The sequence below is a fragment of the Aliivibrio sp. 1S128 genome (genome assembly GCF_001691065.1).
GTDB lineage: Bacteria > Pseudomonadota > Gammaproteobacteria > Enterobacterales > Vibrionaceae > Aliivibrio.
In genome coordinates this window covers 230,686-288,356 of record NZ_MAJV01000058.1, presented here as the reverse complement: position 1 = coordinate 288,356, position 57,671 = coordinate 230,686, and the positions used below count along the sequence as shown (strand labels likewise).

The window sequence follows — 57,671 nt, the reverse complement described above, 5'->3', positions numbered from 1 at the left end:
GAGGGCTAATGAACTAAATGCCGCATCTTGAGGGTTCACTTCAGCCGCTTGTGCTGTACCTAACGCATGAGAAACATTACCCATTGCTAAACCTCGCGCTAATGAGCTCTTTATCCCTAACAGGTTATAAATAGGGTAAGCGAAAATAGCCCCCATTAACCCTGCTAATAATACCAAGATAGCCGCTATAGCCGCTTCACCTTCAAGTTGTGATGAAATCGCCATCGCAATAGGTGTGGTTACTGATTTTGGTAAAATACTAGCAACGAGCTGCATATCAGCGCCCATCCACACCGCTAAGAATGCGCCAGATAACATAGAGAACAAAGATCCAACACTACAAGCTAATAAAATAATCTTCCAGTTAGCACGTATATGGGGCAATTGTTCATACAATGGATAAGCTAAAGCAACAACAGCAGGCTGCAGTAAATAACTTAAAAATGCATTATCTGCATAGTAAGTTTCATAGGGAACCTTTAATACCATCAAAATAGGAATGACAATAAAAACACTCAATAATAATGGATTATTAAGCGGATGAGGAAAGCGTTTTGCAAACCAACGGGCTGAATAAAAAACAACGACCGTTAAAATAACCCACATTATTTATTACCTCTATCAAGACGATCGATAAATAATGACAGGCACACTAATACTAATAGCGACCCCCCCGCGGTACTCACAATAATAGGTATGGCGTTATCAAGCAGTAAATCAAAATGCGTCATTAACCCAACTGAAATAGGGATAAATAAGATCAGCATATTGCGCATAAAAAACTGACAGCCAGTTGCTGTCCAATCAGGCTTGCATACGCCAATTACCATTGCAGTAAATAGAATAAGCATTCCAATAATACTGCCGGGAACCGAAATGTTCAGCCACAATTGAAGTCCGTTACCCGCAAATAAGGAAGCAAAAATCCAAGCGAAAGAATAAATATATTTAATCATGATACTAACTGTTGTACGTAATTATAAACGGCGCGAAGAATCGCAGTCTTTTTCTCATTGCCTTCAGATTCAAGGTATAGATTTTCAAAGTTTGATTCATATTCAGGTAAATGAGTTTGGAAATAATCTTGTAAGTGTGATTGCCACTTTAGCTGTTCTGATTCATTAAGCGTATGCGGGAAATTACGCGCACGATAACGGAACAGTAATGGTTTAATTCGTGGGTCACTGACATTTGGTTCAAAGTCGATTAGCTGCTCAGGTGTCGATTGACGGATCATATCAATCGCTGTTTTATCAGCATGAGAGAAGAAACCATCGTATAGAAGGGTATCTACATTAGTCGACTTTTCATAATTTGGTTCAATGCTGTACAAAGCAATCAGCTTCTGTCTGATCTCAGGATTATCACGGATCACTTTAAGATTTTTTAAACAGGCCGCTCTGTCTACATTTAGGTTTTCAGCATTCTCAGCCGTCAGCGTTTTTGCCGGCGCAAGAATAGGGCACTTGTTTAAATGCACGAGTTTAACAGGAACAGGCAATTCATCAGGCGCAAGATCAGCACGCTTGGTATACATGCGTTGATGTAGTTGCTCTGCATCTAATTCTAGGAACACACTTGGGTCTAACGCTAAATCAATCGTAATGACCGCGTTGTTGTTCGTTGGGTGCCAAGCAACAGGCACAATCCAACTGATATTGCCTCTATCTACGCCAAACATACCAGATACGTGCATTAACGGTGTCATTTCAACGATATCGATTAACGTTGCCGCTTTCTTTTTATGACGCATAGAAAGCAGGTAGTTAAACATTTTAGGTTGTGCTTTTTTAACCACTTTAGCTAACTCGATGGTGGCAATAACATCGGCCATCGCATCGTGGGCATTTTCATGTTCAATGCCATTTTCTTGAGAGAGTTTTTCTAATCTAAAGCTTGGTTTACCTTCTTCGTCTTTTGGCCATTGAATGCCTTCAGGACGTAGCGCATAAACGGCACGCATCACATCAAGTAGATCCCAACGTGAATTACCATTTTGCCAGCTCCAACCATACGGTTCAAAGAAGTTACGGTATAAGGTGTAGCGAGAAACTTCATCATCAAAACGAATGTTGTTGTAGCCTAATGAACACGTATTTGGCTGTGATAATTCCTTATGGATTTGAGTAATGAACTCAGGCTCAGACAAGCCTTTATTTACCGCAGTTTGTGGTGTGATACCCGTAATTAAACACGCTTCAGGAGAAGGTAAGTAATCAATTGGAGGGCGGCAGTAAATAACTAATGGCTCACCAATGATATTGAAATCTTCATCGGTACGAACCCCTGCGAATTGGCATGGGCGATCGAGAGATGGGCTAGTTCCCCATGTCTCATAATCGAAAAAGAAGAAACTTGGTGCGTTATCCTGCGGCATAAGTGTGTCCAATTAATAGCAATACATTAATTATCAGAGATCTATCACATAATCGCAAGGCATTAGAAACAGAAGAGGAAGAAAAATTAGAAGGGTCTTTATTGAGTGATGATCTTTGCTTAACGAGCATATTGACCACGAACAAATACATTCGTCATTTACGTGCGATGTTAAAGCGTGAGTATTGGCGAACGCATGACTTTAGACGCTCGTTATCTACAGGAATTTCAGCGCTTGGTGTTATGTCTTATGAGTGCTATGCAGAAAAGTTGATACTAGGTATGAGATAGAAGAATCCAGCTCAAATTATTAGCGGTTATTTTATTGAGTTGGAATTTTGGATGAATTTAGTCAAATATCTGTAATTTCAAGATAAATCAGTGTTACAGCTTTTGGAATGGTGTCTTAAAAATGAAAATCAGAAACAAATTGAAATCTAAAAGTGTCTATTTTGTTAATCATCACCTATATTCTTTTTGAACAAGAACTTGGTTCGGAATAAAAAATTAAAGCGAAATCAAGTGATAATAATTATATAGGAATCATTATGAATAAATACATGGCAGAGTTTATAGGTACATTTTGGCTAGTGCTAGGAGGGTGTGGTAGTGCCGTATTAGCCGCTGGTTTTCCTGAGCTAGGTATAGGGTTTGCCGGCGTAGCTCTGGCTTTTGGTTTAACCGTATTAACAATGGCATTTGCGATTGGACATATTTCAGGTTGTCACCTAAACCCAGCAGTATCTATCGGCCTTTGGGTTGGTGGACGCTTTGATGTAAAAGATCTCGTACCTTACATTATTTCACAAGTTTTAGGCGGGATTGCAGCAGGTGGTATCTTATATCTAATCGCAAGTGGTCAAGCTGGCTTTGATTTAGCGGGTGGTTTTGCCTCAAATGGTTTTGGTGAACATTCACCTGGTGGTTACACAATGACAGCGGCATTAATTACAGAAATTGTAATGACTGCAATGTTCTTAATTGTCATCATGGGTGCAACAGATAGCCGTGCTCCAGCAGGATTTGCACCGATTGCAATTGGTCTGTGTTTAACACTTATCCATTTAATCAGTATTCCTGTGACTAACACTTCTGTTAACCCTGCACGTAGTACAGCAGTTGCTTTGTATGCGGGTGATTGGGCTATATCTCAGCTTTGGTTATTCTGGGTAGCTCCAATTGTGGGTGCTATTATTGGTGCTTTGATCTATAAAGTAATGGCGAAAGAGTCATAATACTTAAATAACCGTTTTAGAGAATAAATAAAAATGCCGATGATTTAATTCATCGGCATTTTTTATAACCATTCTTTAACCGCTATTTTTGATTTATTTGTTCCATCTCAGCTAAATCGTATTCTCTGATATCGATTTTAGCGTAATCATTACAGCTTGAGCAGGCGTAGTACTTTGCGCCATCACAGTATTGATGCTGTAATACCATCGCTGGTTTTTTACACCAGTCGCAGTGACCTTCTAAATTAAACATATGACTTTCTCTATTTATAGTACGATGAGCTTTATATGCTAAGTTATTGTTATTACATTTTGATAACATATTTGAGTGCGAAAATTATATAGAGATGTCTTAAATTGTAAAGCGTTGCCTCTAATATTGGGAGTCATCACGGCTTTAGTTGGCGATAAGCCTTATTTATTTCAGTCAGCATCACACCGTCGGTTCCATGATCAGGGTGGTGAAGTTGAGCAAGTTTACGATATTGTCTTTTAATATCTGAAGTACTGCTTTGTACTGTAATTCCTAATAATTGATAAGGCGTAAAGTTCAGCATTGCCGGTTTTCTTGCTGAATCTAACTCAATATTTAAGCGCTTGATTGTGACCTCTTGAGCGTCCGCTCTGATCTTCAACTTCTCGTTTGTATCTTGCAGACGCTTGAATTTTTCATTTTGCAGTGATTTAGCAAAATTAGTGTGCAGTGGTGAGTTTTCTTTCGTTTGATTAATGGCTTTTTTTAATCGCAATAACAGAAAAACCAGAATAACTATCATGATAACGATAAGTAAATAACTACCAAAAGTGATCAATGCCGTTGGTTTTTCTACTTGCGTGATAATAATTGTTTTTGGTTCAGGTGTTGCTTCTGGTTCAGTAAGTTTTGCTTGAGTTGTTTCAATCTGAAATGTTTCTTCTTGGGTGATTGGAGTTTGTTCCGATTTCTGTTGTTCTTCTGCTAATGACTCCAATACTCGTTTATAGCCAAGCATCGCCTCGCCATGCCCATTATGAGACGCAATTTGATACCACAAAGAGGCATTATATAAATCGACTTTGCCAGATAAGCCGTATTCATAAATCTCACCTAAATAGAATTGAGACGGTGGGTTATTTTGCGTTGCTGCGCGAGTAAACCAATAGATGGCTTGTTTACTGTCTTGAGCTACGCCATAACCATTTTTATAGATTTGGCCAAGGTTAAATTGGGCAGTGGTGTTATCTTGGATAGCGGCTTGTTTATACCACTGAATAGCATGATCAATATTGATGGGACGATTTGTGCCTGATTCATACTCCATTGCCAGTTTTACTTGCGCACGGGCATCACCCAATTCCGCTTTTTCTTCTAAAGAATTGGCATAAGTGGTGAAACTAAAAAGTAGAGCAATAATAAGTAAAATCGAACGAACCATAAATATAAAATTATTAACAATAAAAAGACGGCAACAGTGTAGCGATAGGGGGATAGAAAAGTAAAGGTAAAAGGATAACTAAGAAGGTAGGTAAGTTAATCTCCTTAAGGTTGCCTTTATTTCTTTGGCAGTATTATCATCAAGATACGTAGCTTCTTATTTAAATCCGAGAAAAAGGGCGCATGAGTTTCCTCAATACGCCCTAAATTTACTTGTTAACGCTGATTAGTCTTAGAGTTAATGAAGTATTATTTTACCTCTTCAAACTCTGCATCTACCACATCATCTTCTTGCTTAGGTTGCGCTCCTGCGTCAGCACCTTGTTGTGCTTGCGCTTTCTGTTGAGCGATTTCCATTAGCTTTTGTGCTGCTTGCATTAGCTCTTGAGTTTTCGCATCGATTGCTTCTTTATCATCACCTGACTTAACGTCTTCTAGTGCTTTGATTGCGGCTTCGATTTTTTCTTTCTCGTCAGTGGGAAGTGCATCACCTGCTTCTTCGATTTGTTTCTTCGTACCGTGGATCATTTGATCCGCTTGGTTACGTGTTGTTACTAACTCTTCGAACTTTTTGTCCGCGTCTTTGTTCGCTTCAGCTTCTTGTACCATTGCTTCGATTTCTTCAGGAGTTAAGCCACCCGATGCTTTAATCGTGATCTTCTGTTCTTTACCTGTTGTCTTATCTTTTGCAGATACGTTTAGGATACCATCAGCATCTAGATCGAACGTTACTTCGATTTGTGCCGTACCACGCGGTGCTGCTTGAATACCTTCTAGGTTAAATTGACCTAGAGATTTATTGTATGTCGCTTGCTTACGCTCACCTTGAAGTACGTGGATTGTTACCGCACTTTGGTTATCTTCAGCCGTTGAGAACGTTTGGTCCGCTTTAGTAGGGATAGTTGTGTTCTTCTCAATTAGTTTTGTCATTACGCCACCCATCGTTTCGATACCGAAAGAGAGAGGAGTAACATCTAATAGTAGAACGTCTTTAACATCACCCGCTAGAACGCCACCTTGAACTGCAGCACCCATTGCTACTGCTTCGTCAGGATTTACATCACGACGCGCTTCTTTACCAAAGAAATCAGCCACTTTAGCTTGAACCATAGGCATACGTGTTTGACCACCAACTAGGATAACATCAGTGATGGCATCAATAGTTAAATCAGCATCGGCTAGAGCCACTTTTAGCGGTTCAAGCGTACGAATGACTAAGTCTTCAACTAGAGATTCTAGTTTTGCACGCGTCACTTTAACGTTCATGTGCTTAGGGCCAGTCGCATCAGCAGTAACGTAAGGAAGGTTTACGTCAGTTTGTTGAGCAGAAGACAGTTCAATCTTCGCTTTTTCTGCTGCTTCTTTAACACGTTGCATAGCCAGTGGATCAGTTTTAAGGTTGATACCTTGTTCTTTTTTGAACTCGTCAACTAAGAAATTGATCATACGGTTATCGAAATCTTCGCCACCTAGGTGAGTATCGCCGTTTGTTGCAAGCACTTCGAACGTTTGCTCGCCATCAACGTTGTCGATTTCAATAATAGAGATATCGAAGGTACCACCACCAAGATCGTATACTGCGATAGTGCGCTCGCCGCCTTTTTTATCTAGGCCGTAAGCCAGTGCTGCCGCTGTTGGTTCGTTGATGATACGTTTAACATCAAGACCTGCGATACGGCCTGCATCTTTCGTTGCTTGACGTTGAGCATCATTAAAGTAAGCAGGAACCGTAATTACTGCGCCAGTCACTTCTTCGCCTAGGAAATCTTCCGCTGTTTTCTTCATTTTTTTAAGAATTTCAGCAGACACTTGAGGCGCCGCCATTTTTTGGCCTCGCGCTTCAACCCAAGCATCACCGTTATCAGCTTTAACGATTTTGTACGGCATGATTTCGATATCACGTTGAACTTCTTCGTCTTCAAAACGACGGCCAATAAGACGCTTAATCGCAAACAAGGTATTTTGTGGATTAGTAATCGCTTGACGTTTAGCTGGCTGACCAACAAGTGTTTCGCCATCTGTGTAAGCAATTACCGATGCCGTTGTACGTTCGCCTTCCGCATTTTCTAAGATACGTGGTGTGTCGCCATCTAAAACAGCAACACAAGAATTCGTTGTACCTAGGTCGATACCAATGATTTTACCCATAATAATTTTTCCTTTGAATTCGCATTAGTTATTATAATGCAAATAATTTAAATTTGATGTTATTTAATAAGCGTAAACTTAGTGTGTATTTACGGGTTTACGCTATTCTCAATGAAATATGATGATGCTTATTCGCGTTAATCAATAGGTGAGGGCTGTATTTTTATAGTAAATACAATGCGTTGTTATCACCGATGAGTAACGATAATATGTGTTATTGATTGATTAAAATCTTACGCGCTTGCACGGCTTCTGGTACTTCTCGAACTAGGTCGATATGAAGTAATCCATTTTCCATGCTTGCTGCAGATACGGTTACATAATCAGCAAGTTGAAATTTTCGTTCAAAGTTGCGCTCTGCAATGCCTTGATAGACGTAAGTTGGCTTTATTTCAGATGAAGTAATTTCACCCGACACAATCAGCATATGTTCGTCTTGAGAAATTGTTAACGAATCTTCAGAGAAACCAGCAACAGCCATGGTAATACGGTAGTTGTTCTCGTCTTTCTGTTCGATGTTATAGGGTGGGTAACCAGTTTGAGATGGTTTGTTAGCGCTGTTCTCTACAAGATTAAACAGGCGATCAAAACCAATGGCATGACGGTATAGGGGAGTGAAATCGATATTACGCATAATACTATCCTTTAAAATAAGCAATAGTTCTCGACGCATTAAGCGAGGAGAAAGAACACATATTCAGAGTCAATGTAAACTCATTAATGACATATGGTTCAGGATTAAATGTTAGAAACAACGCTACTATTCTTTAATAAGTAATCAGTAGGGCGCTTCATTGTGATAACGTTTTGTTCCCTATAATAAGGCGAACCCGTTATCCATGAACTCCAAATGGCAATTCATGTAATCAATATATGCTTCCGAAACTTTGGTGTCAATACTTTGATTAGAAAATTTAATGATTATTTTTTATGGTGGGTAGTTTTTGAATGTTGATAACGTTATTGTACTTTGAAAATACTTTTAAAACGTAAGGATAATTTATGATAAGAAAAATCTTATTAGTGATTTTAACTCTTATTTTGTTAGTTGTAGCGGCTGGGATCTATCGTTTTAATTTCACTAATGATGATATTTATGTCGTGCAAACTGATGATCAAGTCGTTCCTTTTGATACAACAAATAACGTAGATCCGAAGAATAACGTCATGCTAATGTTATTTAGCTTTGATATCGATCGCTACTGGCAGATCCAATTGCCTGATTCTGAAGCGAAAGCGCCTCTAACCGATCTCAGAAAGTATGATGATCTTCATCTTGCTACAGGGAAATATCAAGATGGTGATGAGCATGGTTTAGTCAGTTTAGATTACTATAACATCACCCCTTTACATCTTGGCAATATTGACGATGAAATGGTTTTCTCTGCGCCATTTTCTGTGTCAAACCAAGGAACTGGCACTTTCTGGTATTTGGGATTATTTAACTTAAATACCAATACAGGCGAGATTGGACAAATAGACACCTTCTTTCTTGGAGACAGAATAAAAGTGAATGAATTGAAAACAGATGAACCGTTTGATGTGACTTCGAGCCTTTATGTCTCTTATTTTAAGCATGCTCAAAAACAAAGCATGGCTGAAATACCAAGTGAAAGAGTAGATCAGTACATAAAAGTATCTATTGAAGGCTTTCAGGACAAACCGTGAATGTAATGTAGATAACTGCGGTTATTAAGATGAGAGTTAGGCGTGGCGTAACTGAGGTTTAATTCATTGATTGAGTTTCGGTAACGTCTTAAATTGAATCTGGTTTAAGTTCAGCGCAAAAGGCTGTGTCTGCTTATCAGCAATTAAAAATCCGACTTGTTTGACGTCGTCAGCAACAAGTTCAGGATCATCACTAAGTAATCGCCCTCTAAAGACAGCCTGAAAGTCTGTTAAGTTAAATCCCTTTTTCTGCAGTTTTCCCTTTGTGGTGGAAAATTCATGTTTGTAGTGAATAGGGGATCCGTCTTTCCACGTTGTTAGCCTTAATTGGTATGTGCGTCCATCACCAATGCACATCAGTTCGACCGTGTTCATTTCTTTGGGTAGAGGCTCAATCGAGCGTTTTATCGAACTGAAGCCTCCATTATTGACGAGCGACAATTCACCTTGAAATTGAGACGATTTACCGTCATAGGTGAGTCGTCCCATTGACATTCCGCCCATCACGTTGTCATTTATCGTTAACCACTTTTGATGCTCAGTAGGTTTTGTAAAATCAATCCTGTGTATTGCCCGTTCATTCATGCCGAATCCTTTTTATCACAATGATTTGCTGTAATTATGGCTAAGCATTGCTTGGTGAAATACGAATAATTTGATGATTTGTCGAATTCTATTTTAAGTGAGCCATGAAACATTAGCGTGACGATAACATCCTTATAACCAAGCCAGCAGGTATAACCATCATAATCGTGCCATGCAGATATATCGTCTAAGTGATACTTAGTATTCTGTAGATCGCCAGATGAACGAACGCAATCGAATACTCTGAGAAACTCTTTGGTTGTAAGTCTGCTGTCCATAGGCAACTCCTGTTTCGTATGTGATGGGAACAATAGGTTGTCCTAAACTAACTACGATTGAGCTCCACATTTAGATCACCAAGAGTATGTAGGTTGCTAATAAAAAAATGGATGCAGTCTAATCAACGGCATCCATTACTATTTAAAATTACAGGTACGTATTTAGGCTATTTCTGAGGCGTAATTAAGTACTTTTCACCTGTCGCTTGTTTAGAATAAGCGGCTAATGATTGTAATTTTAATACCTCTGCTAGAGACACTTCATGCGTGTAATGGCTAGCAAATGTGGTGGTGATTTCATCAGCAACACGTTTACGCATTGCAATGACAGTTTCAGTTCCTAGTTTACCTAACGCATTGAATAATAAGAAACCATTAACACCCCAAGCAAAACCGAAGTTACGATTCAACGTAATAGGACCACGATTTAATGCACCATAAATATACACTTGCTTGAAAGTGTCAGAGCCATAAACGCTGTGCTCTTTCATATCACGAGCCGCAGCAACTTCCATGCAGTTAAGAATGTCACTGGTTAATTGACCGCCACCAATTGGGTCAAACGCAATTGTTGCTCCGGTTTCAATAATCGCCGCCGTTAAATCGGCAAGGAAAGTCTCACTGCTTGAGTTAACAACATACTTTGCGCCCATGTCACGTAATAGCGTTTCTTGTTCTTCTTTACGTACAATGTTAATTAAATCGACGCCATCGGCAATACAAATACGGTTTAACATTTGACCAAGATTAGACGCAGCAGCGGCATGGATGATGGCTTTATGACCTTCTGCACGCATTGTTGCAACCATTGCTAATGCAGTAAGCGGGTTAACAAAAGACGAGGCACCTTCTTTCGCTGTCGTACCTTCTTTTAGTTCTAAGCAGCTTTTCACATTCGCGCAGAGAAACTGACGGTAAGTTCCGCCGCCAATTACCGCAACGGTTTTACCCATTAACGCTTGTGCTGCAGGTGATGATCCCGCAGCTATAACGGTTCCTGCGCCTTCATTTCCAACAGGAATTGCTTTTCCTACGCGAACTTTAACTGCTGGCATAAATTGAGCAGGGATATCAGCCGTAATCGCTGGTTTATTTTCAGAGCCTGATTGTGCTGCAGTTGTCATATCAGCAGCACTGAACATTACTGCTAAGTCAGATGGATTTAATGGTGCTGCTTCAATACGAATAACAACTTCATCGGCATTAGGTTGTGGCATGTCGATGTCTTGCAAGGAAAGCGTTAGTTTATTGTCTTCGCTGATTGTTGAAATAAGTTGAATATTTGTATTTGTCATAGGGTTTCTCCAGAAAATAGTTACATTTTTTGAGCCAATAACAGTAGTGTGTTGGCATATTTTATTCGTTGTTTTATGACCAAGTGTTATTTAATTTTCGCTGCTTTAGCCTGAGCTTTTATCTTTTGGGTAAACTCGGGCATGTTTGTTTGACGATCTGTTTCTATGCTTTTAGCAATGGCTGATTGACTCATTGTATTGTTCCATTCTTTCATTCCTGGCACCTCTGCAAGTATGTCCCAATCAAGTTGGCTAGAGCCAAACGTGTTAACAATTGTGTTTACGTAATAAACGTAAATATCAGCCATCGTTAACTGTTCTCCTGCGACCCAAGGTGAAAACTTGCACAACCTATTTAAAGCTGAGATCCCACGATGTAATACTTGGCGTACCTCTGCTTTTGTTGATTCTGGAACTTCAGTACCTAACAATACATAAGGTATAAATCGTCTACTTGGCAGTTCAAAATACAATTCTGCTATCTTCATAATTTGGCGTACAACCGCACGTTCACCTGTGTTTTCAGGATACAGAGGTATTGAAGGGTACGTCTCTTCGATAAAGTCACAAATGACACTCGACTCTGAAATATGAAGGCCATCATTCATCGTGATAACAGGTACTTTTCCAGCCGGACTTATTGCGAGTAACTCGTCGCTACCACCGTAAATCAGGTTTTCTTGAAAGGGCAGTTGTTTGTATAGCAGTACATGTTTAATCAAGTTGTAATAGTTACTAGCCGCGAAACCGTGCAAAGTAATCATAAATCAGTTTCCCATCATTTAATGTGAAGGTTGTAATCGTTAAGTTAAACATATTATTACCTGTTTTAATCCGGTTATATATAAGGAAAAATGCGAATCACTATTGTCTTTTAAACAATAGTTGAAGGGGGTAGAAAGAGGGGGCGAGTGGAATTTGAGCTGTGATTCGGTTGTTTTGTGAACCATTGCGCTCCCTTTTACGTAATTATCTTAGTACATTTAATATTGAAAAACAGACCCAGCAATATGATCCAGATGGTCACTACACTAACAAGTGGCAAGCCGAAGAATAAGGATTACTCATAAGGTCGAGCCTTAATCTCAAGGACTAATGGGTTAGGGCGTTATCACGACAGATTAGATCAGGCATAAAACGATGAAAAAATCACAGTTACCAGAGAAGATATGCGTCGTTTGTCAAAGACCATTCAGTTGGAGAAAGAAATGGGAGCGAGATTGGCCTATGGTTAAATATTGTTCTAAGCGTTGTCGGTCTTTACGACATCAAAGTGAATAATAAATTTACAAACAATGGCTTAAGATAAAGGATGATTATGGACGACACAGCTGACCGATTACGACTCATTTTAGGTGACCAATTAAATGCCAGTCATTCATGGTTTCAACACACTGATCCACAAACGATTTACGTGATTGCAGAAATGCATCAAGAAGCGGCCTATGTAAAACACCATGTTCAAAAAGTATGTGCTTTTTTTGCTGCGATGACCCAGTTTGCAACCGCATTAGAAAGTGCAGGGCATCGAGTGATGCACTTAACCTTGGACGATACGAAGCCATTTGAAAAAATAGACGATCTATTAAATCACCTTATTGCTAAACACCATATTACTCATTTTGAATACCAACTCCCTGACGAATATCGTTTACGTAATATGTTAGATAAATATTGTTTTTCGTTAGCAATATCTTCCCAAGCTTATGAAAGCGAACATTTCTTTCTCTCTGAAGCGCAAATTGAAAAAGACTTTAAGCCAGAACACCATCACCGTATGGAAGCCTTCTACCGTAAGATGAGAAAGCGCTTTAATATTCTGATGGAAGAGGGGGAACCCGTTGCAGGGAAGTGGAACTTTGACAGCGCAAATCAAAACAAATTAAAGCGTACTGAATTTGATAGTGTGCCTACGCCTTTACTATTTGCTAACGATGTCTCTGATATTCTTGAGCGTTTAGGACGTCATAATGTGACGATGATTGGACAAGCGAATAATCAACTATTGTGGCCAGTAAATCGGCAGCAGGCGAATGAGTTATTGGTGTTTTTCTGTCGCTATTGCTTACCGTTGTTTGGGAAGTTTCAAGATGCAATGACATGTAAGCTTGATGATATGCTAACGCAAAAGCAATGGAGTTTGTTTCATAGCCGTTTATCCTTTGCTCTCAATGCAAAAATACTCAGTCCTATGCAAGTGATTGATGCTGCTATTACGGAGTTTAATCAACGCCCAGATGCCATAGATATTGCTCAGATAGAAGGTTTTGTACGTCAAATTCTAGGGTGGAGAGAGTTTGTACGTGGGATCTACTGGCGCAATATGCCTGATTACCAAAACCTAAATGCACTTGAAGCGTCATTATCATTACCAAGTTGGTTTTGGACAGGAAAAAAAAAAATGAACTGTATGCATCATGCAATACAACAGTCTCTTGATTTCGCCTACGCACACCATATTCAACGTTTGATGATAACCGGTAATTTTTGCTTATTAACAGGCATTAAACCTGACGAAGTAGATGAGTGGTATTTAGGGATTTATATTGATGCAATTGAGTGGGTTGAAATGCCAAATACGCGGGGCATGAGCCAGTTTGTAGACGGTGGTATTGTGGCCTCTAAGGTTTACGCTGCCAGTGGTAACTACGTGAATAAAATGAGTGACTATTGTCCTGACTGTCACTACAACGTAAAGCAGGTGAGTGAAGAGACAGCGTGTCCATTAAATGCGCTATATTGGCACTTTATGCATACACATATTGAGGCGTTTAATAATAATCCACGCACCAGAATGGTCTATGCAAATTGGCAGAAAAAATCAGAAGAGCAGCAGCAAGTTATTTTAGATAGAGCGGAGCAGTTGTTGTTGAATATTGAGGAGTTGTAGGTTTATTCATTAAAATTTTGTGTAATGTGACTTGTTATTGGCCCATTGTTAGTTAGAGTTTAACTCATTCATCATTTATTTATGTAGACTTTATCAATACTACTACTTATGTGAGAAGTTGTCTGTTCTCTTCAAATCCACTAGTGATTTTTACGTGTATTTACTCATATAACCACATAATAAACAGGATATTAGCGTAGTTATGGGTTAGCATACTTGAACATTCATCGGTTTATTGGTTCGGTCAACAAATTATGTATTTATCAGAATTGAAAGCACAACATTTCAGACAGTTTGAAGATTTTTCTATGGCATTCAACAAGGGGCTAAATTTACTTGTTGGTGAAAATAATGCGGGTAAAAGCTCTGTTATCGATGCAATCCGACTCGTCCTTGATACAACTTCTGCTGAGTGGGTTAACCTGAAGAGTACAGACTTCCTAAATGGCAAAAATGAGTTACAAATTCAGTTGAAGTTTGAGGACTTATCCCTACGCGAGTCAGGCTTGTTTTTAGAACATTTAACAAATGAAGAAGTAACCCCTGGAGTTGATAAATCCACTCTATTCATAACTCTTTCAGCAAAACTCGCACCAAACCCTTTCAAAAAATCTCAATTTATAAAGACCGAAATCCGTTCTGGTATCAATAATGATGGCCCTATAATTGAAAGGGACGTTCGTGAGTACCTAGCTGCTACTTATTTAAAACCTCTACGTGATGCCGAAGCTGAACTCTCAGCTGGACGCTCGTCTAGGCTATCTCAAATTTTAGGAAGTAACACCAGTTTAGCTGGGGATACGAGCGCAACTCAGCGTATTATTGAACTACTTACTGAAGCAAGTAAGGAAATTCAGTCAGACGCAGCAATCCAAACTGCGCAAGACAATATAGCTACCCTGTTGAACTCTTTAACATTCAAAGCGAATGTATTTGCGCCAGTCTTAAGCTTGTTAGGAAGCAAGGACTACGCAGACATGAGCGAATCAGAAAAATCATTCGCTCTTAAATCCATTTTAGAAAAACTAACTCTCGAACTCGATGCTTCAGGTATTAAGCACGGATTGGGTTATAGCAGCCTGTTATTTATGGCTACCGAGCTAATGCTAATAAAGCAAGAGGAAGATCAATACCCTCTGTTGCTAGTAGAAGAGCCTGAAGCTCACCTTCACCCTCAGTTACAGTTGAAGTTTATTAATTATCTTCGGATTGAAAATAGCCAACTACAATGCATTTTATCCACCCACAGTCCCGTACTTGCATCAAAAGCTCCCTTAGAGAGCTTAATTCTAATGCAAGAAGGCCAAGCTTTCCCTCTAAGAAAGGGATGCACAGCACTCGAAGACGAAGATTATGTTTTCCTTGAGAAATTTTTGGATTCCACAAAGGCAAATATGTTTTTTGCAAAAGGTGTATTGTTAGTTGAAGGGGTTGCAGAGGTGGTGTTAATCCCCAAAATAGCGGAATTACTTGGACGGCCTTTAGAAGACTATGGAGTGTCGCTAGTAAGCGTAAATGGTTTATCAAGGAAGCGCTACGCTAAGGCTTATCGATCCAGCTCTACCTCAGTAAATCCACAACCATTACCTATCAAGGTAGCTTGTATCACTGATTTAGATTTGTGGCCAAATGAAGCCGAAGATACTGGTGATAATGAATATGGTTTTAAAACCAAAAAGCAGCCAAAACCAAGTGGTAAAGGCGGAAACTTGAAGTATTGGCTTAATGAACTCAGCCCTGCCGAAATAGATGTAAAAAGAGCTAAGAAGTCCGAGTTTGATGGAGAGCTAGTTAAAACGTTTATATCTAATGACTGGACATTTGAGTTCTGCCTTGCAAAGTACGGACTGAGCGAAGAGCTATACCAAGCGATAAATAACAGCATGGATGGCTACGACGCACTAAATACTGACGCACAAATAAGAGCTGTCCAGTTGTATGGCGTTATCGAAGGTAAAGGAGATGGGAAAAGTGAAGTTAGCTATTCACTGGCTAATATTCTATCTAGGTATAAAGATCGTCCTCTAGATTTAAAAGCAAAGTTACCATCCTATATTGTTGATGCGATTGAGTATGTAACAGAACCATTTCCTGTAGAAATGGAGTAGCAACAAGATGATTGAGATTAATGATACAGATATCACCATGATTGAAAGAGATCTAGGTGTAAGGTTTGATGCTACAAGAAAACAGATAATCAAAACATTTAATGACGTGCAGGCCTGCCCTGGTAGTGGCAAGACAACAATGGTTGCAGCCAAGCTTCTCATCATTGCCAAAAAGTGGAAACAAACGCATCAAGGGGTATGTGTACTAACTCATACTAATGTGGCTAAGGGTGAAATAACCGACCTCCTTAAGCGGAGTATTGATGGTCAAAAGCTACTGTCATACCCTCACTTTATTGGAACAATTCAAGAGTTTGTTAATAAATTTCTTGCGATACCATACCTGCGTTCAATGGACTATACCGTAAATCAAGTTGACGATGAAATATGCTGTACTAAAGGGTGGCACATTCTCTCTAGAGGGACTAGAAGCTACCTAGAACGAAATCACATATCATCATTGCAAGATCTGCAATATCAGTTCATCGATGGTGAACTGATATTATCCGTGCCTGGCTTTAAAAGAACCTCAACATCACCAAGCTACCAGAATTTAGAGTCTGTTAAACATAGTTTAATCAGTAATGGGTACTTCTATTACCATGAAATGTATGCGTTTGCTAAGAAGTACATTTTAAAAAATTCATCGATTAAAGGTGCACTTAGATCTCGCTTCCCTGCTGTATTTATTGATGAAATGCAAGATACCCAAAGATTCCAAGATGAATTGCTAAACGATATATTCCAGCATGAGACTGTAAGCTTCCAAAGATTTGGTGACCCTGACCAAGCTATTTATAGTGGCGGGGAAGAGGGAAATCAAACTTACAATCAAATTACCTTAGAGAAAGTCGAAGACAGTCACCGCTTTAACCATTCAGTTGCGCTGCTGGCAAAAAATTTAAGTTACAACCGTATCAATCTGAACTCAGATACAGCGGCACCAGAACAAACCTTACACACAATTTTTTTGGTTGATGAGAACTCACGAAGTAACGTTTTCGATAGGTTTGCAGAATTGTGTTCACAAGCAATCCCCGAAGGCTGTAAAAGACCAATTAAAACGGTTGGTGCCGTTGGTGTTAGAAAGGATGATGGATTAACCATTTGTAACTATCTCGACTCATTTGATAAGAGCAACTCAACAAATGCGTTTAAACCAAGCAAACTTATTCATTACTTTTATGAAGCGAGTCGCCTAAAAGGTGGGCATCAAGCATATCGTCTAATCCTTGATGGGATGGTTAGATGCGGTCGAATATCTAATTCTAAACTATCACACCAGGATGGTACTCAGTCTGGGTACTCAACCACATATATACGTAAATACTTGAGAGAATCGGGTTTAATTATTGATTTCAATGTCCAGATTAAGTCATTGATTGAAAATGACATAACAGAGGGTACATGGAACCAATCAGTCACTACTTTGTTCAGTTATTTGAACTTGCATAACTTGACCCAAATTCAAGAATTTATCTGTTTTGAAGGTAATAGGCCCCTCGTAGATACTGTTAACAATGTCAGCGCTAACAAGGTTTATACAGACGTTGCAGGCCGAATAATCGAAAATGAAGTGGCAACAATTCATGCAGTTAAAGGTGAGACACATGCAGCCACACTGGTCTTGGAAACAAAATTCCGTTCAAATGATTTAAAGTTATTAATTGACTATATTCTTGCTGAAAACAATATGAAACCAAGAGCTGCTACAAAAATCAAGTTCATGAAGCAATTATATGTCGCCTTCTCAAGGCCTGAGCACTTGCTTTGCTTAGCTATGGATAAATCAGGGTTTCCTCCAGAGCATATTGGGAAGCAGGATTACGCAGGCTGGAAAATTTGTGACCTTACAATGGTGTAAATTTTTCTTAATTCTAGGCGGACGAGTTAGAGATTTGTAACTAACTCGTTTGTGTCCAAAAACAAGTTACCTAACTAGAAAAATGGATGCAGCTAATACCTGCACCCATTTTTGATCACTCAAAGCTATAAATAAACTTTTAGCTCTTACCTCAAACAATACTTTTTTAAATGTATTCTAAAGAAGCTTACATTAATCATAGTTGACCGAGATATTCTCTGATTATTGAATGAAGATAGATCTTAAATCACCGTCCTACAAAACCTTATTCAAGCGGATTTTACTTATCATTCTCAATGCATTACTGAATATGCTGTCAGAGATACTTTTTGGAAAATCGTTTGGTAATTCTGCTTCTAATTCCTTAATGGCCTTAGGCATATCAACTGCAAATTCCTTTATTATCTCTTCCATTCTCGCAGTATCAAATCCAACAGATTTAGCCGTATCAATAAAATGACGAGTGTATATTTTATCAATAGGATATTTCTTTCCTTTCGATGCTATTAGTCCCATTGCCAGTTTTAGTGAGCGGATATTCATCCCTTTACCACCTAAGATTGGGTAGGCGGATAAAATGTCATAAAAGGGCGTAAGGTGATAACTGCCTTGTGCATTAATAAAAATGGAGAAGTTTTTTGCGTGTCCATCTGTTGCACCAATTAACCATTGAAATACCTGAAATCGCATAAAAGTATCACGATCTTTTAGTGATTGGCTTGAGCCCATAAGAAGATCCATAATGGTTTTTATACTTGGGCCTCCATCAGCTTCATATTTGATTGATGAGGGCAATCCAAATGCTTGGCACATATCTTCTTGCGGCAATCTTAATAGCTTGGTGTTATTTTTAATCCATCTTCTATCAAATCGTTCTACAGCAATGGCTTTTATTCCATCACAATGAAGTATTTCAACATTAGGTACATTGAATCCTAACTTCTTCGCTAATTGGATGCACAGGTATTCATTTTCTACACTATCACTCATATCGAGAGTGGTATTAGGTTGTTGAATTTTTCCAATGGGTAATTTGATTATATGCGTTGTTGGGGTAGATGCTTTCGGTATGCACCATTCATCATTTATTTTGAGTAACGCTGTTTTTTCTTGTGCTCCGGCAACCGAAATTCGAAAGTCTGATTCATCTTCTAGCATTCCTAATGGAATATTGGATTGATAGGCTGAGAGTACTTGTTTGAGCCGTGCTGGAGTTAAAACATCATAATCCAGTTGTTTGGTATTTGGTTCTTCATCGTTAGTTAATAAAGAAATAGCACCGACGCTGTCTTTACCAACTTCATGAAGTAAATCGAATGTTTGACGAGATTTAGCTTGGTATCTGGCAACGATGCGATCTCTGACTTCTGATAAATCAGGTAATAGGTTGTCGAAGTAATTAATAACGCAATCACTGGTTATCTTTGGATATTGTAGGGGGAGGGATAATGACAGAGGTCTTCCTACCGTGCTTTCAATCCATGATTTATCGTATTGAAACTGGTGCGCACCGTTACTGAGTTTAGTAAATTCTCCAACACGCTCACCATTCATGTATGCAATTAATACAGCCATTACCATGCCTCATCGTCTAGATTATTATCGAGACTCGTTGGCACTTGCTCTTGAATAATGCAATGAACTTCTAACGCATGAAGGATCTTAAAGAGCGTCTGTAACTGAGTAGTTTCAGGATGATTCTCAAAGCTAGATAGGGTGGATTGTTTTACACCAACTTTTTTAGCAAGATCTGTTTGAGTCAAATTGTGTTTGGTTCTAATAAGCTTTAAGTGGTTAGCTAATTGTTTTGGATTATAAATCATCATACACCCCATCATATTATGTGATATCCCCGATAGAGAATAATCAATAATATATACCCGACCGGGGATAAGTCAATGTATATCCCCGATCGAGGATAAAGTTGGTTTTATCCCTTGTCGGGGGTAAAGTGATATTTAAAAACCAAATACAAAAAATGGATGCAGCTAAAACTACATCCATTTTCTTAATTACTTAGAGTAAAGTGGCGAATTAACGTCTAGCTCTTATCCCAAGTAACGCTTCTCTAAATGGGCTTTAAAGAAACTCGCATTCAACACATCACCCGTCGCTTGCTTCACTAATTCATCGGTTGAAAATAGGGATGCTTTACTCCAGATATTGTCTGAAAGCCAAGTGAAAATAGGGCTTAAATCACCGTTTGATGTGGCTTTCTCTACATCTACAGTCTGCTTCATTGCTGCCATAAACTGAGCTGCGTACATTGCACCTAATGTGTAACTTGGGAAGTAACCAAAGCTGCCGTCTGTCCAGTGAATGTCTTGCATGCAACCGTTTTTGTAATTGTCCTTAGTTGATAAACCTAAGTACTGCTGCATTTTTGCATCCCATAATTCAGGGATATCTGTGTATTCGATTTTGCCGTTCATTAAGTCACGTTCAATCTCATAACGAAGGATAACGTGAGCAGGGTAAGTGGCTTCATCAGCATCGACACGGATAAAATCTGGGTTTACTCGCGTATAGATTTTTTGCAGGTTACTTGATTCAATGATTTTTGGATCAGCTTGAGTAAAGTGTTTAGCAACTAAAGGAGACAGTTGAGCAATAAACTCTTGGCTGCGGCCTAATTGCATCTCAAAAAACAGGCTTTGAGATTCATGAATACCCATCGAACGAGCTTGTCCTACTGGTAGCCCTGCAAACGCTTTTGGTAACCCTTGCTCATAACGTGCATGACCCGTTTCATGTACCGTACCCATTAATGATTGCACAAAATCGCTGTCATCGTAACGCGTGGTAATACGAACATCGGTAGGAACACCGCCACAGAAAGGGTGCATGCTGACATCAAGACGACCATGGTCAAAATCAAAATTCAGAAACTTCATTACATCCAAACTTAATTGACGCTGTTGCTCTGTCGGATAGTGGCCTTCAGGTAAATGAATAGACTCTGTCGCTTGTTTTTCTTGGATCTGTTGGATAAGTGTTGGCAGCCATGTTTTTACGTTATCAAAAACCACATCAAGTTTGGCGGTGGTGGTTCCTGGTTCGTATAAATCAAGCATGGCATCGTAAGGTGTTAATCCTGTGATGTCTGCGCGGATCTGAGCTTCTTCTTTTGAAAGAGCGACTACTTCTGCAAAGTTCTTACTGAATCCAGCCCAATCATTCTCACCACGTTGAGTACGCCACGCATGTTCACATTTAGAGCCGGCAAGAGATTGTGCTTCGACTAAAGCTTCTGGCAAGGCTGTGGTTTGTTGCCATTGAGATTTCATTTCACGCAGGCTGGCTTGCTCATTAGTCGATAAAGACTCTGATTCTGCTTTATCAAACCATTCAGCTAACTGTGGGGCATTACCAAGTTGATGTAGATGAACAGACAGCTCAGCCATGGCTTCTGATCTTGCTTCATTACCACCAGATGGCATTACTGCTGCTTGGTCCCATCCACAAATCGAACCTAAATGCTCGAATCGAGAAATTTTTAAACTATGTTCAACCAATTTTTGATAATGACTCATGGATATTCCTTCATTATGATTTTTTATTCGTGTTTTCATTGTTGATCGGTTTTGCTTAGAAAGGAATGCTTGATGTATTTATAACGCAGTTTTTAAGACATAACGGCTCACTAATATCCATGGTGAACTATTTTACGAATATTATTTTTCTCAAATTGCAGATAAAAAATACCCCGCCGTGAGCGAGGTAATAAATTTTTTTTAAAGTAGGATCTTAGCTGATTTTTACTGGCCAGCCATAAGAACGATATTCTTCTGCTAATGTGTTCGCAACGTCACTAGATACGATTGCTGAAATCCAGTTGCCAAAGCCCATTACTTGATATTCAAATGTTACGTGATTCATTATTTTTCTCCCCCGATTGATGCGCGTACTTTATCGGGCTTTGTTCTTAATAACTTTCGTATTAGGGTCAAATGGTTTGATATTTTGGCTATTTTATATAAATACGGTAAATAGATTAAATATCGGAAATGAATAGAGTAAATGTTCGATTTTATAAGTTGATTGAAATTAAGTAGTAATTATAAGAAAAGGAGATATATTAATGAAATTCACAATTAAATGGATATTCACGTGATTCTAGATTTTTGGGCATTTTTTATTGCCATTGTACTGTTAACTATGACGCCAGGGTTGGATACAGCTTTGGTGATCCGCAATACCACGCGTGGTGGTTGGAAAGATGGCATCACCTGCAGTTTGGGTATTTGCTGTGGTTTATTTGTTCATGCCACTATGTCGGCGATTGGTTTATCGGTATTGCTAGTAAGCTCTGCGGAGTTATTTACCGTAATAAAGACGATAGGGGCTGCGTACCTGATTTGGTTAGGCATCCAATCAATTAGAAGTACGTTTAACCAACGAAAACCAACAACTGAAGTAAAAGCGATAAAAGGAAAGAAAGAATCGTTAACCTTGTCTTTTAAAGAAGGCTTTTTATCTAATATATTAAATCCTAAAACAGCGGTGTTTTATTTGGCGTTGTTACCGCAATTTATTAATCCTGAATACAATGCATTTATTCAATCATTGTTGATGGCAAGTGTGCATTTTATCGTTGCTATGTTTTGGCAAGGTGGAATTGCATTGCTGGTTGAAAAAGCACAGGAATTAATGTCGAGCGAGAAAATGACTCATCGAATAGAAAGGGTTACAGGCAGCGTGCTTATTTTGTTGGGTGTGAATTTATTAGTATCTAAGTAGGTTGTAAAAATAAGAATGCTATATCTGATAGTTTAAATCAGAGGTATAGCATTCTTTTTGGTTAACTTATTAAAACCGATAACTTGATGGGGTTAATTGTCTTTATTGCGGACAGATTCAATCACGTTACCAATCTTCTCGGTTATTGGGTTTGGCTTCTTTGGTTTTTTGTCTTTTTTAGCAAAATGAACATGCACATCTTGTTGTGCAAAAGGAATTGAGATCCCTTCTTTATCAAAACGCAATTTTACTTCACGAGTCACATCCCAATAGACATCCCAATAATCATCGGTTTTAACCCAAGGACGAACGATGAAATCAACAGAAGAAGCACCTAAAACGTGAACACGAATGTTGGGTTCTGGTTTTTTTAATGCAGCAGGGTGAGCATCAACAATCTCCGCGAGGATCTTTTCTGCTTTTTCAATGCTGTCTTCGTACCCAATGCCAAATACCATGTCTACGCGACGTAATCGTTCATGAGTTACGTTCTTTATCACATCTCCCCAAATCTTACTATTAGGTAAAATGATGATTTGGTTATCAAAGGTTTTGATCGTGGTATTTACCAAGCTCATTGAGCTTACCTTGCCAGTTACGCCGCCAGCCTCAACCAGATCACCAACATCAAATGGACGGTAGATAAGCAACATCATGCCTGATGCAAAGTTGGATAGGGTATCTTGTAATGCGAAACCAATAATAATACCGGCAACACCAAAGCCGGTTAGAACTGGTGCGAGATCTAAACCCACTTTGGAGAAGGCGATTAAAATACCAATGAAGTAAATAAGTTTACTCGACATAGAGACAAAGAAGTCCTGCATCAATTTACTCATTCGTAAGTGAGGCTGTACCACCGCTTTTAATACGACTTTACGAGTTAATTTTGCCAGTAATCGTGTTGCAAATAGGATTAAGAAGAAAACAAAGAACTTAAGGAGTTGGTCTGGTGCGTGTTTAAGTAACCAGTTACTGCCAGATGAAATCCAATTACTTAAAATGGCAGCAATAACGGGGAAATTGAGAATATCTTCGGTTAAGTTACCGGTAGTGGTAAATAATTGACGTTTATAATTTGTGGTGTTGATATTTAATTGATCAGCAATTGCAATTAATTTGCCTAAACCGTAAGTGGAATTTGTGACTTTACGTTCAAAAAAGAGGTGCTCTAAGGTTAATGATGATTTTTCTGAATCGGAAGAGCGTTGAAGCTGATTTGAAAGTAACTGCTCTCGGCTAGTATCAAAGCTTAATGAGGCTGAAAGGAATTTAATTTTTTGATCAATGAATAGCTTAAACGCAATAAGTTTAGAGTCTGTAGGTTGACCTAATTTAGCCAACCATTGGTAGTTTTCTAATTGGTCATTAAGTGAAAGGTAGTAGTAATCTCTAGATTCTTTGAGTGTATTTTGCAGTGCAAGTTTATTTTCAATATCGGCTTTATCTAATTGTTCTTGTTTATTTTTAATGTCTTTATCTAAATATGCCATAGATCGTTCAGCATAAGTGACTTGCCCCTCAACTTCTTTGATTAAAAGAGGGGTAGTGGTTTCATCATGGCGTTTAATTAAATCAGAAAGCACTGCTCTAAGTTGATTGTTTTTATCGACTTGTTGAACTCGAATAACTGCAAGATCGCTCCCTGAGAATGAAGACGCTTCTTTTTTTAATCGCGCGACTTCATTATTAATTTTATTTAAGTCAGCCAGATCTTGAGCTTCATTAGCAAAAGTGAAGGGACTAAATATAAGAAGGAACCAAATAAAATTACGCATAGAGCCTCGATTGCATTGATATAAATTAGCGAATAACTAACTTATTGTAGTGAAATATAAGGAAAAGTGGCAGGAGAACTTTTTAAGGGGGTGTCACAAAAATGAAAAAGCAGCCATTAAGACTGCTTTTATCGTATTGTATTGTACTTTTATTTAAGATTTTTATATTCAATGATTAAGGCTTTAAAAAAAGAAAAGAAAAACCCAAGTATCATGACTAATAGTACTGAGCCGAGTATCAGAGTTAATATGTCCATATATCACCTCGTAAAATAGTACTAGTGAGTATATCAAATTATTAACATCTTGTTGGTCCGCTCGGTTAAATAAATGTTTCAAAATGTCTCTATCGTTTATTATAGAGACATTTTTAATGATCGTTACATTTGATTTAAAGCGACCTTTTCTTCTTTACTATCTTGTTTATTAAAGAAAAGATGAGTTTCTTCAATAATAATGTGACGCAATGCGATTAAACCAATTAAGTTTGGAATTGCCATTAATCCATTAACAATATCAGCAATTACCCAAATGGTATCCAAGTGCATATAAGCGCCCGATGCCACTAAAGCAATAAAGATGATTTTGTATGGCAGCACGCCTTTAGTACCAAATAGATAGGTTACACAACGTTCACCATAATAGTTCCAGCCTAAAATGGTAGTGAAAGCAAAAAACATCAAACCAATAGAAACTAAATAAGGGCCAAATTGGTCAGAGCCTAAACCAATAGCAAACGCTTGGGTTGTCATTAACGCACCTGCGGCATCACCTTGCCAAACTCCGGTAACCACTAAGGTTAAACCTGTCATAGTACAGATAATCACGGTATCAAAAAACGTACCAGTCATAGAGACTAAGCCTTGTTTTACACAAGAATCCGTTTTTGCGGCTGCGGCTGCGATAGGAGCACTACCAAGACCTGATTCATTTGAGAACACACCACGTGCAACACCAGATTGAATGGCTAACATGATAGATGCACCAACAAAACCACCCGTTGCTGCGCTTCCTGTAAAGGCTGACGTAATAACCAATTGAATCGCTGCTGGTAATGCTTCTGCTTGCATGATGAGGACCGTTAGACAAGAAACCACATAGACTACGGCCATGGTTGGTACGACTTTTTCAGCGACTTTAGCAATGGATTTAATACCACCTAAAGTAACAATAGCAACTAAAACAGTAAGGACCCCACCGGTTAGCCAAGCAGGCGCATTCATTGTTAAATGAGCGGAGTCAACGATTGCATTGATTTGTGGAAAAGTACCGATACCAAAACAGGCAACGCCTAACGCGAATAATGCAAATAGCTTAGCTAACCATTTATTACCCATGCCATATTCAATGTAATACATTGGGCCACCAATCATTTGGCCTTTGCTGTCTGTTTTTCTGAATTTTACGGCTAATAAGCATTCTGCGTATTTTGTTGCCATGCCAAAGACAGCAGCAAGCCACATCCAAAATAGTGCACCAGGGCCCCCCATTTTAATGGCGGTTGCGACACCAACAATATTACCCGTACCAATAGTGGCTGATAGGGCAGTACATAGTGCGGCAAAGCTAGAAACATCGCCTTTACCTGTACTTTGGTTTTCTTCTTTTGAGAAGACCATTTTAAGCGCAGTTGGTAGGTGACGTAATTGAAAAATACGAAGTCGGAACGTAAAGTAGATACCTGTACCCACTAATAAGATCAAAAGAGGCGGTCCCCAGATGAAGTTATCGACAGTAACAAGCGTGTTGTGAAAGGTGTTCATAGTTTCCCCTTAATAATACATATAGTAAGGAGAAGAGAGAGTGGTGTACCAAGACTACAAAAAATAGGCAATAGTATAGAGCCGAGATTAATCGGATCACTTTCTCCTCTGTCCTTTTGCCTGAGAGTTTCACCTTTATCATTTTTCAGATAAGGGCTTGCTCCTTCGGCGGCCGATTTAACGGCTCTCTCCAGAGATTCCTCCAACTACAGTCCTCACCAGAAATATCTGGCGCCTGAAAGATTTACTTCTTCGGCGGGCGTAACCAATTTCTGGTTATTGCCTCTCTCCTGCAGTCTTCATCGGATCAACAAATTGTAAGCTACGTAGTAGCCAAGTCAGGTATGTTAGACAAGTCACATTTTTTTGTCATGCATTTTCTTTACAAATTAGATATAAATTGACCGAAATCGTTTTCCTTGTTCAAAATTACAACGATAACTCAAGTATTTAGATGCTTAAAGTATGCTAAAATAAAGAAAAAGTGAGGTGTACTATGTTACGAATTGCTGTGATAATTTTATTGTTGGCTATTTCCGCATTACTATTTAAATACAGATCAAACGAAAAAGTTCAAAAATCGGTGATTTATACTTCTGTAGCGGGTGTAGTTATTTATGTGGCTTATGTCATGATTTCAGAATTGATCCGATAAATTGTCTTATAATTAACAAATGTGTAGAGAACAAATCTATACTATTCACTATCTATAATGTTTGGGGTTAACGCGTGAGTGTAGAAAATCAGACCAGAACGACTGACGAACATGATGAAGATGTCATCATCATTGAAGAAAAATCAAAATCGAGTCACTGGGTTGCCGGAGTCACACTAATTATTGGTGTTATTGCGGGGGGACTAATAGGTACGAGTGTCTCAGATAATAAATGGTCTGATACTTATGCTCAGTTAGAAGCTAAAACGAAGCAATACCAAACAGAATTAAAGCAAGCCAATGTAAAAAGTACTGAAGTTGATGAATTGGTTGAGCAAGAAAAACAACAAGCACTTGAAGAACAAAAGAAAACGCTTGATGAAGAAAAAGCACAAGCAATTGTGACAGAATCAAAAAAACACGCATCGATGAAAAAAGAAGTCGGTTCATTACAATCGAAAAATGCGTCATTAGATATGCAAGTTGAAGAACAAAATAAACAAATTGATAAATTGACCAACCAAGTTGATTTACAGATCACGATGCTTTCTCGTGCTAAACAGTTATTTCAGCGTCAGCTTCAATTAAAAGAAGAAGCGAGTGATTTAGAAGTTAAAATCGAAGTGACTAAATCAAATGAAAAGAAATTAGCGAAAGAATGTGCCGTTTATCTTGAAGGCAAAAGCTGGGACGTGAAATCTGATGTTTGTAAGCGTCAAGAAGAAGCGAAAAAAGTTATCGCTAAATATAATGATGAGCTGCAACTTTTAATGATGGACATTAAAGAAATCGACAACATTAGCGATGATCTAGGTATGTAAGTCGGTTTATCTTAAAGAAAAGCTACAGAATATTGTGGCTTTTTTTATACCTTGAATTTGAGGTGATAATAATTGTCATTATCTTTTTTAGGGAATGTTTAGAACAATGGCACGGTATAGTTTGATATTGAAGGAGAACATGAATGAGTAGTCAAACGGCTAAGTTTGTCCAAGGTTCGACAATGCGTCACATTTTAGTGATGTCAGGAACGGCTTCAATCGGATTAATGGCATTGTTTGTGGTTGATCTTCTAGACATGTTTTTTATTAGCTTATTAGGGCAGGTTGAATTGGCTGCCGCGATTGGCTTTGCCGGAACCATTATTTTCTTTTCAACGTCCGTTTCTATCGGTTCTTCGATTGCGATGGGGGCTTTAGTATCAAAAGCTCTAGGTGCAAAAGAAAACGAGAAAGCGAAACAACTGGCCTCAAGTACGCTTGTTATTGCCTTTATCGTAAATAGTATTATTACGATCGCGATGTTTTGTTTTATCCCTGAGTTATTATCAATGATTGGGGCTAAAGGGGTTGTAGCTGAACGAGCACAAGCTTATCTGTCCATTTTATTACCAAGTACACCTTTGATTGCAATTGCAATGGCTGCTGGTGCGGGTTTAAGAGCGGTGGGCGACGCGAAACGTTCAATGTTAGCAACGTTATATGGTGGCATTGTTAATGCGATTTTAGATCCTATTTTTATCTTTGGATTTAACATGAACGTTGAAGGGGCTGCGATTGCCTCTGTGATCTCAAGAGCAACGGTATTGGCCTTTTCACTTTATCCATTGATTGTGACTCATAAACTGATTTCTCTGCCTAAGTGGGCAGATATTAAGCATCATTCTCCTGCTATTTTTACTATTGCTATTCCCGCTATTGTTACCAATACAGCGACGCCTATTGGTAATGCAATTGTTACATCAACCCTCGCTCCATTTGGTGAGGATTTTGTAGCTGGTTTTGCTGTGATTGGACGTTTAATTCCGGTTACTTTTGCGGTGATCTTTGCTATGTCTGGGGCTGTTGGGCCTATTATTGGGCAAAATTACGGTGCCAAGCGAATTGATCGAGTAAAAGAGACATTGAGGAATTCGTTATTTTTCTCTTCTATTTATTGTGTTGTGGTGTCTTTGATTTTATATGTGATCCAAGACCAAATCATAAGTGCTTTTAATTTGGTTGGTGATGCGGCATTAATAATGGGCACGTTCTGTACTGTCGTTGCAATCACGTTTATTTTTAATGGTGCGATGTTTGTGGCTAACACGTCATTTAATAACCTGGGTAAACCTTTGTATTCCACAGCCCTTAATTTGAGCAAAGCGACCATCGGTACGTTGCCATTTGTGTATTTTGGTGCTCAATGGTTTGGTGGGTTAGGGGTATTGTATGGCCAGGCTTTGGGTAATGTCATTTTTGGTATTATCAGTATCATTGCGTTGAGAACACACGTTATTTATATGGTGAAAGAGCAATGTCAAAAAGTATGCACAGAGGATACTTTGGCTGATATTAGCGTAACCATGACCCCATTTTGTAATAATGATGCGGTGATAATGCAAAGCGGTATTGAGAATGAGAAAAAGTTAGAAAGCCCGTCTCTTTCTGGTTAAATGCATAAAGAAATGGTGGAACTGTATTCTTAGGATTTAAGATACAGAGCCACCATTTTTTGGTTTTCTTATTGGGTATTAGCTTTTTTTAGCCGTTCTTCTACGTAAGAAACCAAAACCGAATAGAGAAACTAAAGCGAATAAATTGAATGAAGCTGCTTTTTTATATTCAAGTGAAATCACGATAGGATCATGATCGGATGCAGAATACATGTCGTTGTATTTTACCATGTCACCCGTGTATTTAGAGCTGTATTCAAATAAGTTACTTTCTGCGGCATTGATGTGCCAATCTTCAATTTCAGTGACTCGATCAGCCAGTGATTCATTGGCTAATGCGTGATCAAGATTACCCAGTTCACCTGAGTAGGTATAAGAGAAGGTATCTGTGCCATGTAGATGTGTGTTTAAATTTATATAGCCATAGCCTTGAGTAATTTGGCTGCCAGTTTCTTCATAAGGAAGTGGATTGCCTTCTTTATCAGTACCTAGCGTTGTATAAGCTGCGGTGAAAATATCACGGTCGTATTTTTCTTTGCTGTAGTCAGTTAGTGTTAGTAGGGGATCTTCCATTCCATAGGCATTCATGTCACCTAAGATTAGAATATCGCCTTTAACCGTTTCTAGATCATCACCGAGAGCTTTAGCTGCTGATACTCTAAAGCGGTTACAGTTGCCTTGTAGATCGGCTGGATCACTGTCTTCTTCAAAGTTTTGCCATTGCTCAATACACTCAGAGCCTTTTGATTTTAAGTGATTAACCACCACGGTTAATGGCTCTTTGGCTTCTTTAACCATAAATTCTTGAACTAGACTGTGACGTTGATATTTGTTATACGCTGGGTTGAATTCAATGGTGCCATTATTATCACGAGTGACGGTATTTTCAGCCACGTGTTGTTCTGGTGTTTTGATAACACGCGCTTTGCCTTTGAGTTTCACTTCACTTGGGCGGTACAGTAGGGCAACCATGATGGCATCTGAACCTAAATATTCACCTTGGTATTTGTCTTTTTTTTTAATCTCTACGTATTTGTAGTGATCGTCTTCATCTTCAAATTTAGAATTTAAAGCCGTTGTTAAATCACTAATGGCGCTGTTTTCACCAAAGCCATTATTTTCAACTTCCATTAAACCAATAATATCGGCATCAATAGCAACGAGTGCAGATAGGATTTTTGCTTGTTGAATAGCAAAGTCATCGGCATTTTCAGCACCGCGATTTTGCCCCGTTGGATTAGCATCACCGCCAGTAGCGACGGATGTAAAGTAGTTTAATACGTTAAAACTTGTGATGGTTAAATCGTCATCATCAATGCTTGGCTCGTCTGTTCGTTCTACGTTGAATAGTGTGTCACCATTCGCGTTAAACGCCTTAGTAATGATGTTTTCTTGCGTGATTGTATTGGTTGCTACTAAACGGTATTGACCGTAAGAATAAGCGATAACACCTTCTAGACCTTCAATACGAGCACCTAAACGTAGGTAGGAATCAGCACTGCCATCTTGATCTGCATCGTTTGCAAAATCAGGGAAGTAAGGAACTTTTCCGTTAGCGGCTTTGTTGTCTGATTCAATCGTAATTTGGCGTTTTGCATTATCTTCAGCTAAGGCTATTGCTTCTGGACTTTCTGCTGCAAACAGCTGAGTTGGTTTAAATAGAGGGTCACCATGAGAAAGCACCATGTTGTTGCGCTTACTGCCATAATCAAAGCTAAAATTTCGTGTGATACGTAGATCAGAATGAGAGGTTAATTTAACTTGCATGCCTTCGTGACGCTCTAATGCATCAGCCAGTGTTTCACCGTTATTAATGATTAATTCATTTACCTGTGCAGGGGATTCAGTCCTTTGAACTAGATAGTTATTAGTATCAGGCTTTAATTGTGTTTGGCTGTAGTACTCTTGAACTTTGGCTTTTACACACACAATTGCACCGGGTTGGATCTCTTGAGATGGCGCACTGCCAGTACTTACAAAAATACCTTCAGAGCTATTTGAATCATGATCATCATTTAAGCCTTGTAGGTAAAAGCCTTTTAGTAAGCTTTCGCCACGAGCTGTGACAATGCCTTGCACAAAATAATCATCATCAGAAATGAAGCCACTCGTGATTAGAGGTGATTTATCACCGGTGCCTTGAATTTGGTTAATTTCGGTAAAGGTTGGGGTATTACCTGAATCGGTTTCACAAGCAAACGGTGGTGGTGGCGTTACACCTTCTTGGTATAAGCCTAAACCATCAATATTGTCTTTTGGCTTTTCAAGCCACATGTTGGCATCAAATGTTGTACTTGGCGTTTGAATTGCACGTACAAAACTTTTGTCTTTGCCCCAGTCAACGTCACCATCAATACCAATTCGGTCATGCTCTGCACTGTCTTTAAATAGCATGTATGTTTCATCGCCATTATGGTTGACGATGCTTTCAATACGGTCGGTTACGGCTTTAATTTCATCAGAAGCACGGCTATTTGAAATAACATAAACACTTTTCGCGTTTAGTGTTATTGCGGATAGGTCGAGATCGTTCTTCCATTCATCCAATCCGTTGTATTTAGATTTAAGGACATAACCAGAAAGAGATACGGGGTTATCACCTGTGTTACTGATTTCTAATGATTTATTGTAGCTAGCGCCTTCAACATATTGAGAAATAATAATTTCTGCATAAGCATTGCCAGAGAGCGCTAAGCCAATGGCCATAGCAAGGGAGGTTTTTAACTGAGTTGTTTTCATTTCACTGCTTTCCATAGTCGTTGTTATATGAATTAAAGGTATATTTATAAAAACTATCGATTAAAGCTCTCACATTGATATGTCATATTCATTACTTTTACATTAGGAGTGAGATCTAAATTGGATTGAAGAGGTGTAAATTTGGCAGGGGTCAATTAAATAACAAGATCAGTAATAGTGGATATTTACACAGGTTTCTCTGGTATAAGACAAAACTGAGAGTTATTAATATTGACACTTACATTGATTGTGGATATGGATCGAAACTGTATGACATTATAATAAAAAGAACTAATGAAACTCCGGTTGACGTGTAATTATAAAAAATATCTATTTATAGGCGTATTTTAATGAAAAAAAGCACTCTTTCTGTTTTAGTTTCAATAGGGTTTATGGCAACTCCTGCATATTCACATGATGAGCCAAATACGGCCTCTATCGCGGTATCGCTTGCTGGAACCTATAAAGAAGGCGTGGATATTGATGCGTATTGGGCAAGTGAGAAACTTGATGGGATCAGAGCGTATTGGACTGGGTCCGAATTGCTTACTCGAAAAGGACATACGATTGTCGCCCCGGATTGGTTTATTGAACCTTTGCCTGAATACCCGATAGATGGTGAACTTTGGGCTGGAAGAGGGGGATTTCAACAGGTCGCAAGGACAGTACTGGATAGCCAACCCGATGATGAGCAATGGGCTAAGATTCGTTTTATGATGTTTGATTTACCGCAGTCGGCAGGTATGTTTCCTAAGCGTTATTACGAACTAGAAACGCTTGTTAATAAATTAGACCATCCTCATTTGAAACTAGTTGAACATTATCCGATAAGCACAGAAGAGGCACTCTTGAGAGCGTTAGAAGATATCTCTAGCCAGAATGGAGAAGGGGTAATGCTAAGAAAATTGGCTGAAGTGTACCGCCCTGGACGCAGTGATGATCTGATTAAAGTAAAAAAGCATCAAGATGATGAAGCGGTTATTGTGGGTTATACCGACGGGAAAGGAAAATTTAGAGGGATGGTTGGTGCCTTGATATTGCGTATGCCGAATGGGCAAGAATTTAAAATTGGTAGTGGATTAAGCCTTGCTGTGAGAGAAGATCCACCGGCGTTAGGGGCTCAAGTGACCTATCGTTATAACGGATTCACTGATAGTGGAATTCCTAGGTTCGCTCGATACATCGCAGTACGAGAAGGGTATTAATAGAGCACCTCGGGGGAAAGGGTGCTCTATTTTTACGGTAGGTATAATGTATTTATAAAAGAGCTTATAAAGCTTTAACGCTGTCTCGAACCATTAAGGTTGGTTCTAGTTGAAATACTCGGTTGGTTTCTGATTTTGTTGCAATTTTTTCTAACAGTGAATCAACGGCTTGTTGACCTAAACGATGTTTTGGTTGATGAATAGTGGTCAATGATGGCGTGATGTATTTTGCCATTTTAATGTCATCGTAACCAACAATCGAAATATCATTGGGAACAGAAATTCCTTTCTTACTCGCACAATTGATCACGCCCATTGCCATCATGTCATTTGATACAAACAGAGCGGTAGGTAATTTACCTCTGCCATGCAGTTCATTAAATGCAGTTTCTCCACCTTCACATTCAAAGTCACCAGAGGCGATCCACTGTTTATTAATCTCTAATCCAGACTCTTCCATCGCTTGCACAAAACCACTTAAACGTTGCTGCGCTTGTAGTTTGTTCAGAGGGCCAGTTAAACAACCGATTTCAGTGTGACCTTGTTCAATAAGATGTTTAGTTGCTAAATAACCACCGTGATGAGAGTTGTCTTGAATTTTGTCACTAGGAAAATCAATTAAGCCCCAATCCATAACGACGGTTGGAACTGGTTGGTAACGAGAGAAAAGCTCAAGCACTTGGTCTTCAATCTCGGTACACATAAGTAACAAACCATCAACGCGCTTTTGTAATAGGGTGTCTAAGCTAGAATGAACACGTTGTGCATCGCCTTCGGTATTACACAAAATAAGGTTATAACCCATTTCATAGCAACGACGTTCTACACCATTAACAACCTCCCCAAAAAAGGGGTTGGTAGAGGTAGTAACGAGCATACCAAAGGTTTTCGTGTTATTTACTTTTAAACTGCGCGCCAATGCCGATGGGGTATAGTTGAGTAATTTTACGGCCGCCAACACTCGAACTGAAATATCTTCACTAACAAACCGTGTTTTATTTAATACATGGCTAACTGTTGAGGTGGAAACACCAACGTGTTTAGCGATGTCTTTAATGGTGGCCATATATATCCTTAATGTCTATCAATCCTACGCATTAGCGGTTTATTATGACCAGCTAAATGAATGCTTAGTATAATGAATCGCTTAAGTAATGATATCTATATTATTCTTGTTTAAGTAAAAAAGCATTTACCTCATCAAGAGAAGGAATTGAGGTTTGAGCGCCCATTCGAGTCACTGAAATTGCAGCCGCTGCGTGAGCAAATTTAATCGCATCATCCAATTTACGACCAGATTGAAGACCAGTTAAAAAGGCACCATTAAAGGTATCGCCAGCCCCCGTTGTATCTGTCGCTTGAACTCTAAAACCTTCTACTTGACGACCTTCACCATTTTGGCTAATCCAAACACCTTTACTACCAAGGGTGATCATCACCGTTTCAATGCCTTTTGCATGTAGCGCATTTGCCGCTTGTTGAGCACTCAACGTATCTGTTACTTCAATGCCTGTTAATAGTTCCGCTTCGGTTTCATTAGGAGTGATTACATCCACTAATTTCAATAAATCATCACTTAATTGGTGGGCAGGGGCAGGGTTTAGTACCACTTTAGTCCCAGCCGCTTTTGCAATTTTCGCTGCTTTTTCGATAGTTTCGATCGGTGTTTCAAGCTGCATTAACAAGGTATCAGCCGCTTCAATTAATCCGTGGTGTGGTGCAATGCGATCTGCGGTTAAACGAGCATTTGCTTCAGCAGAAATACAGATGCTGTTTTCACCGGTTGCTGCAACTTGGATCATCGCAATGCCGGTGGGTGTGTTTTCTTCAATCATCACTCCTTCAGTATTAATACCATCGAACTTAAATTCTTCTATCATTTTGTGACCAAAACTGTCGTCACCTACGCTTGCAATGAAAGCGATATCCGCACCTAAACGCGCAGCAGCAACCGCTTGATTTGCGCCTTTACCGCCAGGAATAACAGAATAGCTGTGACCGTGTAACGTTTCGCCTGGACGAGGGAAAGAAGCAACTTGAAGAACGTGGTCTGCGTTTACACTACCTAAAACAACTAATTTATTCATAATATGCCTTTATTTCTTATTATATATATGACGATTATCTGGATTGTAAAGCGGATGAGAAAAAGGGTTCTCTTTTAAATTACGCTTTAAATATGATCTTAAAATGATGAAGTTTACGCGTTAAAAAACAACGCCAGACTGAAAAATCACATTAGCGTAAGGCGTACATTCTCCAGTTCGAACAATCGCTTTACTTTGATGGGTTTTAACTTTGAATGCTTCATGAGAAATATATGAAATAGCAATAGATTTACCACGCAAGGCTTCTTCTTTTTCTATTAATGCTAATAACTCAGAGTGGCATTCTGGGTTGATTGTTTTAAATTCTTCTGCAAGTACGACACCTTCAATTTGCATTTCAGAAAGTGTTGCTTTTACGGTATCAATAAAAGTAGGAATGCCTTGAATTAAAGCGAGGTCGATACGTTTGGATGGAGTAGGGATTGGTAAACCAGCATCACAAATCGTAATTTCGTCTGTATGGCCAAGTGTTGCTATTACATATGACAAATCAGCATTTAAGAGAGTGTTCTTTTTCATAAATATCCTTAGATTAATGAAATGATAACTACTATATGAAGTCTATAGCAGCCATCGAAACGTTTCGATGGGTGTATTTTAGGGTAAAATAAATAGCATTTCATCTAATACTTTTACTAAGTGTGATCAAAACGTAGTTGTTAATTTATATTGATGGCAAGTGTAAAGCGTGTTGGTTCTGCTTACTTTGGAGGTTCGTGAGTAAACCTCCAAATATGAAGATAAACCTATATATACTGCTCACAAATACCGGTACGAACCGTAAAACTACGTTCTTCATTAGGTTTGAGATAAATGAGTGTTTCTTTTTCTTTTGCGGTAAGGAACCCTTCTGGGCGACAAGTCGCGGGTAATGCATAAGCTGCGACTTGCTGGTCTCCGTTATATAAGAGCCATCTTGTGGCACTATTAAACTCTAGAGTACTAAACTCAGTAAGTAGATACTTATCGCCGATGTGCATTTTGAACGACGCATTTTTGATATACTGAGAAATATTATCCATACAATATACAATTTCAGGGTCATACATATTAGGCGTATCAAGCGTATTGATTGGCGCTGATATTTTTAAATTTTCATTATAAGCAGACCATTGCTCTGTCGGGCGGACATGAGCAGGAATACTTTCTCGTAAAGTAATGGCTTCATCTGGTAGGTTTTGCGTCATTACCGCATTATCAAAATACGCGGCATTAATATGACACATATATTGTAAAGGCATATCGACACTAGCAAGGTTTTTTATTCTCATATTAATATCAAACAAACTTGCGTCTTTTTCTAAGCATACAGATGGAATCGCAAGGTAGTGATCACCAAACCCCATCACGTATTCATAAGACCCTTTAATTGTAATTTGTTCCGCCGAAACTTCTAACCAAGCTTGATCCATTGGCGCGCATGGCATTTCACCGTGTAATGTATGGCTATCTTGTGGAGTAGGGCACCCCATGCTGATCATTCCAGCGTGGAATGCAAAGCAACCATAAGTTTCGATAATAGATTTTGCCTGTTTTGGCTCACTAAACATATTTTTCATACAAAGGTCAGTATTTAAAAATTCAGCATACCAGATCATTTGTCCCATGAATGGCAATACGATTAAATGACCCTTCGAATTTTTAATTTCTAACGCTTCAATGCCGGAATTATAACGAAAAGTATTTACTTCAAAATCATCCGATTTAATAACCGTGTTCTTTTCTTTTTTAAATAGGTCTTTAGATAGAGGAATAGTAAACATAATGACTCTCTAAATGAAATAGTCACCCAATGCAGGGTGACTATTAAATAATAATTAAGCGTTAGTTGCTGCGTTGTAAGTAAATGCTTGTTTGTATTTTTTCTCGCTCATGAAGTAGAAGAAGACAACAGAGAAACAAACCGCATTAACAATAAACGATGGTTGCATACCAATTGAATCTGCTAGTAAACCTTGCAGTACAGGGATTGCTGCGCCACCAATGATTGACATTACAACGAAGCCACCAGCGGTTTCTGTGTATCGAGTGTCTACTGATTGTAGCGTTGATGCGAAGATAGTTGCCCAGCAAGGTGCAAATAACGCAGAAGTACCAACTGCAAACCATACAGCACTAAAGTCATGAACAAACGTTACGTAGATTAAACAGGCGAAACCAACAGCAGAGTAACCCATTAATACATTTTCTTGTGAGGTTTTAGTAAATAAGTAGTTGGCAACAAGCTTACCTAGGAAATACATAATGAAGGCATACAATAAGTAGTTAGCGGCATCTCGTTCTACCATATTATGGTCTAATTCAAGGGCTAAACGAATAGTGAATGACCAAACTGCCACTTGCATACCAACATAAGCAAATTGTGTTGCGATACCTTTAAAGAAGCGTTTGTTACCCATAAGGTAAGTCAACGTTTCACCAAATGAAGGTTGTACCGCTTTTTTGTTCATTTCTGATTTGCAGTTAGGGTATTCAGTAATAGCTATAAGTGTCGCCACCGTTGCGATAACGCCTACAAGCCATTTGTATGGTTCTAATGTTTGTTGCAGCACTTGTATTTTGAACGCTTCAAGGTCTGCACCTGTTAGTGTGTTCATCATATGCTCAACGTCTACGCCTTCTTGGAAAATTAGATATTTACCAAGAAGAAGGCCAACAATATAGCCCATAGCATTAATAGTATGAGAAATATTTAGACGTAATGTTGCACGTTCCGGTTCCCCAATCATCGCTGAATAGGTATTACATGATGTTTCTAGAAATGAAAGACCAATCGCAATACAGAAAATAGCGGCTAAGAACATGGTATAAGTGCCTGCCAGAGACGCAGGGAAGAACATTAAGCAACCTAAAATATACAATGCTAAACCAAGCAAAATCGCGTACTTATAAGAAGCTTTTTTTACAACCATAGAGGCAGGAATAGCAACCAAAAAATACGCGCCGTAAAAAGCGGATTGAACTAATGCTGATGCAAAATTAGATAAATCAAAAATAGCTCTAAACTGTGTAATTAATACGTCGTTAAGTGCGGCAGCAGCAGACCAAAGGGCAAAAACGGAAGACAATAATAAAAATTGAAATATAGGAGTTTTGTTTAAGAATCCGTCAGGGTGTTGAATTGTATGGTTTTTAATAAACATAATGTGCCTTCCATTTACGGTATTGGCCAGAAAACTCTGGATAATGGGTTCGGTTATTTAAATAATTTTCGAGGGGTTAACGCCTCGAAAATTATTTATATTTGATTTATTTTATTTTTATACTGCTTCATCGAAACGTTTCGCTGCGATAATAGAACTAATTTTAAAATTGACTAGAGGGAAAGCAACAAGCTGTGAATACGATCAATTCTTTAAGAAAAAAGGTGGAGTAAAAAGAGAATAAGATCACATTTCTATTGGGGTAGTCTAATGGTGTTGTTTTTATAATTAGGGGATTCTGCTGGAAAACTGAGACTAAATTGTTCTATTTTTAATCTCATGTATAGTCATAACTAAAGGGGTACTATTTACCTCATTGAACTATCAAGGAGGATAGAGTTATTAGTCATGCAATCGAGTTTATTGAAACCCCCGTTGTTTGAATCTCAGCGAAAATCACTAATCACGGATGAAGAAATTAGTTTCTATATTGAAAAATGAGGTACAACCATGAGTCGTATTGCAGATGACATCATTAAATCACTAGAGCAAGCGGTTGAAATAAAAAAAGGAAATTTAGAAGGCAACATTACTCGTTATGAAATTGCTGACGTAAAGGCCATCCGAGAACAGTTACATGTAACGCAAAAAGAGTTGGCAATGGCAATGGATGTCAGCGTTGATACAGTGAAAAGTTGGGAGCAAAGAAGGCGTAACCCGACAGGTTTAGCCAGTAAGGTACTTAACTTGTTAAGCAAAGAACCAGAGTTGTATTCTAAATTTAAAGAGAATGCATAGTGAACAATTACTTTGAAAGCCCATTTGTTGGTAAATCATTAAAAGAACAAGTAACTAACCCGAATATTATCGTTGGTGAGCACAGCTACTATTCTGGTTATTATCATAATCACAGCTTTGATGATTGTGCTCGCTATTTACTGCCAGATAGAACAGACATTGATAAGCTTATTATTGGTAGCTATTGTTCCATTGGTTCGGGAGCTGTCTTTATGATGGCAGGAAACCAAGGGCATCAAAATAAGTGGGTGAGTAGCTTTCCTTTTTTCTATCAAGATAATGATAACTTTACTGATGCTAAAGATGGCTTTGAGCGTGCTGGTAATACCGTTATTGGTAATGATGTTTGGATTGGCACAGAAGCAATGATCATGAGTGGTGTCTCTGTGGGTGATGGGGCAATCATTGCAAGTCGTGCTGTAGTTACAAAAGATGTCGCTCCTTACTCTATTGTTGGTTCAAACCCTGCAAAACATATTCGTTATCGTTTTACTGAGAGTGAAATATCACAACTGCTAGAAATGAAGTGGTGGCAGTGGAGCGATGAGCAAATCAAAGGAGCGATGAATTTAATGTGTTCATCAGATATCTCTGGTTTGTACTTATATTGGAAAAACAGTAAAAATTTATAGCGACTAATGAGCCTATTATAATAGTTAGAAATTATCTAAATTCATTATGGTGTAAATAATAAATAAACTTGAATGCCAAGTTGTAACTATGACTTGGCATTTTTTGTACCGAAATCATTCCAACTGTAATTATTAGTGTTCAAACTAATATTTTCGTTTAACGGCTATCTTTGATACAATCTCGCGCCTGTTTTTGATGGAAGATTAAATGAAATTATTATATTGGTTAGATGAGTGGTTAACCAACTCACGTTCAGAGCAACAAGCACAACTGCCAATGTCTGGTGGAGACTTACTAGACAATGTGTATGTTAAATATAACTTTGTTGATGTGAACAAGCCGCTATTATTCACTTTTTCTCCTGCTGGTACTAACGTACAAGAGCAAGATATCCATGAGGATTTTTCTCCTTGGGGTTACCATTTAGCGCAAAAACAACAAGTAAATGTTATCTCTTTCCAACACTTAGGGAAAAGCAATTGGTTCCGTAGCCGTAATTTAATTTTCTTTTTAGAACAATTAGCTACGTTGCTAGAACCTTTCACTTATCGTTTAGGCTATGGCCTGAGTCGTGGTGGTTTCGCTGTGGGTGCTTTTGCAAATTTATTGCAGCTTGACCAAGTATTGCTATTTCATCCGGTGAGTACTAAAAACCAACAAATAGCGCCTTGGGATGACAGGTCTAGTACCGAACTAGCACAGCAATTTGATTGGGAAGGGGATTATCACGATCTCGATTTAGGTAAAGCTAAGGGGTACATTATTTATGACCCAACCAATCGTATCGATCGTTTGCATGCGAAACGTTATCCAGAACTGACCCATTTACGAGTCTTTGGGATGGGGCATGGAACTCATGCAACGTACTTGAATAAATTTGGCTTTTATAAGCAAGTTGCGGTGGATTTCATTCGTAATCAACAGATTGACATTGCACAGTTCCGTCAACAAACGAGAACATTACGTTTTAAAGAAGATTATTATAAACGTCTCAGTAAAGTTAATTCGAGTTCAGAACATCGTTTAGGATTATTAAGTAAAGCTCACAATATTCTGATTGATGAAAAAGAAGAACATGTGCAAGAACACCAAGCGCAAATTGATGTGCAGCCGCTTATTGATATCGCACTTAGACACCAAGATGAACACCCAAAAGATGCGATCAAATTGTTAGAAATGGCTCAACAATTAGTTCCTAATGATCCTTTAGTTGAGCATAAACTTAAACAGCTACTTTAAGCTTATTTTATTGTCTAAATATCGAAGCGCCCCGTTTTAAATGGGGCGTTGTTGTATCTGAGGTATTATTTTTTATTAAGCGAGAACCTAGAATGATTGATTTAATTCACTCTAGAAAGAAAAAATAAGTTAAAATAGCCGGCTATTATCTTAGCTTTGAGCCCTTTATATTAATGAGCACTATCACAACTCCAGCCAATTTTACGGAACTTGGCCTTATTTCACCTTTGTTAGCACGATTAACTGAGCTGGAATACCAACAGCCAACGCCTATTCAAGCGCAAGCTATCCCAAGTGTCTTAGCTGGACGTGACTTAATTGCAGGGGCAAATACAGGCTCTGGTAAAACAGCTACCTTTGCTTTACCTATGTTGCAACAAGTATCTGAACAACAGCAATCTACTAAATCACAAAATACGAAAGGTAACTATGTTACTGGTTTAGTGTTAGTTCCTACTCGTGAACTAGCGAAACAAGTAGCCGATAGCATTAAATCTTATGCAGTGCATTTTAACGGTGCGATTAAAACCGTTGCAGTATTTGGTGGCGTATCTGCTAATACTCAAATGCTTGCCCTACGTGGTGGTGCCGATATTTTGGTGGCAACGCCAGGTCGACTACTTGATTTGATTTCAAGCAACGCGATTAAGCTTGATAAAGTAAAAACCTTAGTGCTTGATGAAGCCGATAGAATGCTAAGCCTTGGTTTTACCGACGAATTATCTCAGCTGCTAGCATTAGTGCCAAAGCAAAAACAAACATTATTATTCTCAGCAACGTTCCCTGAAGAAGTAGAAGCGTTAACTCAAGCGCTACTGAATAATCCAGTCGAACTTCAATTACAAAGTGCAGATGCAAGTACATTAGTACAGCGTGTATTTACCGTTAATAAAGGCGAAAAAACAGCCGTATTAGCGCATTTGATCCATCAGCAGCAGTGGCGCCAAGCGCTTATTTTCGTTAATGCGAAAAACAGCTGTAATCACTTAGCGGATAAGTTATCTAAACGTGGAATTACCGCTGAAGTATTTCATGGTGATAAAGGCCAGGGCGCTCGTAGTCGTGTGCTTGAAGGATTTAAAGCGGGTGAGATTGATGTACTAATCGCGACAGATATTGCGGCTCGTGGTTTAGATATTGAAAAACTGCCTGTAGTAATTAACTTTGACTTACCAAGAAGTCCTGCTGATTACATGCACCGTATTGGTCGAAGTGGCCGTGCTGGTGAAGTGGGTCTAGCGCTATCATTAATTGATTTTGAAGATTACCATCACTTTAAAATCATTGAAAAGAAAAACAAAATTCGACTTGATCGTGAACAGGTTGAAGGTTTTGAAGTAGATGAAGACATCACAGCCGCTTTATTAGAAGCGATTAAACCTGTAGCAAAACCAGAAGGTACAGGTAAGAAGAATAAAAGAAAATACCCAGATAACTGGTAAATTATACCGTTATTAAATTAGCATAATTACAAACACTCGGTAGGTATACTTACCGGGTGTTTTTCGTTTAAACGTTGGATATCATAATCTAACTTAAGGAAATAAAATGAGAAAACATTACACAACTGAAGGCGATGTAAACTCTAAAAAGCAGAAAGAAGCTTATCCTGTTCTGGCTTTATGTGATAAATGTGTAAGTAATTACATTGTCATTAGTGAAGGTAATAGAACGTATGACAGATGTGCAAAATGTGGTGCTGACGATTAAGCGTTTTGTATTCTTCATTATTAGAGTTTACTCTATACCCAATAACTGCATTTTAAGTAAGGAAAGAAAATGAGCGCAATTGGTAATTTAATTTGGTTTCTATTTGGCGGCGTCTTCATGGGGCTGGCGTGGTGTTTTTTTGGAATATTAGCTTTTGTTAGTATTATTGGTATTCCTTGGGGGAGAGCGTGTTTTGTTATTGCAGGATTTTCCTTCTTCCCATTTGGTAAAGAAGCCATTGCTCGTGATGAATTGACGCTGAATGAAGACATTGGTACGGGTAGTCTTGGTTTTATCGGTAATGTGTTGTGGTTTATTTTTGCCGGTTTTTGGCTGGCGATTGGGCACGTCATGTCTGCTATCGCGTGTTTTGTAACGATTATTGGTATCCCGTTTGCCATTCAGCACTTAAAACTGGCAGTGATTTCAATTGCGCCTATTGGACAAACAATCGTTGATAAAGAAGTAGCAGCGGCAGTTCGTCGTGCTAATGGTGAAGCCGAAGCGAATAAGTGGCGATAACTCACACATTAAATAGTGTCGATAATATAACGCCAGTTATCGATGCTATTTATTTTGATATGAATCATTAAATATGACTTTAGTCTTCTTTATTTAAATTGAATAAAAAGATTAATATTTTTGAATTTGCGAAAGATAATACAAAAATAAAATTAATTTATATAATGTAGCCATTAATAATAAAAATATGTGATGATATTGATTCAATAACACATTTTTTATTATTCGTGTAATGAGGTGCATTATGACAGAGATGGCGATATCAGGTTATCTTGGGTGGTTCTTTTTATTATTAATTAGCTATCCATTTATTTTGGTTGTTATTAATATTGCATGTTATGAGCCAGATCGAAAAAAAGCGACTTTTTGGTTTAATATCATCTGTTTTTTATTGGCTGTCTTTCTTTTAATTATGCATATGAATATAGAAATAATTTATGGAAAAGAATTATTAGATGCTTGGTATAGTGCGAATCCGGATGAATAATGCAATATTAAAATCATTAGCAACAAGGTCACAGCAGTAACCTATTATCGTTCAGTTCTTATTAAATTGAGCTATTCTTCATTTTCTACTTGCCAGCGGCGAAATTTTCACTAAAATCGCGCAACATTTATTTGGTTAGTGATTAATTAATGAAAACGCTAATAGCTAGTGTAGTACTAGCATCAACAATGTTATTAACAGGCTGTGTAACTTTTCCAACTCAAGAATCAAAAAAAGTAGACGTGATTTGGGATGAAGTTGATGCAGTAAAAGAGTGTAAACGCATGGGTATCGTATTTGGTTCAGAAGGCCATTTTTATGATTACTGGCTTCATGCAGATAAAGATATGGTTTGGGGAACGTTAAATCAAATGCGTATTAAAACTGCGTCATTAGGTGCTGATACACTATATTTGTTTCAACCACTTAATTTTTCAAGCTCAGTAACTATGTTTGGTAATGCTTACTTGTGTGGTAAAAAAGAAGAAGAAAAACCGTCAGTAGAATAATAAATATAATTAATCATATTTAAACGTTTTATTTAGAACAAAAGTTAAAATAAGCGTAACCGGAGATTTAGATACTTAATTCCCTCCGGTTACGTTAAATGCTGGAAAGATAGCAGCAAAAAGAATAATGTTTTTTCATTATCATCTTACCGATTTAATTTATTATTCTTGGGATCTAAGTAGTGATAAGTGAAGGTGAAAACCCTGTTATGAATGTGCAAAATATGGCGCTAATGATTAATATCTGTATTGATTAGTAATAGTGGTATTATGACGTCACTTTAATATAAGTAATCGTATTTTAGGAATGAATTCAAGTTACAATAAGTGAAACTCGCGATAAGGCTGATATTGTGCTGCTAGATTTAATGCTTCCTGTAACCGATGGACTTACAATTTGTAGACAGACGCGTACACACTATAAAGGTAAAATCTTAATGCTCACCGCTAGCGATGACGATTTTGATCATGTCGCAGGCTTAGAGACAGGGGCTGATGATTATGTCACCAAGCCAATTAAACCAAGAGTTTTGCTGGCAAGGGTTCGCTCGCTATTACGTCGTCAAGAAGTTACAACTCTTTCAATCGATGATTCAGACACCCTTCAGTTTGGTCAGCTCGTTTTGAAAAATACGTATAAGAAGTGTGAACTTTCAGGTGTGGTTTTATCGCTTACAGACAGTGAGTTTGACTTATTTTGGTTATTGGCAAGCAACCCAGATACTTCTTTGTCACGTGATTATTTGACGCAAACACTCCGAGGTATTGAATACGACGGGGTAGACCGAACGATTGATAATAAGATTGTACGTCTAAGAAAAATACTTGGCGATGACAAAGCGCCAGCAGAGAAAATTCAAACCATTCGTGGTAAAGGGTATTTATTTGTTACAACCGCTTGGCATTAACCTCGCTCAATACGAGCGTAATGAAAGAGAATAATTATGCGACGTATCTATTTAGAGTCCTTATTTGGGCTGTTAGCTTGTTTTATAACGGGCCTTTTTGCCTACGAAATTTGTGTCTATCAGCTCAATACCGACTACGAATATGTATTGCAAGATTACGAAGCAACCGCCCATCAGCAACTTATAGAAAATATCGCAAAAAAATCAGGGGCTTGAAGCGGCCCACCAAGCGATCAATCAGTTTGTTGAAACCACTCGAAATACACTTGTTACTTTTAGCTCAAATGATGATATACCTATTCTTGTTTCTAGATTCTTCAACACTCATCCAAATAACGTTATCTTTCACGATGAAGAACGAGAACTATGGTTTCGCTTAGCGGACAGCGACAACGTCTACTACTCACAGCACACGCTGAAAGCTTCAATATTGTCGGTTTCCAAGTTCCTGGTAACACAAGATCGTGCAATGGAGTTAGTGCCTGAAGGCGCAACGCTTGAAACTATTCGTGCCACAAATTCTGATACGAGTTCTGTTCTAGGTATTGTTAACCGTATTATCGGTATTGATTATGTTCAAGTAGGCGGTAAAAAACAGTAATTCGCTTAAGTCATAAATTGCTAAGTGATAGATTATGTTTAAGTAATTATATTGCTAAAGTAGGTGAAATATACACCATTATTAAATAAGCAGTGAAGATAGTGACTCGTCACTGCTCATTTTTAATTGTACTAATTGGAAGCGATACGCTTTAACTTATTTATCTGTAGGCTCTGAGATTTGATAAAGCTTATGATCGTCACACGTTGTTTCACAATTACATACTTTATTGACACCGACGGTATTTAACCCGCCACAACTTCCTTGTATTTCTTTTCGACCAAATATTACGCCTAGTGCCATTAATAAAATAACAAGAACAAAAACACTGAAAGTAATTAATAGGGTGCTCATTACTTTACTCCAAAAATAGTGAACTTTCGTATTAACTGTGGCGTATTTAGCTTTGTCACTGGCATTGAGCTTGTTTTCTTTTTACTGCAACCGCTTTGTTTTTTATTTTTACATGGACGACCTTGAGAAGGGTCAGTGAGTTCAGTAAGACTTGATAATTTTATCGTTTCAAAAGACTCTTTTCCTGAAGTGCGAAATACTCGAATATTAGCGTTAAGAAGTTTCGTTAACATCTTTTCGCCAATATTACGTATTAACACAATATCAGTGTGTTGGCTTTTTAATAGGGCTAATAACGATTTTTTACCACGACAACCTTCACCTTTTAAAGCTGGGTTTGCTCTTCGTTCTGATGTGTTCTGATCCGTAAAAATAAATTCTTCAGCCTTCGTGAAATGGCCGGCAATACGTTCATTTTGATAAGGAATTGCAAATATCATTCTTCTGTCTCCGTTTGTAGCATTAAGGCTTTACCTTCAACCAAACAGCTTGTTACTTTAAATCTTGCTTGTTTAACAATGTTGCCGAAGGTTTGGCGGGATACCATCATTTGATCGGCTCCTTCTTGTTGACTTAGTCCTTCAAAATCAGCTAAACGCAATGCTTCTAATTCTTCAGCAAGTAACTCAACTTGTGGTAACTCGACGGTAGGTACCCCGTTTGGTTTAAAGCAACTGTAAGGTGCTCTGCCGCAAATACGACGGCATTTTTTAGGTCTTGCCATGAATGCTCTCCATTAAATATGAAAGAAGTATAAGTAAGTTTATAGCATATGCCAATAACTATTTTTGGCATATGCTATAAACCCTATGAGTAATTCAGATTAAAAAATAGTCATTAGGTTCTTTTTCTTTACTTAGATCAAATGGATTTAAGAAGGAGTAACGACAAGCTTATTTTTATTCGTTATTATCCGATTCAATTAGAATAATTAACTTGGCTAAATATTATGAAAATTTCTGTTGATGGTGGTTCTTTTAAAGTTTCTGTAGATACTGAGTACGAAGGTTTGGTGAGTGAAGCGACTCACATCTTCCATACTACGCGTGAAGAAGCTGGCTCAAACGACAGAGCAATCTTACGTTTTCTGCAAATTATTATTGAGCACCGTGAAGATAATGACGCCATTGGTTATGCATCAATGGGTCTATTAGGTTGGTATAACGAAGTAATTTATCCAGTAGAAGATAAAGATATCGTATTGAACTTACCTAAAATTTTACCGCATTTGTTAAATCCAGCGGGTGATCTTACGGCAACAAGTGAAACAGAAGGAAACACCTTTAAACACTGACCGATCACTATTTCTAGACAAAAAATAAACGCCCTTAATGTGATGAAATTGGGGCGTTTTTTGTTGGTGGCACTTTTAATTATCTTAAATTAAGATAAATACGGACTACATCAATACCTCAAATAGCATTCACTTTACACTGACGCAAAACCATTAATAATGTAACCCATGAGCCAAGAAGACATTCAAAAAACGATAGCGAGTTTTACTTGCATAGAACAAGCGTTAGATCACTTTGACATTGGATTTGATAGTCGATTTATTGATGATAATCGTCTACAACTCATGAAACGGTTTAATGGGTATCTGCTGCTGACAAAACCAGACGATTGGTTTTCTGCTCGTCGTGCACTTAAAAATGCTTACTGCAAGGTACAACGGAGTTATTTAAGCAAACACTCTCGGTCTGCTTGTCGAGGTTGCACAACTTGTCAGCGTCGGTAGATGAAACATGCTTGTAATTAACAAAGCCCACTAAACTCTCAATGGATTTAAAGTCTATATTAAGTTTCAACAAGGCGTTTTTTCTTTTATCACAATACATTACATTGTAGATATAAGTGAAAATGTGATGCCACTGCATATAAACTTTGTGCGAGAGCATTCTTTGTTTAGAGATAGGCAGCCATTGAGTGAAGTGCTGTTCAAAATCTGCGTGCCAATCAAGACGTATAGAATTTAAATTAGGATGCGGACCATTCGTGAGGTTACATAATGTAATATCCCAATGTTTGTTTTGGCATTGCTGCGTAAATTTTTCCCATGTCTCATTCCACCAGCCAATGTTTTTTCGGTTAATCTGATTGGAATAGTCAGGCGTTGATGGAGAAGCATATAGATAATAAAGATCGCATTGATTTTGTTTAACTCGCTTTTCAAAATTAGTGATTGAAGATCCTCGTAAAAAGCTTTCATGCTCAAGTAATAATTGAAATTTTTTATTCTCGGATATAAGAGTATTTAACAGTAAGTAATGAGCATGAGCTACATATACAGGACGTAATATAACGCCTTCTTTAGTCTTAGTTTCAGACTGGTAAGCGTAAGCAATATCATCAAACTTATGTCGTGAAAATATTTTTTTATAAGTCATTTCGACAGATGAAAAAGAAGAGTGGCTTTCTTTATGTTTAGGTTCAACGTTATTTAATTGATATAGATCTTTACTGTGTGAGTTGTCTAATAATAAATTATCACTATTGAGAATTTGAAAACCGAGCTTACAATCCACTGTACTTAATCCCCAACATTTTAATCCAGACTGTCGAGCGCTTCCTGAGCGTAGCATCACGGTATTTGTTTTTGTATGAAGTATAAGCGGGTTTTCTGTTTGGACAATATCAGTAACTAACAACTGAGTGACGTGTTCTAGTAATTGAGATAGCTGTGTTAAGCGAGTATAAAAAACTTTACTGTTTAATCCTAAATGATGATGTAGTAATGATGGTGTCTTACCATTTGTGATTGCATCTAACATAGACTGAAGTTTTAGAGAGAGCGTAGCTGGATTTAATAAGCTAAATATATGCGCGCATTGGCAGCATCTTCGTCGCGGACTGCCTGATTTTGTTGTGCCATAAGCCTGTGTGCGAGTCTTTTTGGCACAGTTAGGGCAATAGGGGGCTTGTATTGCATTTTTACTTTGTGAGATTTGATTATAGAGTGTCAACATTGAATTATTATCAAGGACCGGGGTAAATGCCCCACACTCTAAGCACTGGTAAGAATCAAAACCAAGTTGATTATTGCGCTTATAAATTGACAAGTCAGGGTTAGCTAGATTAATGCAATCAAATGATTTACATCCATTAAACTCTGTTTTCATTGTTTAATTATCCAACTAACCACTGAGAATTAATTACCTATTTATGGTGACATCAACTTGTCGACCAAGCTTTGGTACGATGATTTTCTTATGCTGTTTAAAGCCATCAATTAGTACTTGAGTCACCGAATCACCTTGAGACAGTTCAGTACCTTTATTAAATACAGTATAACCATCTCCGCCACTTGCTGCATATGAATAAGTTGCTACAGTATATTTCTGAGTATTAGAAACCGGCTTACCATTGATGTTAAGGCTAATTAAACGATTATATTCTGGTTTTGAACTGTCATAATGTGCAGTTATCCCCGAGAATTGAGCGAGACCATAAGGAAGAGTATAGCTGTACTCAAGTAACTCCTTAACATCTTTTCCGGTTAGCTCTACGACGGTTAATTTGTCAGTAAACGGGAATAGATTCATTACATTTTCACGGGTAACGTCGCCTTCGTTTAAATCAACTCGAATACTACCAGAGCTAAGCATTGCGATGTCAGCATTTACATTTTGGCGCATTAAGTCTGCTGCTAGATTTCCAATGTTTGATTCTCGGTAGTAACGACGGAAGGCAGGAGCATCAATTGTCGCTAATTTATCTTCTAGACTTGGATTATCAGTACGAACCTTTTGAATTAATTTGTAGGTTTCTTCATCACGTTTTAGGTTGTTTGAATCAACAGGGATTAGTTTTCCACCAAGAAATGTAACGTCATGCTTTTCAGTATCGACAGTAAATTTAGTGTAACCAAGGTGCATGCCTTGTCCAAAAGTTAGGCCAATAACCGTACCTGTATCAGGATGAACAACCGGTTCATTTAAGCCATTATCTGAATGACCTCCAAAAATTACATCAACGCCTTTCAGTTTTCCAGCCATTGCGAAATCTTCGTCAAACCCACGTTGCACTTCAGCGTCAGCTTCTTTATCTGTTTGCATTGGCGCTGTTTTATTTTGGTGGGTAAGAATAACAATCATGTCAACGTCGTCACGTATCTTATCAGCCCATAATTGTGCCGTTTCTGTTGGATCTTTTATGCTTAACCCTTTACGGTTTCCCTTCCACATGGTGTTGTAAAACGCATCAATACCCATGACACCAATAACACCGATTTTGACGCCATCACGTTCAATAATGGTGTATGGTTTGGCAAGCAGTTCATTAGAAGATTCATGGTAAATGTTGGCGTTTAGAACTGGGAAGTTTGCTCGTGGCATCGTTTTTACTAGAGATTCCCAACCATATTCAAATTCATGATTACCTAGAGTAATTACGTCATATCCCATTGAGTTGTAAAGGTCAAAAGGAAGGGCGCCTTTAGTTTTTTTAGATAAAGCACCAGTATAAATGTCACCTGCATCAAGTAAAAAACTTGTACCTTCTTCGCTTCTAATATTTTTAATTAACGTTGCGATATAAGGAATACCGCCCATCATTTCAATATCATCTCGCCAGAAAGCTTCAACAGGTTCATAAACGCTTTCAATGTCATTGGTATGCAATAAGGTAACTTCTTTTATTTCTGCCCATGCAGGAAGAGATGTCGCTGCGCTGATTAGGGATAAAGAAAGGAAAAGAGGTTTCATTTTATATGATTTCATTACGGTCTCATTCTGTAGAAGTAAGGTTAACGGTTGCTATTCTACGAATCACGGCAAATGTAAGCGTGATGTTAATCACATTTGATAAATCAATCAATAGTTCGGTTTGCAGGTTTTACCATTTGAGTTGGTTGTTGATATAAAAAGCCCTCAATGATCAACATTGGGGGCTTTTGGTTTATTAGCTTTAAAAATAAATTACTTAACGTTTAAGTTATTCATCTGTTGCTGTAGTTTATCTAACTGTTGCATCTTTCCTTGTAACTGAAGCGATTGAGAACTGATTGCAGCAGGGTTCATTAATTGACCTGATTGCATTGGATAATCAGGTAGTGTGCTAAAGAACTCACCTAGTACGTCTTGCATCGGCACAAATAACCACATGTTATCAGCCATCCAACGCATATACATACCTGATTCATGTGGTGCTTTTTCAAATGGGTCAGCACGTAGGTGAATGATTTGAGGCCAGTTTGGTTCTAGACGAACGGCATTTGAAATATTACCTTCCATTACAGCAAAGTTAAGTTTCCAATCCTTCCAGCGTACCGCATTCAGCTCACCATTTGCAGTGAAGTAGAGTAGGGATTCGCGAGGGCCTTTATCTGTTTTGCCTTCAAAGTACGGCTTGAAATCGTAACCATCAATATGAACTTTGAACTCTTTGCCGTTGGCTTTGTAGCCTTTAGCTAGCTTCTCTTTCACATTAGGAACGCCAGCGGCATCAAGTAAGGTTGGAAGCCAATCTTGGTGTGCCATCATTTCATTGATTTTAGTGCCCGGTTCGATAGTTCCCGGCCAACGAACAAGTTGTGGAACACGCATACCGCCTTCCCATGTCGTGCCTTTTTCGCCATAGAATGGGGTTGCACCGCCATCAGGCCATGTCGCTGTTTCTGCACCGTTATCGGTTGAATAAATAACAATGGTGTTATCTGCCACGCCTAAATCGTCTAGCTTATCCAGAAGGATACCAACTTGATCATCGTGTTCCATCATGCCATCAGCATAAATACTTACGCCAGATACGCCTTGGTATTTCTCTTGTAGACGAGTCCAAACGTGCATACGCGTCGTATTGTGCCAGATGAAGAAAGGTTTATCGGCTTTAACTGCTTTTTCCATAAACGCGAGTGAAGTGTCTAGGAATTCTTCATCCGCATGTTCCATACGTTTACGCGTCATTGGGCCGGTATCTTCGATCTTACCGTCAGCAAACGACTTAATCACACCGCGAGGACCGTAATTTTTACGGAATTCAGGGTCTTTAGGGTAGTAATACGTTTCTGGTTCTTCTTCCGCATTTAAGTGATAAAGATTTCCGAAAAACTCATCAAAACCGTGGTTAGTTGGTAGGTGTTTATCTTGATCACCAAGATGGTTTTTACCAAACTGAGCAGTCATGTAACCCTGTTCTTTTAATAGATCTGCAATAGTAGGAGCCCAATCTGGAATCCCATGATCAGAGCCTGGCATACCAATTGTCAACAGACCGGTACGGAAAGGTTCTTGGCCTGTAATGAAAGCGGCACGCCCAGCGGTACAAGATTGTTGTCCATAGTGGTCGGTAAAGAGTGCGCCTTCGTTAGCAATACGATCAATGTTTGGTGTGTCGTAGCCCATCATGCCTTGGTTGTAAGCACTGATGTTCCAGTAACCCACATCATCACCAAAAATAGCTAGAATGTTTGGCTGAGCTGCGGCCATTGCCGCACCAGAGGTAGCCAGTAAACCAACGCCAACAGCGATTTTATTTAAATTATGTCCCATAAAGAACTCCAATTAGTTGCGATTAATTATCTGTACTCTAAATGAGAAATAATAACTCGTCGCTTTATAGGCGTTATAACCAAAGGTTATATTTTAACTTAAATTATTGATTATAAATAAATTGTGTGTGTATTTGTATTATCTTGATTTAAGAGAGAATGAGATCTTTATCAAAGAGTTTTAATTGGTAACTCTTTAAAAATAGTAGAATATCTGCTGGCATAGCGAGACCATCGGTAAACATCACTCGCAATAGCTGCATCAAATACGGTGATAATTTCTGGTTGCTTTAAAGCACGCCGAAACGCAAAGAGTTTACTTATTTTTTCAAATTCTTTTGGGGTGAAGCCTGTGATGTATTTAAATGCATTTCGAATGGTTTTTTCAGATATATTCTGCTGCTTGGAGAGAAGTTTGATCGCCTCGGTAGAAGACATTTCCATCATAAAATTAATACACTTTGGAATAAAATCTTTTCTTGATAACTTACTTCTACCGGTTGGCGCTTCTTGGCGCATAGGGGTCGGGTGAAATGCGAGTAATTCTACAATCCGAATGAGTAATATAGCACCAATGTTTACGGTATTATCAGGAAAGGATTTAGCCGCTTTTTGGGTGATTTCTCTTAATTCTTGAGCATAATTTACATCGATACTTACTGGTACCATGCTATGGCAAAGTTGGTTGAATTTTTTGTTGTTGCTTTTTATATCACACACTAAAATTGGTGAATTGGCAGGGATCTGAAAACAAAAAGGTAATTGGCTTTGCTCTGAGATTAAAGCGAATTGATTATTTTTACACTCAATGCCATTCAAGCGCAAACCACCGCTGTTAACATCTAATAGTAATAACGTTTTTGAATGGGGTGATAATGGTAAGTGAAAACTAAATAAAATGATTGGATCTGGACTTTCGAATAAATAAAAATTAACGTTATCTCGTTCTAGATATTGAAAGGTAAAGTTTGCAGTATCAAGCGTAGAGGAGAAATTGGGGATTAATGCTTGCCCATTAAATAATTCCCACAGTTTTTCGCTAAATTCATCGAATGTGAAGTGATTTAGATTTGTCATTATTTACCTTTAAAGCTAATTCAATCATAAACAGAGCCCAGAATGAGCCCTGTTTATTTAGGTGTTACTTATTTACCCGCGTTGGATATTTTTTCCATATTCATCATTTGATTCATTACTTTATCAACTGAGAAACTAGGGATTTCTTGACGTGGAGGGAACTCTTTGAAGCTCTGAAGCATTTTGGCAACTTTAGCCTGCGCAGGAACAAATAAGAACACATGGTCAAATGCCCATTCATCATAACCAAACCCTTGATCTGCTTTTTCATATGGGTCAACTTGTAGATCGAAAATCATTGGCATACGTAACGTAGTCAGTTCACGAGTCCATACTTCCCAACCTTGGTGCTCTTGTATCTTAAAGTGTAGCTTCCAGCGACCATCACGCATTGCAAGTAGATCACCATCATCCGACCAATAGAAGAACTCTTTACGTGCACTTTCTTTTGATTTTCCTGTTAGGTAATTGACTTGGTTATAACCGTCTAGGTGATTTTTGTAAGTCACACCATTATCGGCTTTGTAGCCTGTTAATAATTCTTTCTTAATCTCTTTATTACCAGCGATAGCAGCTAGGGTAGGTAGCCAATCTTCACCTGCAAACATTCCGTTAAGTTTTGTGCCGGGTTTTATATGTCCAGGCCACTTCACAACAGCTGGAACTCGGAATCCGCCTTCCCACCCAGTGTTTTTTTCTCCTCGGAATGGGCTGAAAGCGGCATCAGGCCAAGTGGCATTCATTGGACCATTATCGGTGGTATAAATAATTATAGTGTTATCATTAATACCAAGATCATCGACCTTATCTAATAATTTACCGATGATATTGTCATGCTCAACCATGCCATCTGCGTAATCTCCAAGGCCTGTTTTTCCTGAGTTTTCGGCTTTTATGTGTGTTCGTGCGTGCATTCGTGTGGTGTTATACCATGTAAAAAATGGCTTATCGGCTTTTACTGCTTTCGTCATGAAGTTGACGGCTGCATCTAATGTTTCTTCATCAACGGTTTCCATACGCTTACGTGTTAGAGGGCCTGTGTCTTCAATTTTTCCGTCAGCGTATGAGTGAATAACGCCACGGGGCCCAAAGTCTTTACGGAAGTTCGGATCTTTTGGATAATCAGGATTTTCTGGTTCTTCTTCTGCATTTAAGTGATAAAGATTACCGAAAAATTCGTCAAAACCGTGGTTGGTTGGCAACATATCATCATTGTCACCAAGATGATTTTTACCAAATTGCCCTGTGGAATAACCTAAATCTTTTAAGGTTTGAGCAAGGGTAATATCTTCTGCTTGTAGACCTTGTTTTGCACCCGGCATACCGACTTTAGTTAACCCTGTTCGGATCGGCATTTGTCCAGTAATGAATGCCGATCGCCCAGCCGTACAAGACTGCTGACCATAATAGGAGGTAAATAGAGCGCCGTCGTTTGCAATACTATCAATATTCGGAGTTTGATAGCCTAGCATGCCTTGGTTGTAAGCTGAGATATTTCCGTAACCAACGTCATCTCCAAAAATAACGAGAATATTAGGTTGCGCTGCTGCATAGGCAACATGCATTCCTGAAATGACTATTCCAGTAGCAATAGCGGTTTTCTTTAGTATTTTATTCATAAATTTTTCCTAAAAGAATGTATCTATATATCGTGGTTTTCGATTAGAAGAATATTTGAAAGAAACCCTTATCATCCTGTAAAAACGGAAATAACGCTGTATTGGAATTGGTTATGTTGCTCATATCTGAAAGTTATAGTTAGTATTGTAAATAAAATGTTTATTATTTGGTTGAAAATGTTTACTTTGTAAGCTATACATTAATCGATACTCTTTTATTAATGGAAACAGGAGTTTATATGGAAGTTAAAAAGGGAACAAAACGCCGCTTAAGTATTATATCTGCAGTTCTTATGGGGGCTTCAGGGTATTCTTTGGCTGCTGAACAACCAAATATTCTCGTTATTTGGGGTGATGATATAGGCCAATCAAATATCAGTGCTTATACCTTTGGTCTGATGGGGTATAAAACACCGAATATCGATAGTATCGCCAAAGAAGGGATGATGTTTACTGATTACTATGGTGAGCAATCATGTACTGCAGGACGTTCTACTTTCATTACTGGGCAAAGTGTTTTACGCACAGGTTTGAGTAAAGTTGGTTTACCTGGTGCAGATATTGGTCTGCAAGCAGAAGACGCCACCATTGCTGAAGTGCTAAAACCAATGGGGTATATGACTGGGCAATTTGGTAAAAACCACCTTGGTGATAAAGATGAATTTTTACCGACAGCGCACGGATTTGATGAGTTTTTTGGCAACCTTTACCATCTAAACGCTGAAGAAGAACCTGAGAATATTGATTACCCTAAAGATCCTGAATTCCGTAAGAAATTTGGTCCTCGTGGTGTTATTAAATCTTATGCTGATGGCAAGATTGAAGATACCGGCCCTCTAACGCGTAAGCGTATGGAAACGGTAGATGATGAAACAATGGCAGCAGCGATTGATTTCATGGGACGAGCAGTAAAAGCGGAGAAACCATTCTTTGTATGGTGGAACGCGACTCGAATGCACTTTAGAACTCACGTGAAACCTGAACTACAAGGTTCTACAGGCATCAGTAACTATGCGGATGGCATGGTTGAACATGATAATCACGTAGGTGAAATTCTAAAAGCCGTTGATAAATTAGGCATTAAAGACAATACCATCGTGTTCTATTCTACCGATAATGGTCCACACATGAACTCGTGGCCTGATGCCGGTACAACCCCATTCCGTAGTGAGAAAAATACAAACTGGGAAGGGGCATATCGTGTTCCTGCGATGGTTCGTTGGCCTGGTAAAATTGAACCAGGTGTCGTATCAAATGAAATCATGCACCACATGGATTGGCTACCAACGTTTGCCGCCGCTGCGGGTGATGACAAGATTAAAGAGGAGTTGAAAAAAGGAACAAAACTTGGTAACAAGAGTTTCAAAAATCATCTTGATGGCTACAACTTTTTACCTTACTTAACGGGTAAAGAAGATAAAGGCCGACGTGAAGAGATTTTCTACTTTACCGATGATGGCGATTTAGCAGCGCTTCGTTATAACAAGTGGAAAGCGGTATTCATGGAGCAACGAGTGAATGGTACGCTTCAAATTTGGTCTGAACCGTTTGTAACACTACGTTTGCCTAAGTTGTTTAACTTACGTATGGACCCATACGAAGTGGCTGATGTAACGTCAAATACGTATTACGATTGGTTATTAGATCACGCGTATATGTTTGTTCCTGCACAAGCGTATGTGGGTAAATTCTTAGAGACATTTGAAGAGTTCCCTCCTCGTCAAAAAGCAGCAAGCTTTAGTTTGGATCAGGTTATGGAAAAACTTCAACAACCGCATAATAAGTAAGTGAACCTCCAGTAATATTTGGGCTCTTCGGAGCCCTTTTTATTTTTAGTCAAAACCTTTGTTAATTCACAGAACCTATAGCTTGGGTGGAAAGTTGGCACTATATAAGCTATATCTAAATGATTGTTATCTTTAGTTTTAAAGATAAAGAACTAAATAAATATCAATACAAGGATGTATATGAGCAGTAAAAGAATCGTCTATGGTTTTTTCGTTGTATGGATGAGCATAATGACATTTTCATCAACTGTATTTTCTGCGGATTTTGTGGGCAGTGATACGTGTGTTGGTTGCCATGAAGACGCGGTTGACGCATGGAAAGGGTCGGATCATGAAATGGCAATGAAACACGCAGATAAAGACAGCGTGTTTGGTGATTTTAATGACGCGATTTTTGAGTTTAAAGGAAAACCAAATCGCTTTTTTAAAAAAGGCGATGAATACTGGGTCAATATCGAAGGGCCTGATGGACAATTTCACGATTACAAAATTAGCTACACCTTTGGGTTCGAGC

The 57,671-nt window shown here is 38.4% G+C and carries 54 protein-coding genes, 3 pseudogenes and 1 riboswitch (2 of these 58 only partly in view); of the genes and pseudogenes, 26 read left to right on the top strand and 31 right to left on the bottom strand.

Translation table 11 applies throughout. The annotated features are described in order from the left end of the window. The 3 genes in view from A6E03_RS09070 to sbcB are tightly spaced (each overlapping or abutting the next) and all read right to left on the bottom strand, a layout consistent with a single transcriptional unit that may run on beyond the window. Positions 1-606: the 5' portion of a CidB/LrgB family autolysis modulator gene (locus A6E03_RS09070; protein ID WP_065591297.1), read on the bottom strand. Its footprint begins 69 nt before the window's first position; the window shows 606 of its 675 coding nt (coding positions 1-606); the start codon lies at positions 604-606; the stop codon falls past the left edge of the window. Further along, positions 606-956: a CidA/LrgA family protein gene (locus A6E03_RS09065; RefSeq protein WP_065600682.1), complete on the bottom strand. Its 351-nt coding sequence runs from the start codon at positions 954-956 to the stop codon at positions 606-608. The genes A6E03_RS09070 and A6E03_RS09065 overlap by 1 nt, the downstream gene beginning before the upstream one ends. Continuing rightward, positions 953-2,377: an exodeoxyribonuclease I gene (gene sbcB, locus A6E03_RS09060; protein ID WP_065600681.1), complete on the bottom strand. Its 1,425-nt coding sequence runs from the start codon at positions 2,375-2,377 to the stop codon at positions 953-955. Before sbcB ends, A6E03_RS09065 begins: the two co-directional genes overlap by 4 nt. 2 nt (positions 2,378-2,379) lie before the next feature. On the opposite strand from sbcB, the gene A6E03_RS20250 reads away from it, so the two are divergent. Both A6E03_RS20250 and aqpZ read left to right on the top strand, forming a co-directional pair. Beyond that, positions 2,380-2,667 carry a hypothetical protein gene (locus tag A6E03_RS20250; RefSeq protein ID WP_065591294.1) on the top strand — a complete coding sequence of 96 codons (288 nt, stop codon included), beginning with the start codon at positions 2,380-2,382 and terminating at the stop codon, positions 2,665-2,667. Between the two features lie 257 nt (positions 2,668-2,924). Beyond that, positions 2,925-3,611, top strand: coding sequence for an aquaporin Z (gene aqpZ / locus A6E03_RS09050; RefSeq protein WP_065600680.1), 687 nt, complete (start codon positions 2,925-2,927; stop codon positions 3,609-3,611). A gap of 82 nt (positions 3,612-3,693) precedes the next feature. Here the strand turns inward: aqpZ and A6E03_RS20040 are convergent, their stop codons facing one another. From A6E03_RS20040 to A6E03_RS09035, 4 genes are all read right to left on the bottom strand, one after another. Further along, on the bottom strand, positions 3,694-3,864 hold the full coding sequence (locus A6E03_RS20040; RefSeq protein WP_141676968.1) for a hypothetical protein: 171 nt from the start codon (positions 3,862-3,864) through the stop codon (positions 3,694-3,696). A 136-nt stretch (positions 3,865-4,000) separates the two neighbouring features. Continuing rightward, positions 4,001-5,026, bottom strand: a complete 1,026-nt coding sequence (locus A6E03_RS09045; RefSeq protein ID WP_065591292.1) for a J domain-containing protein — start codon at positions 5,024-5,026, stop codon at positions 4,001-4,003. Between the two features lie 248 nt (positions 5,027-5,274). After that, positions 5,275-7,173, bottom strand: coding sequence for a molecular chaperone DnaK (gene dnaK / locus A6E03_RS09040; protein ID WP_065600679.1), 1,899 nt, complete (start codon positions 7,171-7,173; stop codon positions 5,275-5,277). 214 nt (positions 7,174-7,387) lie between these two features. After that, the gene (locus A6E03_RS09035; protein ID WP_065591290.1) at positions 7,388-7,807 is read right to left on the bottom strand and encodes an Hsp20 family protein; all 420 of its coding nucleotides are present in this window, start codon (positions 7,805-7,807) and stop codon (positions 7,388-7,390) included. Between the two features lie 368 nt (positions 7,808-8,175). Here A6E03_RS09035 and A6E03_RS09030 point away from each other — a divergent pair, with 368 nt between their 5' ends. Further along, positions 8,176-8,841, top strand: coding sequence for a hypothetical protein (locus A6E03_RS09030; RefSeq protein WP_065600678.1), 666 nt, complete (start codon positions 8,176-8,178; stop codon positions 8,839-8,841). 63 nt (positions 8,842-8,904) lie between these two features. Here the strand turns inward: A6E03_RS09030 and A6E03_RS09025 are convergent, their stop codons facing one another. The 4 genes from A6E03_RS09025 to A6E03_RS09010 form a co-directional block, all read right to left on the bottom strand. Then, positions 8,905-9,426: a CIA30 family protein gene (locus A6E03_RS09025; protein ID WP_065600677.1), complete on the bottom strand. Its 522-nt coding sequence runs from the start codon at positions 9,424-9,426 to the stop codon at positions 8,905-8,907. Beyond that, positions 9,423-9,704 (bottom strand): DUF3081 domain-containing protein, encoded by a 282-nt coding sequence (locus A6E03_RS09020; protein WP_065600676.1) that lies wholly within the window; start codon positions 9,702-9,704, stop codon positions 9,423-9,425. The genes A6E03_RS09025 and A6E03_RS09020 overlap by 4 nt, the downstream gene beginning before the upstream one ends. A gap of 167 nt (positions 9,705-9,871) precedes the next feature. Next, positions 9,872-10,999, bottom strand: coding sequence for a zinc-binding dehydrogenase (locus A6E03_RS09015; RefSeq protein ID WP_065600675.1), 1,128 nt, complete (start codon positions 10,997-10,999; stop codon positions 9,872-9,874). Between the two features lie 86 nt (positions 11,000-11,085). Further along, positions 11,086-11,763 carry a glutathione S-transferase family protein gene (locus tag A6E03_RS09010; RefSeq protein WP_065600674.1) on the bottom strand — a complete coding sequence of 226 codons (678 nt, stop codon included), beginning with the start codon at positions 11,761-11,763 and terminating at the stop codon, positions 11,086-11,088. Between the two features lie 376 nt (positions 11,764-12,139). On the opposite strand from A6E03_RS09010, the gene A6E03_RS19845 reads away from it, so the two are divergent. The 4 genes from A6E03_RS19845 to A6E03_RS08995 all read left to right on the top strand — a co-directional run bounded on the left by A6E03_RS19845 (position 12,140) and on the right by A6E03_RS08995 (position 17,861). Beyond that, the gene (locus A6E03_RS19845; RefSeq protein WP_081092001.1) at positions 12,140-12,280 is read left to right on the top strand and encodes a DUF2256 domain-containing protein; all 141 of its coding nucleotides are present in this window, start codon (positions 12,140-12,142) and stop codon (positions 12,278-12,280) included. A gap of 37 nt (positions 12,281-12,317) precedes the next feature. Next, positions 12,318-13,889: a cryptochrome/photolyase family protein gene (locus tag A6E03_RS09005; RefSeq protein ID WP_065600673.1), complete on the top strand. Its 1,572-nt coding sequence runs from the start codon at positions 12,318-12,320 to the stop codon at positions 13,887-13,889. 254 nt (positions 13,890-14,143) lie between these two features. After that, positions 14,144-15,997: an ATP-dependent endonuclease gene (locus tag A6E03_RS09000; RefSeq protein WP_065600672.1), complete on the top strand. Its 1,854-nt coding sequence runs from the start codon at positions 14,144-14,146 to the stop codon at positions 15,995-15,997. 7 nt (positions 15,998-16,004) lie between these two features. Beyond that, positions 16,005-17,861 (top strand): UvrD-helicase domain-containing protein, encoded by a 1,857-nt coding sequence (locus A6E03_RS08995; protein ID WP_065600671.1) that lies wholly within the window; start codon positions 16,005-16,007, stop codon positions 17,859-17,861. Between the two features lie 255 nt (positions 17,862-18,116). Here A6E03_RS08995 and A6E03_RS08990 read toward each other — a convergent pair whose 3' ends face one another. From A6E03_RS08990 to A6E03_RS20455, 4 genes are all read right to left on the bottom strand, one after another. Further along, positions 18,117-19,436 carry a type II toxin-antitoxin system HipA family toxin gene (locus A6E03_RS08990; RefSeq protein ID WP_065600670.1) on the bottom strand — a complete coding sequence of 440 codons (1,320 nt, stop codon included), beginning with the start codon at positions 19,434-19,436 and terminating at the stop codon, positions 18,117-18,119. After that, the gene (gene hipB, locus A6E03_RS08985) at positions 19,436-19,699 is read right to left on the bottom strand and encodes a type II toxin-antitoxin system antitoxin HipB (RefSeq protein WP_065600669.1); all 264 of its coding nucleotides are present in this window, start codon (positions 19,697-19,699) and stop codon (positions 19,436-19,438) included. Before hipB ends, A6E03_RS08990 begins: the two co-directional genes overlap by 1 nt. A gap of 210 nt (positions 19,700-19,909) precedes the next feature. Continuing rightward, entirely contained in the window at positions 19,910-21,394 is a 1,485-nt protein-coding gene (locus A6E03_RS08980) for a carboxypeptidase M32 (RefSeq protein ID WP_065600668.1), read from the bottom strand. 214 nt (positions 21,395-21,608) lie between these two features. Next, on the bottom strand, positions 21,609-21,740 hold the full coding sequence (locus A6E03_RS20455) for a hypothetical protein (protein WP_141677248.1): 132 nt from the start codon (positions 21,738-21,740) through the stop codon (positions 21,609-21,611). A 219-nt stretch (positions 21,741-21,959) separates the two neighbouring features. Here A6E03_RS20455 and A6E03_RS08975 point away from each other — a divergent pair, with 219 nt between their 5' ends. Beyond that, positions 21,960-22,601 carry a LysE family translocator gene (locus A6E03_RS08975; protein ID WP_065600667.1) on the top strand — a complete coding sequence of 214 codons (642 nt, stop codon included), beginning with the start codon at positions 21,960-21,962 and terminating at the stop codon, positions 22,599-22,601. Positions 22,602-22,693: 92 nt separating this feature from the next. Here the strand turns inward: A6E03_RS08975 and A6E03_RS08970 are convergent, their stop codons facing one another. Both A6E03_RS08970 and A6E03_RS08965 read right to left on the bottom strand, forming a co-directional pair. After that, the gene (locus tag A6E03_RS08970) at positions 22,694-24,379 is read right to left on the bottom strand and encodes a mechanosensitive ion channel family protein (RefSeq protein ID WP_065600666.1); all 1,686 of its coding nucleotides are present in this window, start codon (positions 24,377-24,379) and stop codon (positions 22,694-22,696) included. A gap of 380 nt (positions 24,380-24,759) precedes the next feature. Further along, the gene (locus tag A6E03_RS08965; RefSeq protein ID WP_065600665.1) at positions 24,760-26,142 is read right to left on the bottom strand and encodes a sodium:alanine symporter family protein; all 1,383 of its coding nucleotides are present in this window, start codon (positions 26,140-26,142) and stop codon (positions 24,760-24,762) included. Between the two features lie 98 nt (positions 26,143-26,240). Beyond that, positions 26,241-26,346: riboswitch (glycine riboswitch) on the bottom strand. 525 nt (positions 26,347-26,871) lie between these two features. Here A6E03_RS08965 and A6E03_RS08960 point away from each other — a divergent pair. Further along, positions 26,872-27,618, top strand: coding sequence for a hypothetical protein (locus tag A6E03_RS08960; protein WP_065591275.1), 747 nt, complete (start codon positions 26,872-26,874; stop codon positions 27,616-27,618). Between the two features lie 143 nt (positions 27,619-27,761). Next, positions 27,762-29,231 (top strand): MATE family efflux transporter, encoded by a 1,470-nt coding sequence (locus tag A6E03_RS08955; protein ID WP_065600664.1) that lies wholly within the window; start codon positions 27,762-27,764, stop codon positions 29,229-29,231. A 78-nt stretch (positions 29,232-29,309) separates the two neighbouring features. Here A6E03_RS08955 and A6E03_RS08950 read toward each other — a convergent pair whose 3' ends face one another. Further along, positions 29,310-31,970, bottom strand: coding sequence for an ExeM/NucH family extracellular endonuclease (locus A6E03_RS08950; protein ID WP_065600663.1), 2,661 nt, complete (start codon positions 31,968-31,970; stop codon positions 29,310-29,312). A 350-nt stretch (positions 31,971-32,320) separates the two neighbouring features. On the opposite strand from A6E03_RS08950, the gene A6E03_RS08945 reads away from it, so the two are divergent. Continuing rightward, on the top strand, positions 32,321-33,175 hold the full coding sequence (locus A6E03_RS08945; protein ID WP_065591272.1) for a DNA ligase: 855 nt from the start codon (positions 32,321-32,323) through the stop codon (positions 33,173-33,175). A 64-nt stretch (positions 33,176-33,239) separates the two neighbouring features. Here A6E03_RS08945 and A6E03_RS08940 read toward each other — a convergent pair whose 3' ends face one another. From A6E03_RS08940 to fucP, 5 genes are all read right to left on the bottom strand, one after another. Beyond that, on the bottom strand, positions 33,240-34,241 hold the full coding sequence (locus A6E03_RS08940; RefSeq protein WP_065600662.1) for a substrate-binding domain-containing protein: 1,002 nt from the start codon (positions 34,239-34,241) through the stop codon (positions 33,240-33,242). Positions 34,242-34,341: 100 nt separating this feature from the next. After that, positions 34,342-35,262: a ribokinase gene (gene rbsK / locus A6E03_RS08935; RefSeq protein WP_065600661.1), complete on the bottom strand. Its 921-nt coding sequence runs from the start codon at positions 35,260-35,262 to the stop codon at positions 34,342-34,344. Between the two features lie 120 nt (positions 35,263-35,382). Then, positions 35,383-35,802 carry a D-ribose pyranase gene (gene rbsD, locus A6E03_RS08930; protein ID WP_065591269.1) on the bottom strand — a complete coding sequence of 140 codons (420 nt, stop codon included), beginning with the start codon at positions 35,800-35,802 and terminating at the stop codon, positions 35,383-35,385. 227 nt (positions 35,803-36,029) lie between these two features. Continuing rightward, entirely contained in the window at positions 36,030-37,046 is a 1,017-nt protein-coding gene (locus A6E03_RS08925) for an aldose 1-epimerase family protein (protein WP_065600660.1), read from the bottom strand. A 54-nt stretch (positions 37,047-37,100) separates the two neighbouring features. Beyond that, positions 37,101-38,426 carry an L-fucose:H+ symporter permease gene (fucP, locus tag A6E03_RS08920; RefSeq protein ID WP_065591267.1) on the bottom strand — a complete coding sequence of 442 codons (1,326 nt, stop codon included), beginning with the start codon at positions 38,424-38,426 and terminating at the stop codon, positions 37,101-37,103. Between the two features lie 510 nt (positions 38,427-38,936). On the opposite strand from fucP, the gene nadS reads away from it, so the two are divergent. From nadS to A6E03_RS08870, 11 genes and pseudogenes are all read left to right on the top strand, one after another. Next, the gene (gene nadS, locus A6E03_RS08915; protein WP_065600659.1) at positions 38,937-39,224 is read left to right on the top strand and encodes a NadS family protein; all 288 of its coding nucleotides are present in this window, start codon (positions 38,937-38,939) and stop codon (positions 39,222-39,224) included. Next, positions 39,224-39,856, top strand: coding sequence for a type B chloramphenicol O-acetyltransferase (gene catB, locus A6E03_RS08910; protein WP_065591265.1), 633 nt, complete (start codon positions 39,224-39,226; stop codon positions 39,854-39,856). Before nadS ends, catB begins: the two co-directional genes overlap by 1 nt. Before the next feature lie 208 nt (positions 39,857-40,064). Continuing rightward, entirely contained in the window at positions 40,065-41,096 is a 1,032-nt protein-coding gene (locus tag A6E03_RS08905; protein WP_065600658.1) for a cytosolic protein, read from the top strand. Between the two features lie 173 nt (positions 41,097-41,269). Further along, positions 41,270-42,538 carry a DEAD/DEAH box helicase gene (locus A6E03_RS08900; protein WP_065591263.1) on the top strand — a complete coding sequence of 423 codons (1,269 nt, stop codon included), beginning with the start codon at positions 41,270-41,272 and terminating at the stop codon, positions 42,536-42,538. Positions 42,539-42,644: 106 nt separating this feature from the next. Then, positions 42,645-42,806: a hypothetical protein gene (locus A6E03_RS20025; RefSeq protein ID WP_141676972.1), complete on the top strand. Its 162-nt coding sequence runs from the start codon at positions 42,645-42,647 to the stop codon at positions 42,804-42,806. Between the two features lie 69 nt (positions 42,807-42,875). Then, on the top strand, positions 42,876-43,328 hold the full coding sequence (locus tag A6E03_RS08895) for a YccF domain-containing protein (RefSeq protein ID WP_065591262.1): 453 nt from the start codon (positions 42,876-42,878) through the stop codon (positions 43,326-43,328). Positions 43,329-43,572: 244 nt separating this feature from the next. After that, positions 43,573-43,815: a hypothetical protein gene (locus A6E03_RS08890; RefSeq protein WP_065600657.1), complete on the top strand. Its 243-nt coding sequence runs from the start codon at positions 43,573-43,575 to the stop codon at positions 43,813-43,815. Positions 43,816-43,964: 149 nt separating this feature from the next. After that, positions 43,965-44,324: a DUF4156 domain-containing protein gene (locus A6E03_RS08885; protein ID WP_065591260.1), complete on the top strand. Its 360-nt coding sequence runs from the start codon at positions 43,965-43,967 to the stop codon at positions 44,322-44,324. A gap of 338 nt (positions 44,325-44,662) precedes the next feature. Further along, a pseudogene (locus A6E03_RS08880) lies at positions 44,663-45,232 on the top strand (winged helix-turn-helix domain-containing protein); the annotation flags it as partial. A 36-nt stretch (positions 45,233-45,268) separates the two neighbouring features. Further along, positions 45,269-45,632, top strand: a pseudogene (locus tag A6E03_RS19840) (two-component sensor histidine kinase); the annotation flags it as partial. A 5-nt stretch (positions 45,633-45,637) separates the two neighbouring features. After that, positions 45,638-45,833: pseudogene (locus tag A6E03_RS08870) on the top strand (hypothetical protein); the annotation flags it as partial. A 156-nt stretch (positions 45,834-45,989) separates the two neighbouring features. Here A6E03_RS08870 and nqrM read toward each other — a convergent pair. From nqrM to A6E03_RS08855, 3 genes are read right to left on the bottom strand one after another with little or no spacing between them, the layout of a single operon-like run. Beyond that, the gene (gene nqrM / locus A6E03_RS08865) at positions 45,990-46,187 is read right to left on the bottom strand and encodes a (Na+)-NQR maturation NqrM (RefSeq protein WP_065591258.1); all 198 of its coding nucleotides are present in this window, start codon (positions 46,185-46,187) and stop codon (positions 45,990-45,992) included. Continuing rightward, positions 46,187-46,627, bottom strand: a complete 441-nt coding sequence (locus A6E03_RS08860) for a NifB/NifX family molybdenum-iron cluster-binding protein (protein WP_065591257.1) — start codon at positions 46,625-46,627, stop codon at positions 46,187-46,189. The genes nqrM and A6E03_RS08860 overlap by 1 nt, the downstream gene beginning before the upstream one ends. Then, positions 46,624-46,911 carry a DUF134 domain-containing protein gene (locus A6E03_RS08855; protein ID WP_065591256.1) on the bottom strand — a complete coding sequence of 96 codons (288 nt, stop codon included), beginning with the start codon at positions 46,909-46,911 and terminating at the stop codon, positions 46,624-46,626. The genes A6E03_RS08860 and A6E03_RS08855 overlap by 4 nt, the downstream gene beginning before the upstream one ends. Before the next feature lie 225 nt (positions 46,912-47,136). Here A6E03_RS08855 and A6E03_RS08850 point away from each other — a divergent pair, with 225 nt between their 5' ends. Both A6E03_RS08850 and A6E03_RS19835 read left to right on the top strand, forming a co-directional pair. Beyond that, entirely contained in the window at positions 47,137-47,481 is a 345-nt protein-coding gene (locus tag A6E03_RS08850) for a hypothetical protein (RefSeq protein WP_065591255.1), read from the top strand. Positions 47,482-47,649: 168 nt separating this feature from the next. Then, entirely contained in the window at positions 47,650-47,925 is a 276-nt protein-coding gene (locus A6E03_RS19835) for a nitrogenase-stabilizing/protective protein NifW (RefSeq protein ID WP_083190337.1), read from the top strand. Here the strand turns inward: A6E03_RS19835 and A6E03_RS08845 are convergent. The 5 genes from A6E03_RS08845 to A6E03_RS08825 all read right to left on the bottom strand — a co-directional run bounded on the left by A6E03_RS08845 (position 47,834) and on the right by A6E03_RS08825 (position 55,370). Further along, positions 47,834-49,306 carry a hypothetical protein gene (locus tag A6E03_RS08845; RefSeq protein ID WP_065600655.1) on the bottom strand — a complete coding sequence of 491 codons (1,473 nt, stop codon included), beginning with the start codon at positions 49,304-49,306 and terminating at the stop codon, positions 47,834-47,836. The two genes, A6E03_RS19835 and A6E03_RS08845, sit on opposite strands and share 92 nt — an antisense overlap. A gap of 33 nt (positions 49,307-49,339) precedes the next feature. Further along, on the bottom strand, positions 49,340-50,905 hold the full coding sequence (locus A6E03_RS08840; RefSeq protein WP_065591253.1) for a bifunctional UDP-sugar hydrolase/5'-nucleotidase: 1,566 nt from the start codon (positions 50,903-50,905) through the stop codon (positions 49,340-49,342). Between the two features lie 198 nt (positions 50,906-51,103). Continuing rightward, positions 51,104-52,675: an arylsulfatase gene (locus A6E03_RS08835; RefSeq protein WP_065591252.1), complete on the bottom strand. Its 1,572-nt coding sequence runs from the start codon at positions 52,673-52,675 to the stop codon at positions 51,104-51,106. Between the two features lie 170 nt (positions 52,676-52,845). Beyond that, on the bottom strand, positions 52,846-53,751 hold the full coding sequence (locus A6E03_RS08830) for a hypothetical protein (protein WP_065591251.1): 906 nt from the start codon (positions 53,749-53,751) through the stop codon (positions 52,846-52,848). A 68-nt stretch (positions 53,752-53,819) separates the two neighbouring features. Beyond that, positions 53,820-55,370: an arylsulfatase gene (locus A6E03_RS08825; protein WP_065591250.1), complete on the bottom strand. Its 1,551-nt coding sequence runs from the start codon at positions 55,368-55,370 to the stop codon at positions 53,820-53,822. A 239-nt stretch (positions 55,371-55,609) separates the two neighbouring features. Between A6E03_RS08825 and A6E03_RS08820 the strand changes: the two genes are divergently transcribed. Together A6E03_RS08820 and A6E03_RS08815 are read left to right on the top strand one after the other, a co-directional pair. Then, positions 55,610-57,157 carry an arylsulfatase gene (locus A6E03_RS08820; RefSeq protein WP_065591249.1) on the top strand — a complete coding sequence of 516 codons (1,548 nt, stop codon included), beginning with the start codon at positions 55,610-55,612 and terminating at the stop codon, positions 57,155-57,157. Between the two features lie 231 nt (positions 57,158-57,388). After that, on the top strand, positions 57,389-57,671 hold the 5' portion of the coding sequence (locus A6E03_RS08815; protein ID WP_255310615.1) for a multiheme c-type cytochrome. 1,913 nt of this gene lie beyond the right edge of the window; only the first 283 of its 2,196 coding nucleotides appear in the window; its start codon is at positions 57,389-57,391; its stop codon lies beyond the right edge, outside the window.

What these genes read in the sequence shown, in the direction of transcription:
- A6E03_RS08925 (WP_065600660.1), bottom strand. Translation starts at nt 37,046, where the DNA reads ATGTTTACTATTCCTCTATCTAAAGACCTATTTAAAAAAGAAAAGAAC.
- A6E03_RS08945 (WP_065591272.1), top strand. Translation starts at nt 32,321, where the DNA reads ATGAAAAAAAGCACTCTTTCTGTTTTAGTTTCAATAGGGTTTATGGCA.
- hipB (WP_065600669.1), bottom strand. Translation starts at nt 19,699, where the DNA reads ATGATGGGGTGTATGATGATTTATAATCCAAAACAATTAGCTAACCAC.
- A6E03_RS08980 (WP_065600668.1), bottom strand. Translation starts at nt 21,394, where the DNA reads ATGAGTCATTATCAAAAATTGGTTGAACATAGTTTAAAAATTTCTCGA.
- A6E03_RS08995 (WP_065600671.1), top strand. Translation starts at nt 16,005, where the DNA reads ATGATTGAGATTAATGATACAGATATCACCATGATTGAAAGAGATCTA.
- A6E03_RS08895 (WP_065591262.1), top strand. Translation starts at nt 42,876, where the DNA reads ATGAGCGCAATTGGTAATTTAATTTGGTTTCTATTTGGCGGCGTCTTC.
- A6E03_RS08955 (WP_065600664.1), top strand. Translation starts at nt 27,762, where the DNA reads ATGAGTAGTCAAACGGCTAAGTTTGTCCAAGGTTCGACAATGCGTCAC.
- rbsD (WP_065591269.1), bottom strand. Translation starts at nt 35,802, where the DNA reads ATGAAAAAGAACACTCTCTTAAATGCTGATTTGTCATATGTAATAGCA.
- A6E03_RS08970 (WP_065600666.1), bottom strand. Translation starts at nt 24,379, where the DNA reads ATGCGTAATTTTATTTGGTTCCTTCTTATATTTAGTCCCTTCACTTTT.
- A6E03_RS08860 (WP_065591257.1), bottom strand. Translation starts at nt 46,627, where the DNA reads ATGATATTTGCAATTCCTTATCAAAATGAACGTATTGCCGGCCATTTC.
- nqrM (WP_065591258.1), bottom strand. Translation starts at nt 46,187, where the DNA reads ATGAGCACCCTATTAATTACTTTCAGTGTTTTTGTTCTTGTTATTTTA.
- A6E03_RS20025 (WP_141676972.1), top strand. Translation starts at nt 42,645, where the DNA reads ATGAGAAAACATTACACAACTGAAGGCGATGTAAACTCTAAAAAGCAG.
- sbcB (WP_065600681.1), bottom strand. Translation starts at nt 2,377, where the DNA reads ATGCCGCAGGATAACGCACCAAGTTTCTTCTTTTTCGATTATGAGACA.
- A6E03_RS08890 (WP_065600657.1), top strand. Translation starts at nt 43,573, where the DNA reads ATGACAGAGATGGCGATATCAGGTTATCTTGGGTGGTTCTTTTTATTA.
- A6E03_RS19835 (WP_083190337.1), top strand. Translation starts at nt 47,650, where the DNA reads ATGAGCCAAGAAGACATTCAAAAAACGATAGCGAGTTTTACTTGCATA.
- A6E03_RS08905 (WP_065600658.1), top strand. Translation starts at nt 40,065, where the DNA reads ATGAAATTATTATATTGGTTAGATGAGTGGTTAACCAACTCACGTTCA.
- A6E03_RS09025 (WP_065600677.1), bottom strand. Translation starts at nt 9,426, where the DNA reads ATGAATGAACGGGCAATACACAGGATTGATTTTACAAAACCTACTGAG.
- A6E03_RS19845 (WP_081092001.1), top strand. Translation starts at nt 12,140, where the DNA reads ATGAAAAAATCACAGTTACCAGAGAAGATATGCGTCGTTTGTCAAAGA.
- A6E03_RS08885 (WP_065591260.1), top strand. Translation starts at nt 43,965, where the DNA reads ATGAAAACGCTAATAGCTAGTGTAGTACTAGCATCAACAATGTTATTA.
- A6E03_RS08840 (WP_065591253.1), bottom strand. Translation starts at nt 50,905, where the DNA reads ATGAAATCATATAAAATGAAACCTCTTTTCCTTTCTTTATCCCTAATC.
- A6E03_RS09030 (WP_065600678.1), top strand. Translation starts at nt 8,176, where the DNA reads ATGATAAGAAAAATCTTATTAGTGATTTTAACTCTTATTTTGTTAGTT.
- A6E03_RS09045 (WP_065591292.1), bottom strand. Translation starts at nt 5,026, where the DNA reads ATGGTTCGTTCGATTTTACTTATTATTGCTCTACTTTTTAGTTTCACC.
- fucP (WP_065591267.1), bottom strand. Translation starts at nt 38,426, where the DNA reads ATGTTTATTAAAAACCATACAATTCAACACCCTGACGGATTCTTAAAC.
- A6E03_RS08990 (WP_065600670.1), bottom strand. Translation starts at nt 19,436, where the DNA reads ATGGCTGTATTAATTGCATACATGAATGGTGAGCGTGTTGGAGAATTT.
- dnaK (WP_065600679.1), bottom strand. Translation starts at nt 7,173, where the DNA reads ATGGGTAAAATCATTGGTATCGACCTAGGTACAACGAATTCTTGTGTT.
- A6E03_RS08965 (WP_065600665.1), bottom strand. Translation starts at nt 26,142, where the DNA reads ATGAACACCTTTCACAACACGCTTGTTACTGTCGATAACTTCATCTGG.
- A6E03_RS09005 (WP_065600673.1), top strand. Translation starts at nt 12,318, where the DNA reads ATGGACGACACAGCTGACCGATTACGACTCATTTTAGGTGACCAATTA.
- A6E03_RS08820 (WP_065591249.1), top strand. Translation starts at nt 55,610, where the DNA reads ATGGAAGTTAAAAAGGGAACAAAACGCCGCTTAAGTATTATATCTGCA.
- A6E03_RS08975 (WP_065600667.1), top strand. Translation starts at nt 21,960, where the DNA reads ATGGATATTCACGTGATTCTAGATTTTTGGGCATTTTTTATTGCCATT.
- A6E03_RS09000 (WP_065600672.1), top strand. Translation starts at nt 14,144, where the DNA reads ATGTATTTATCAGAATTGAAAGCACAACATTTCAGACAGTTTGAAGAT.
- A6E03_RS09015 (WP_065600675.1), bottom strand. Translation starts at nt 10,999, where the DNA reads ATGACAAATACAAATATTCAACTTATTTCAACAATCAGCGAAGACAAT.
- aqpZ (WP_065600680.1), top strand. Translation starts at nt 2,925, where the DNA reads ATGAATAAATACATGGCAGAGTTTATAGGTACATTTTGGCTAGTGCTA.
- A6E03_RS09065 (WP_065600682.1), bottom strand. Translation starts at nt 956, where the DNA reads ATGATTAAATATATTTATTCTTTCGCTTGGATTTTTGCTTCCTTATTT.
- A6E03_RS08940 (WP_065600662.1), bottom strand. Translation starts at nt 34,241, where the DNA reads ATGGCCACCATTAAAGACATCGCTAAACACGTTGGTGTTTCCACCTCA.
- rbsK (WP_065600661.1), bottom strand. Translation starts at nt 35,262, where the DNA reads ATGAATAAATTAGTTGTTTTAGGTAGTGTAAACGCAGACCACGTTCTT.
- A6E03_RS08825 (WP_065591250.1), bottom strand. Translation starts at nt 55,370, where the DNA reads ATGAATAAAATACTAAAGAAAACCGCTATTGCTACTGGAATAGTCATT.
- A6E03_RS09035 (WP_065591290.1), bottom strand. Translation starts at nt 7,807, where the DNA reads ATGCGTAATATCGATTTCACTCCCCTATACCGTCATGCCATTGGTTTT.
- A6E03_RS20455 (WP_141677248.1), bottom strand. Translation starts at nt 21,740, where the DNA reads ATGAATCACGTAACATTTGAATATCAAGTAATGGGCTTTGGCAACTGG.
- A6E03_RS08850 (WP_065591255.1), top strand. Translation starts at nt 47,137, where the DNA reads ATGAAAATTTCTGTTGATGGTGGTTCTTTTAAAGTTTCTGTAGATACT.
- A6E03_RS08900 (WP_065591263.1), top strand. Translation starts at nt 41,270, where the DNA reads ATGAGCACTATCACAACTCCAGCCAATTTTACGGAACTTGGCCTTATT.
- A6E03_RS08830 (WP_065591251.1), bottom strand. Translation starts at nt 53,751, where the DNA reads ATGACAAATCTAAATCACTTCACATTCGATGAATTTAGCGAAAAACTG.
- A6E03_RS08855 (WP_065591256.1), bottom strand. Translation starts at nt 46,911, where the DNA reads ATGGCAAGACCTAAAAAATGCCGTCGTATTTGCGGCAGAGCACCTTAC.
- A6E03_RS20040 (WP_141676968.1), bottom strand. Translation starts at nt 3,864, where the DNA reads ATGTTTAATTTAGAAGGTCACTGCGACTGGTGTAAAAAACCAGCGATG.
- A6E03_RS09010 (WP_065600674.1), bottom strand. Translation starts at nt 11,763, where the DNA reads ATGATTACTTTGCACGGTTTCGCGGCTAGTAACTATTACAACTTGATT.
- nadS (WP_065600659.1), top strand. Translation starts at nt 38,937, where the DNA reads ATGAGTCGTATTGCAGATGACATCATTAAATCACTAGAGCAAGCGGTT.
- A6E03_RS08950 (WP_065600663.1), bottom strand. Translation starts at nt 31,970, where the DNA reads ATGAAAACAACTCAGTTAAAAACCTCCCTTGCTATGGCCATTGGCTTA.
- A6E03_RS08845 (WP_065600655.1), bottom strand. Translation starts at nt 49,306, where the DNA reads ATGAAAACAGAGTTTAATGGATGTAAATCATTTGATTGCATTAATCTA.
- A6E03_RS08835 (WP_065591252.1), bottom strand. Translation starts at nt 52,675, where the DNA reads ATGGGACATAATTTAAATAAAATCGCTGTTGGCGTTGGTTTACTGGCT.
- A6E03_RS09020 (WP_065600676.1), bottom strand. Translation starts at nt 9,704, where the DNA reads ATGGACAGCAGACTTACAACCAAAGAGTTTCTCAGAGTATTCGATTGC.